Annotated in this window: 52 protein-coding genes and 1 riboswitch (1 of these 53 only partly in view); of the genes, 45 read left to right on the forward strand and 7 right to left on the reverse strand. The window is 48.6% G+C overall.

Annotation, left to right across the window (positions count from 1 at the left end; all coding sequences use genetic code 11):
- The 5 genes from NtB2_RS03890 (at window position 1) to NtB2_RS03910 (ending at window position 5,047) form a co-directional block, all read left to right on the forward strand.
- A complete protein-coding gene (locus NtB2_RS03890; protein ID WP_109245639.1) occupies window positions 1-1,179 on the forward strand; it encodes a replication initiation and membrane attachment family protein in 1,179 nt (392 codons plus the stop codon).
- Window positions 1,180-2,061 carry a primosomal protein DnaI gene (dnaI, locus tag NtB2_RS03895; RefSeq protein WP_109245640.1) on the forward strand — a complete coding sequence of 294 codons (882 nt, stop codon included), beginning with the start codon at window positions 1,180-1,182 and terminating at the stop codon, window positions 2,059-2,061. It begins immediately after the preceding gene.
- Complete coding sequence (locus tag NtB2_RS03900; protein WP_109245641.1) at window positions 2,054-2,770, forward strand: NADPH-dependent oxidoreductase; 717 nt, start codon at window positions 2,054-2,056, stop codon at window positions 2,768-2,770. Before dnaI ends, NtB2_RS03900 begins: the two co-directional genes overlap by 8 nt.
- Window positions 2,771-3,145: 375 nt before the next feature.
- On the forward strand, window positions 3,146-4,456 hold the full coding sequence (gene der, locus NtB2_RS03905) for a ribosome biogenesis GTPase Der (protein ID WP_109245642.1): 1,311 nt from the start codon (window positions 3,146-3,148) through the stop codon (window positions 4,454-4,456).
- Window positions 4,457-5,047, forward strand: a complete 591-nt coding sequence (locus NtB2_RS03910) for a GNAT family N-acetyltransferase (RefSeq protein WP_109245643.1) — start codon at window positions 4,457-4,459, stop codon at window positions 5,045-5,047.
- A 486-nt stretch (window positions 5,048-5,533) separates the two neighbouring features.
- Here the strand turns inward: NtB2_RS03910 and NtB2_RS03915 are convergent, their stop codons facing one another.
- Window positions 5,534-6,112 (reverse strand): TetR/AcrR family transcriptional regulator, encoded by a 579-nt coding sequence (locus tag NtB2_RS03915; RefSeq protein WP_109245644.1) that lies wholly within the window; start codon window positions 6,110-6,112, stop codon window positions 5,534-5,536.
- A 523-nt stretch (window positions 6,113-6,635) separates the two neighbouring features.
- Here NtB2_RS03915 and NtB2_RS03920 point away from each other — a divergent pair.
- The 27 genes from NtB2_RS03920 to NtB2_RS04050 all read left to right on the forward strand — a co-directional run bounded on the left by NtB2_RS03920 (window position 6,636) and on the right by NtB2_RS04050 (window position 35,128).
- Window positions 6,636-7,547 (forward strand): ABC transporter ATP-binding protein, encoded by a 912-nt coding sequence (locus NtB2_RS03920; RefSeq protein WP_109245645.1) that lies wholly within the window; start codon window positions 6,636-6,638, stop codon window positions 7,545-7,547.
- Window positions 7,544-8,752, forward strand: coding sequence for an ABC transporter permease (locus NtB2_RS03925; RefSeq protein WP_109245646.1), 1,209 nt, complete (start codon window positions 7,544-7,546; stop codon window positions 8,750-8,752). Before NtB2_RS03920 ends, NtB2_RS03925 begins: the two co-directional genes overlap by 4 nt.
- A gap of 162 nt (window positions 8,753-8,914) precedes the next feature.
- A complete protein-coding gene (locus NtB2_RS03930) occupies window positions 8,915-9,535 on the forward strand; it encodes a ComEA family DNA-binding protein (RefSeq protein ID WP_109245647.1) in 621 nt (206 codons plus the stop codon).
- Window positions 9,501-11,747 carry a DNA internalization-related competence protein ComEC/Rec2 gene (locus NtB2_RS03935; RefSeq protein ID WP_174683335.1) on the forward strand — a complete coding sequence of 749 codons (2,247 nt, stop codon included), beginning with the start codon at window positions 9,501-9,503 and terminating at the stop codon, window positions 11,745-11,747. Before NtB2_RS03930 ends, NtB2_RS03935 begins: the two co-directional genes overlap by 35 nt.
- Before the next feature lie 57 nt (window positions 11,748-11,804).
- Window positions 11,805-12,578 carry an alpha/beta hydrolase gene (locus NtB2_RS03940; RefSeq protein WP_109245648.1) on the forward strand — a complete coding sequence of 258 codons (774 nt, stop codon included), beginning with the start codon at window positions 11,805-11,807 and terminating at the stop codon, window positions 12,576-12,578.
- Window positions 12,579-12,766: 188 nt separating this feature from the next.
- Entirely contained in the window at window positions 12,767-12,988 is a 222-nt protein-coding gene (locus tag NtB2_RS03945; RefSeq protein ID WP_109245649.1) for a hypothetical protein, read from the forward strand.
- Between the two features lie 348 nt (window positions 12,989-13,336).
- The gene (locus NtB2_RS03950; protein ID WP_109245650.1) at window positions 13,337-13,549 is read left to right on the forward strand and encodes a F0F1 ATP synthase subunit C; all 213 of its coding nucleotides are present in this window, start codon (window positions 13,337-13,339) and stop codon (window positions 13,547-13,549) included.
- Window positions 13,550-13,597: 48 nt separating this feature from the next.
- Complete coding sequence (gene atpB, locus NtB2_RS03955) at window positions 13,598-14,311, forward strand: F0F1 ATP synthase subunit A (protein WP_109245651.1); 714 nt, start codon at window positions 13,598-13,600, stop codon at window positions 14,309-14,311.
- A gap of 16 nt (window positions 14,312-14,327) precedes the next feature.
- A complete protein-coding gene (atpF, locus tag NtB2_RS03960) occupies window positions 14,328-14,831 on the forward strand; it encodes a F0F1 ATP synthase subunit B (RefSeq protein WP_109245652.1) in 504 nt (167 codons plus the stop codon).
- 9 nt (window positions 14,832-14,840) lie between these two features.
- Window positions 14,841-15,368: a F0F1 ATP synthase subunit delta gene (locus tag NtB2_RS03965; RefSeq protein WP_109245653.1), complete on the forward strand. Its 528-nt coding sequence runs from the start codon at window positions 14,841-14,843 to the stop codon at window positions 15,366-15,368.
- 14 nt (window positions 15,369-15,382) lie between these two features.
- On the forward strand, window positions 15,383-16,894 hold the full coding sequence (gene atpA / locus NtB2_RS03970; RefSeq protein WP_109245654.1) for a F0F1 ATP synthase subunit alpha: 1,512 nt from the start codon (window positions 15,383-15,385) through the stop codon (window positions 16,892-16,894).
- A 13-nt stretch (window positions 16,895-16,907) separates the two neighbouring features.
- The gene (locus NtB2_RS03975; RefSeq protein WP_109245655.1) at window positions 16,908-17,783 is read left to right on the forward strand and encodes a F0F1 ATP synthase subunit gamma; all 876 of its coding nucleotides are present in this window, start codon (window positions 16,908-16,910) and stop codon (window positions 17,781-17,783) included.
- A gap of 17 nt (window positions 17,784-17,800) precedes the next feature.
- Complete coding sequence (atpD, locus tag NtB2_RS03980; RefSeq protein ID WP_109245656.1) at window positions 17,801-19,210, forward strand: F0F1 ATP synthase subunit beta; 1,410 nt, start codon at window positions 17,801-17,803, stop codon at window positions 19,208-19,210.
- Between the two features lie 14 nt (window positions 19,211-19,224).
- Entirely contained in the window at window positions 19,225-19,653 is a 429-nt protein-coding gene (locus NtB2_RS03985) for a F0F1 ATP synthase subunit epsilon (protein ID WP_109245657.1), read from the forward strand.
- Between the two features lie 369 nt (window positions 19,654-20,022).
- On the forward strand, window positions 20,023-20,658 hold the full coding sequence (locus tag NtB2_RS03990) for a hypothetical protein (RefSeq protein ID WP_109245658.1): 636 nt from the start codon (window positions 20,023-20,025) through the stop codon (window positions 20,656-20,658).
- A 1-nt stretch (window position 20,659) separates the two neighbouring features.
- Window positions 20,660-21,628, forward strand: a complete 969-nt coding sequence (locus NtB2_RS03995; protein ID WP_109245659.1) for a glycosyltransferase family 2 protein — start codon at window positions 20,660-20,662, stop codon at window positions 21,626-21,628.
- Between the two features lie 85 nt (window positions 21,629-21,713).
- Window positions 21,714-23,405: a hypothetical protein gene (locus NtB2_RS04000; RefSeq protein ID WP_125194946.1), complete on the forward strand. Its 1,692-nt coding sequence runs from the start codon at window positions 21,714-21,716 to the stop codon at window positions 23,403-23,405.
- Between the two features lie 108 nt (window positions 23,406-23,513).
- Window positions 23,514-24,779 (forward strand): glutamyl-tRNA reductase, encoded by a 1,266-nt coding sequence (gene hemA, locus NtB2_RS04005; protein WP_109245661.1) that lies wholly within the window; start codon window positions 23,514-23,516, stop codon window positions 24,777-24,779.
- An 11-nt stretch (window positions 24,780-24,790) separates the two neighbouring features.
- Complete coding sequence (gene hemB / locus NtB2_RS04010; RefSeq protein WP_109245662.1) at window positions 24,791-25,774, forward strand: porphobilinogen synthase; 984 nt, start codon at window positions 24,791-24,793, stop codon at window positions 25,772-25,774.
- Complete coding sequence (hemL, locus tag NtB2_RS04015; RefSeq protein WP_109245663.1) at window positions 25,774-27,054, forward strand: glutamate-1-semialdehyde 2,1-aminomutase; 1,281 nt, start codon at window positions 25,774-25,776, stop codon at window positions 27,052-27,054. Before hemB ends, hemL begins: the two co-directional genes overlap by 1 nt.
- Window positions 27,051-27,920 (forward strand): hydroxymethylbilane synthase, encoded by an 870-nt coding sequence (hemC, locus tag NtB2_RS04020; RefSeq protein WP_109245664.1) that lies wholly within the window; start codon window positions 27,051-27,053, stop codon window positions 27,918-27,920. The genes hemL and hemC overlap by 4 nt, the downstream gene beginning before the upstream one ends.
- The gene (locus NtB2_RS04025; protein WP_109245665.1) at window positions 27,917-28,555 is read left to right on the forward strand and encodes a uroporphyrinogen-III synthase; all 639 of its coding nucleotides are present in this window, start codon (window positions 27,917-27,919) and stop codon (window positions 28,553-28,555) included. The genes hemC and NtB2_RS04025 overlap by 4 nt, the downstream gene beginning before the upstream one ends.
- Window positions 28,556-28,631: 76 nt before the next feature.
- Window positions 28,632-29,753, forward strand: coding sequence for a polysaccharide deacetylase family protein (locus NtB2_RS04030; protein ID WP_109245666.1), 1,122 nt, complete (start codon window positions 28,632-28,634; stop codon window positions 29,751-29,753).
- An 89-nt stretch (window positions 29,754-29,842) separates the two neighbouring features.
- Window positions 29,843-31,051: a phosphopentomutase gene (locus tag NtB2_RS04035; protein WP_109245667.1), complete on the forward strand. Its 1,209-nt coding sequence runs from the start codon at window positions 29,843-29,845 to the stop codon at window positions 31,049-31,051.
- Between the two features lie 29 nt (window positions 31,052-31,080).
- Window positions 31,081-31,785, forward strand: a complete 705-nt coding sequence (gene deoD, locus NtB2_RS04040; RefSeq protein ID WP_109245668.1) for a purine-nucleoside phosphorylase — start codon at window positions 31,081-31,083, stop codon at window positions 31,783-31,785.
- 383 nt (window positions 31,786-32,168) lie between these two features.
- Complete coding sequence (locus tag NtB2_RS04045) at window positions 32,169-33,254, forward strand: hypothetical protein (protein ID WP_109245669.1); 1,086 nt, start codon at window positions 32,169-32,171, stop codon at window positions 33,252-33,254.
- Between the two features lie 203 nt (window positions 33,255-33,457).
- Window positions 33,458-35,128 (forward strand): formate--tetrahydrofolate ligase, encoded by a 1,671-nt coding sequence (locus tag NtB2_RS04050; RefSeq protein ID WP_109245670.1) that lies wholly within the window; start codon window positions 33,458-33,460, stop codon window positions 35,126-35,128.
- Window positions 35,129-35,140: 12 nt separating this feature from the next.
- On the opposite strand, the gene NtB2_RS04055 is transcribed toward NtB2_RS04050, so the two are convergent.
- Complete coding sequence (locus tag NtB2_RS04055; protein ID WP_109245671.1) at window positions 35,141-35,500, reverse strand: arsenate reductase family protein; 360 nt, start codon at window positions 35,498-35,500, stop codon at window positions 35,141-35,143.
- A gap of 79 nt (window positions 35,501-35,579) precedes the next feature.
- Here NtB2_RS04055 and NtB2_RS04060 point away from each other — a divergent pair, with 79 nt between their 5' ends.
- Window positions 35,580-35,822: a GlsB/YeaQ/YmgE family stress response membrane protein gene (locus NtB2_RS04060; RefSeq protein ID WP_109245672.1), complete on the forward strand. Its 243-nt coding sequence runs from the start codon at window positions 35,580-35,582 to the stop codon at window positions 35,820-35,822.
- 78 nt (window positions 35,823-35,900) lie between these two features.
- Here the strand turns inward: NtB2_RS04060 and NtB2_RS04065 are convergent, their stop codons facing one another.
- From NtB2_RS04065 to NtB2_RS04075, 3 genes are all read right to left on the reverse strand, one after another.
- The gene (locus NtB2_RS04065; protein WP_109245673.1) at window positions 35,901-36,188 is read right to left on the reverse strand and encodes an ArsR/SmtB family transcription factor; all 288 of its coding nucleotides are present in this window, start codon (window positions 36,186-36,188) and stop codon (window positions 35,901-35,903) included.
- Window positions 36,189-36,215: 27 nt separating this feature from the next.
- A complete protein-coding gene (locus tag NtB2_RS04070) occupies window positions 36,216-38,075 on the reverse strand; it encodes a heavy metal translocating P-type ATPase (RefSeq protein WP_109245674.1) in 1,860 nt (619 codons plus the stop codon).
- Window positions 38,076-38,254: 179 nt separating this feature from the next.
- Window positions 38,255-39,094 (reverse strand): exodeoxyribonuclease III, encoded by an 840-nt coding sequence (locus NtB2_RS04075; RefSeq protein WP_109245675.1) that lies wholly within the window; start codon window positions 39,092-39,094, stop codon window positions 38,255-38,257.
- A 130-nt stretch (window positions 39,095-39,224) separates the two neighbouring features.
- Here NtB2_RS04075 and metG point away from each other — a divergent pair, with 130 nt between their 5' ends.
- The 4 genes from metG to NtB2_RS04095 all read left to right on the forward strand — a co-directional run bounded on the left by metG (window position 39,225) and on the right by NtB2_RS04095 (window position 42,962).
- Window positions 39,225-41,195 (forward strand): methionine--tRNA ligase, encoded by a 1,971-nt coding sequence (gene metG, locus NtB2_RS04080; protein WP_109245676.1) that lies wholly within the window; start codon window positions 39,225-39,227, stop codon window positions 41,193-41,195.
- A 94-nt stretch (window positions 41,196-41,289) separates the two neighbouring features.
- Window positions 41,290-41,529, forward strand: coding sequence for a DUF2829 domain-containing protein (locus NtB2_RS04085; protein WP_109245677.1), 240 nt, complete (start codon window positions 41,290-41,292; stop codon window positions 41,527-41,529).
- Entirely contained in the window at window positions 41,522-42,238 is a 717-nt protein-coding gene (locus tag NtB2_RS04090) for a 3-oxoacyl-ACP reductase (protein WP_109245678.1), read from the forward strand. The genes NtB2_RS04085 and NtB2_RS04090 overlap by 8 nt, the downstream gene beginning before the upstream one ends.
- Before the next feature lie 96 nt (window positions 42,239-42,334).
- Window positions 42,335-42,434: riboswitch (PreQ1 riboswitch) on the forward strand.
- On the forward strand, window positions 42,432-42,962 hold the full coding sequence (locus NtB2_RS04095) for a QueT transporter family protein (protein WP_174683336.1): 531 nt from the start codon (window positions 42,432-42,434) through the stop codon (window positions 42,960-42,962). It overlaps the preceding riboswitch by 3 nt.
- A gap of 24 nt (window positions 42,963-42,986) precedes the next feature.
- On the opposite strand, the gene NtB2_RS04100 is transcribed toward NtB2_RS04095, so the two are convergent.
- Window positions 42,987-44,285: an MFS transporter gene (locus NtB2_RS04100; protein WP_109245679.1), complete on the reverse strand. Its 1,299-nt coding sequence runs from the start codon at window positions 44,283-44,285 to the stop codon at window positions 42,987-42,989.
- A gap of 7 nt (window positions 44,286-44,292) precedes the next feature.
- A complete protein-coding gene (locus NtB2_RS04105) occupies window positions 44,293-45,042 on the reverse strand; it encodes a glycerophosphodiester phosphodiesterase (protein WP_109245680.1) in 750 nt (249 codons plus the stop codon).
- 136 nt (window positions 45,043-45,178) lie between these two features.
- Between NtB2_RS04105 and rnc the strand changes: the two genes are divergently transcribed.
- The 8 genes from rnc to NtB2_RS04145 all read left to right on the forward strand — a co-directional run.
- The gene (rnc, locus tag NtB2_RS04110) at window positions 45,179-45,868 is read left to right on the forward strand and encodes a ribonuclease III (RefSeq protein WP_109245681.1); all 690 of its coding nucleotides are present in this window, start codon (window positions 45,179-45,181) and stop codon (window positions 45,866-45,868) included.
- Window positions 45,868-49,392 carry a chromosome segregation protein SMC gene (smc, locus tag NtB2_RS04115; protein ID WP_109245682.1) on the forward strand — a complete coding sequence of 1,175 codons (3,525 nt, stop codon included), beginning with the start codon at window positions 45,868-45,870 and terminating at the stop codon, window positions 49,390-49,392. Before rnc ends, smc begins: the two co-directional genes overlap by 1 nt.
- Before the next feature lie 493 nt (window positions 49,393-49,885).
- Entirely contained in the window at window positions 49,886-52,093 is a 2,208-nt protein-coding gene (locus NtB2_RS04120; protein WP_501161720.1) for an LTA synthase family protein, read from the forward strand.
- An 11-nt stretch (window positions 52,094-52,104) separates the two neighbouring features.
- Complete coding sequence (locus tag NtB2_RS04125) at window positions 52,105-52,509, forward strand: EbsA family protein (RefSeq protein WP_109245683.1); 405 nt, start codon at window positions 52,105-52,107, stop codon at window positions 52,507-52,509.
- Window positions 52,481-54,097: a glycosyltransferase family protein gene (locus NtB2_RS04130; protein WP_225867045.1), complete on the forward strand. Its 1,617-nt coding sequence runs from the start codon at window positions 52,481-52,483 to the stop codon at window positions 54,095-54,097. Before NtB2_RS04125 ends, NtB2_RS04130 begins: the two co-directional genes overlap by 29 nt.
- A complete protein-coding gene (locus NtB2_RS04135; protein WP_125194948.1) occupies window positions 54,075-56,168 on the forward strand; it encodes a hypothetical protein in 2,094 nt (697 codons plus the stop codon). The genes NtB2_RS04130 and NtB2_RS04135 overlap by 23 nt, the downstream gene beginning before the upstream one ends.
- Window positions 56,169-56,180: 12 nt before the next feature.
- A complete protein-coding gene (locus NtB2_RS04140; RefSeq protein ID WP_109245685.1) occupies window positions 56,181-57,296 on the forward strand; it encodes a YibE/F family protein in 1,116 nt (371 codons plus the stop codon).
- Window positions 57,289-57,671 carry the 5' portion of a YibE/F family protein gene (locus NtB2_RS04145; RefSeq protein WP_109245686.1) on the forward strand. 373 nt of this gene lie beyond the right edge of the window, so only the first 383 of its 756 coding nucleotides appear in the window; its start codon is at window positions 57,289-57,291; its stop codon lies beyond the right edge, outside the window. The genes NtB2_RS04140 and NtB2_RS04145 overlap by 8 nt, the downstream gene beginning before the upstream one ends.

Consider the following 57,671-nt stretch of genomic DNA (forward strand, 5'->3'; position numbering starts at 1 on the left):
ATGCGAGCAGGAGATCAATTTCATATTGTGAATCGAGGAAAGGTCAGCTTTGATGCCGACGCTTTTAGCCTGCTCTATTTGCCGATTATCGGCAAGGATGCCTATGTGGTCTACCAGCTCTTGCGGACCTTTTATCAGGGCCGGATTATGGACCTGCTGGACTATCTCGACTGCAGTGTCAATGACTTTGAAGAGGCGACTGAACGTCTCTCTGCTATTGGCCTGATTAGGATTGCTGAAGATGGGGGCGATGAGTTCTATATCGAGCTGATGAGCCCGCTGGCCTTTGACGACTTTATGGCCGATGACTTTTATAAGCAGCTACTGGCCTATTATATCGGCGAGCAGAAGGTCTCAGCCCTCAGCTTCAGAGAAGAGCTCAAGGGCCAGGAGATTTCTAAAAAATTCTCAGATGTTTATCCGGTCCAATTTGACAAGGGGCCAAGTATCCGGGCCTCAAGAAGCAATTTTGACCTCTACAATTTCAAGAAAATCATGCGGGACCGGAGCATCCGCTTTAATGATGAAGGGGCTGACACGCTCAGTATCGTCAGCATGGCTGATAAATTTGGCCTCGACTGGTTTGAGCTTTTTACACTGGCGACTGAAAACTTAAACGAGGATCAGACCATCAATACCAGTAGGATGCTGGACAAGCTCTCTGTTAAGGCTTCAGGCCAGGCCAAGACGACGGATTTGACCGTCACCGAGCGGGAAATCATCCGAACGGCCAAGGCTCACAAGCCAGAAGACTTCTTGCTCCGTCTGAAGAAGCAAAAGAATACCAGCATCACAGACGATGAGAAGCACCTTCTGGTGGATCTGGGCAAGTTTAACATCAGTCCAGAAGTTCAGAATCTGATTTTCTATTATTATTTAGCCGTCCAACAAAAGGCCAACATCAACCGAAACCAGGCTCAAAACCTGGCCAATGACTGGACAGCCAGCAAGATTTTGACAGCTGAGCAAGCGATTGAGCGGATTAGAAGTTGGGGAGCTCAGCAAAAAGAGAAGCAGGCGAAGCAACTACAAACGAAGCCTGCATTTGCTCAAAAGCAAGTTAAGAAAGCCCCCGAATGGTCAAATAGCAACTATGTGAATCAGACCACTGCCGAAGAGCAGGCTGAGCTTGACCGTATCCGTGAGGAAGCCCTCAGGAAAATTGAAGGAGACAAGTAAATGGAGTCAATTGGTGAAATCCTAAAAAAACGTGGCGATATCAAGCAGCAATTTGATGGCCTCGTTGCTGAAACTTTGGCTCATCCAGAAGTAAAGGCTTTTATAGCAGAACATAAGCTAAGTACAGATGAGATTCAACGCTCTTATTCTAAATTTTATGAATATGTCAAAGCTAAAGCTGCTTTTGATGCTGGTGAAGATTCAGCAACATCAGGCTATGAACCAAAGCTTGTTATGAATCAAGGCTATGCGGATGTCTCTTATAAGACGACAGCTGAACTGGCAGCACTTCAAGAAAATCAATCGCAGCGGCGGCGCGTTCAAGTCATCGGCTTACCAAAGACGATGAAAGATGTGCGATGGAAGGATGTCCTTCTGGACGATAAGTCTCGGATAGAGGTTTATCAAGCGATTTCCAATTTTATTGCGGAGCCAAAAACAGAAAAAGGCCTGTATGTCTACGGAGATTTTGGGACAGGAAAGTCTTATATGATGGCTGCCATGGCGACAGAGCTTGCTAAAAAAGGCATTACCACAACACTGATTCACTACCCAACCTTTGTTCTTGGAAATAATTTTGATACGGTTATTGAACGAGCTGAAGAAGTTAAGCGTGCTGAGGTCTTAGTCCTTGATGACATCGGTGGGGAAACCAACAATGCTTGGATTCGTGACTCGATTCTTCAAGTTATCCTTCAACATCGTATGCAAGAAGACTTACCAACTTTCTTCACATCAAATCTTTCGATGGAAGATCTTACACAGCACCTTGCTGAAACCAAGCGTCAAGAAGATATATGGCCTGCACAGCGTGTTATGGAACGAATCAAATACTTGGCTCGTGAACTTAGACTAGAAGGAGGCAATCGCCGACATGGATAATGTGATTGATTTAATGAAAAAACATACTTCTGTTCGTAATTTTACGGAGGAAGTCATTCCCGATGAGGTCATCAAAGACCTGATTGAGGCGGGACGAGCCGCTTCAAACTGGAAGAATTTCCAGTCTTACTCAATCATCGTCGTCAAGAGCAAAGAGCAAAAAGAGGCGATTTACGAGCACCAGCCTCAGAAGTCGATTATTAATAGTTCGCACTATCTCGTCTTTGTTGGCGACCTCAAGCGGGCGGAGACGGCGGTCACAATGAACGGTGGGGATTTCCAGCCAGCTGGTGTAGAGTCTCTGCTTATCAGCTCGATTGATGCGGCTTTGGCTGCTGAAAATATTTTGGTCGCAGCGGAAAGCCTGGGTTACGGCGGTGTTATGGTCGGCTTGATTCGTGACCAGTCGGCTGAAATCTCAGATGTGATGGGCCTGCCAGACTATACCTACCCGCTCTTTGGCATTGCCCTAGGTAAGCCAGCCCGACTCAATGAAGTCAAGCCCCGTCTGCCTTATGAGACGGTCGTCTTTCCTGAGAAATATGTCGTCCAAGATGAAGAAGTCATCAAGGCTTACGATAAGGTCCAGACTGATTATGCAGGCCAACGTCGTGTCGACTCCACCTGGTCAGAACGCATGGTCAGCCAATGGGGACAGCCTGAGCTCAAGAGCTCAACAGAAAATTTGAAAGCAAAAGGCCTTTTATAAAAGGCTTCAGTCTGCTGTATTGGTTCGTTCCGTTTCAGCCTTTCGGCTAAATTGCTGTGGGGCCCGCAAGCAGACCGCTTTGCGGTCTCATTGCTAAATTTGGAGACTTTAGGCTCCAAATTTGCCTTATGCCACGGCAATTTATCCAAAAGGCTGGAACTCCACTCGTGCCTAAAATCTTAAACCTTTTATAGGTTGGGAAGGAATGAGTGGAGCGGAAGGAATCTGAATGATTTACTATGAAAAAGGCAAATGGCGAGACCGAAGGGCTCGACATTTAGCAATGAAAGCGAAGCTTTGCTTGCGGCCCATAGTAAATCATTCAGATTCCTGTAGCGAAACGGACCCCAATCCAGAAGACTAGAAAGTAACACTATGACACTACCAACTATTGCCATCGTCGGCCGACCTAATGTCGGAAAATCGACGATTTTCAACCGGATTGCCGGTGAACGGATTTCCATTGTCGAAGACACGCCTGGCGTGACCCGTGACCGGATCTATGCCCAGGGCGAATGGCTCACTCGCAAATTCAATATCATTGACACTGGAGGGATTGAGCTTTCTGACGAGCCCTTCATGACTGAAATCCGTGCCCAGGCAGAGATTGCCATGGAAGAAGCCGATGTCATCGTTGCTGTTGTCGACGGGGAAACCGGCATTACTGATGCTGACGAGGCCGTCGCACAAATTCTCTATCGGACCGATAAGCCCGTTATTCTTGTGGTTAACAAGGTCGATAATCCAGAGCGACGGATGGAAATCTTTGATTTCTATAGCCTGGGTCTTGGTGACCCTTATCCCGTCTCTGCCGTTCATGGCCTGGGGACCGGTGACCTGCTTGATGCTATCGTCAAAGAGCTTCCGATGATCGAAGAGGAAGACGATGAGGATGTGATTAAATTCAGCTTGATTGGCCGTCCTAATGTCGGCAAGTCTTCCCTGATTAACGCCATCCTCGGCGAAGAGCGGGTCATCGCCTCACCGATTGCTGGGACGACGCGTGACGCCATTGACACCCACTTTACAGACGAGACCGGCCAAGAGTTTGTCATGATTGACACGGCCGGAATGCGTAAATCTGGGAAAATCTATGAGAATACTGAAAAGTACTCTGTCATGCGTGCCATGCGTGCCATTGACCGATCAGATATTGTTTTGATGGTCATCAATGCTGAAGAAGGCATCCGGGAATACGACAAGCGTATCGCTGGCTTTGCCCACGAAGCAGGTAAAGGCATCATCATCGTTGTCAATAAATGGGATACCCTCGACAAGGACAATAAGACTATGCAGCAATGGGAAGAAGACATCCGCTGGGAATTTAAGTACCTGGACTATGCCCCTATCATGTATGTCTCAGCCAAGACCGGCCAACGCCTCGGCAAAATCCCTGATAAAATCAAGGAAATCTCTGCCAGCCAGAAACTCCGGATTACCAGCTCTGTCTTGAACGACGTCATCATGGACGCCGTCGCTATCAACCCGACACCGACCGACAAGGGCAAACGCCTGAAAATATTTTATGCGACCCAAGTGGCCATCCAGCCACCGACCTTCGTCGTCTTTGTTAATGAAGAAGAGCTCATGCACTTTTCATACATGCGTTTCCTTGAAAATCAAATCCGTAAGGCCTTTGTCTTTGAAGGAACCCCAATTCACATGATTGCTAGAAAGCGGAAATAAATGGAATTCAGACTCGCCAGGCCAGAAGATGCAGCAGAACTGTTGGCCATCTACAAGCCCTATGTCGAAAAGACGGCGATTACCTTTGAGTACGAGGTCCCAAGTCTCGAAGCATTTGAAGCAAGAATCAAGAGCATTTCAGCTCTTTTTCCTTATATCGTCGCTGTTGATGAAGAAAGCGGAAAAATCCAAGGTTACGCCTACGCTGGTCGTTATCGTGAACGCAAGGCCTACGACTGGGTCGTTGAACTCTCGATATACCTTGCCGAAGAAGCCAGAGGAAAAGGCCTTGGTAAGCCCCTATATCACCGCCTCCTCAAGCTCCTGACTGCCCTTAACTATCAGCGTGCCTACGCCTGTATCACCGTCCCTAATCCCGGTAGTATCCATTTCCACGAGAAGCTCGGCTTCAGCTTGATTGGCCAATTTAACGGCTCAGGCTACAAGTTTGAGCAGTGGTACGGGATTGCTTGGATGGAGCTGGTCTTGCAGGAGGAGCAGGTCAAGCCTGTTTTAGGGATTGCTGACTTGGATTGGGATGTGATTGCTAGGATTTTGAGGGATATTGAGAAGAATAGTATTGAAGATTAGATGAGGATTGATGCGGAGTTTTATGAGAATCAATCAGAGGAACAGTTCGCAGAAGGATTGGGCCTAAGTATAGATGACTATAGGTTTTATCAACAGCATCATGAGTTAATATTAAAGTGTTTGATATCAATCGCTCAGATAACAAAATTCAAGACATGATAGCCCGCTACAAAGAAAAAAACAATCTCAAATAATCAGACAGAGTGGAAGAAATCCCGCCCCAATGCTGTGAAAAAGACAAAAGTCGAGACCGAAAGGGCTCGACTTTTAGCAATGAAAGCGAAGCTTTGCTTGCGTGTCTCACAGCATTGGGGCGGGATTTCTGGAACGGTCCCTTTGCATAGAGATACCGCCTAATGTTCGCATTGCTACTTTAGCAGTATCTTCTAAGCACCTGGAGGCTTGGAGATCTCAGGCCTTCAATGCTCCCCTCGGTCGCATTGCTAACTCAGAGCTCTAATCCAAGCTAAAAACCTTGAGCGAAGCTCAAGGTTTTTTACTAAGAATCTCAAAAGGTGCCATCTTCATCGCCTCAATAAACTTATCCGCAAAGAGCGACGAAGGCTCAGCCTTATCCGCCATCAGCCAGGCTGAGGTAATCCCCATGATCTGCTTGACGATGATCCGGGCCAGAAACTCAGTCGGGACGTTCGAGTTATTCCCCTGGCGTTCGATATAGATGACGGCCAGTGGCGTATATTTATCCTCCAAAAACTGAATCCAGTAGGGATCCATCCCCGTATAATACAAGAGCCTCATCCATTCCTTTTTACTATAGAGAAAGGGAAGAAAGTCCTGCTTGATGAAGTTAATCATGTCTTCTTCAGAACCTTTACCGCAGTCTAAGAAATCCTCAAACATCTGGGTCAAATCTTGCTCGATAATCTTGTGGATGTGGTTGAGAATCGCATCCGTGTTCTTGAAATGGTACTTGATGATACTCTCTCGTCTGATGCCGATTTTTTCAGCAATCATCTTGAGGCTGATACGTTTTCCCTTCTTTTCTTCTGCCAATGAAAAATAGGCATCTATAATCTGTTGCTGCTTCTCCGTTGTAATCTTCATAATATCCTAATTTTACCACGAATGAAAACCCTCCACAAAAAAAATGGGACACACCGTGTGTCCTCTTATTCAAAAATGAAAGTTACGAAGCCTTGACACACGAATATCAAGGGCTACAAGATGTGTCTCATTGATTATTTTGCTTTATGAAATTGTGTGCTATAGTATTATTTGTAAGCAAGTTTTATTCTAAATGAACCGCATGAGGACTGATCATCCTCTGGCCAGAAGGTTGATTTTAGGGGGAGTTTTTCTTGCTTACACATAGATAGTTGACAAGCTTTTTGATGGGAGAGCAGGGACTAACACCTGTTTCAAAAAGTTGTCAGTTTAGGGGGCCCTATGAGAAGTGCGGCGGATGCGGTGTATCTTCCTACTTTCCTCGATAGAAACTACATTTTCGTCGCCCACTCATAGGTCTCTTCAATGGAAAATTACAGAAGCTTGTCTGAATAGACAGGCTTTTTCCAATTTTGGAAATCAATATTTCAAATGATATAATGAAGATAAGAAAGGAGTTTTTATGACACTAAAAATCGAACAGCTCAGCAAGTCATTTGGCGAGAAAAAGGCCCTGGATGACCTCTCGATGACCGTTGAGCCCGGCCAGGTCATGGGCCTGATTGGCCAAAATGGGGCCGGCAAGACGACTTGTTTTAGGATGATTTTGGACTTTATCAAGGCTGATTCAGGGAGGATCAGCTTTCAGGGCAAGCCCATCGACCAGAAGGCCAAGCAAGGTATCGGCTTTCTGCCTGAGGAACGGGGCCTCTACCAGAAGCTGACCGTCGAAGAGCAGTTGCTTTATTTTGCAGAATTGCATGGAATGAAACGCCAGGATGCGAGAAGCCAGCTCAAAGACTGGTTTGACCGCCTTCAGGTTGTCGGTAAGCTGACTGACAAGGTCCAGTCCCTGTCTAAGGGGAACGCCCAGAAGGTCCAGTTCATTGCGACCCTCCTGCATGAGCCGGATTTTCTGATTCTTGACGAGCCCTTTACCGGCCTCGACCCGGTCAACACTCAGCTCCTCAGAGAAGAAATCAAGCGGGCCAGCAAGCGTGGGGCCGTGATTGTCTTTTCAAATCATAATATGTCTGACGTCGAGCTCTTGAGCGACCAGCTGACCATGCTGAAAGCCGGAAAGACCGTCCTCCAAGGCGAGCTCCAGGCCATCCGTGACAGCTATGGCAAGACGCGGGTCTATCTGGAGTCAGAGCTGGCTGATGAGGCCCTACTTGCGATTTCTGGTGTGGAAAGCCTAGCCAAGCAGGGACCAGGCCGTCTGGCTATCTTGTCTGACGAGTCGGCCGGCCAGGAGATTTTTAAGCAGGTCACAGCAAAAGGCTATGTGCAGGCCTTTATGCAGTCGGCTCCGACATTGGATGAAATCTTCCGGATGGAAGCGACTCAAGAGCATCAGGAGGTCAAGCGATGAGCTCACAAATCTGGCTGGTTGCCAAAAACATCTATCGAACTCGGGTCAAGGGGGCAGGCTTCTGGGCCCTGGTCCTCTCGCCCTTTATCGTCGCGGCTATTTCCCTTGGCATCGGCTTCATCATTGGCTCAAGCTCCAATGCCACGCCAAAGCTGGCCGTCGTTAATAACGCCAGCCTCCATCAGCTTCTCCAGGCCGACGGCCGGCTCAATGCCGACCTGAGCGACAAGTCCAGTCTCGATGAAGCCAGGACCGCCCTTGACAAGGGCGACATCGATGGCTATCTGACCGAATCTGACGGCCACTATAAAATCACGACCAGTAGTTCTGGTGTCGCTAAATTTGATGAAAAGAGCTTCCAGCAGGCCTTAAACCAGAGCAAGATGATGCAGGAAGCCCAGAGGCTGGGCCTCTCAGCTGACAATCTCAAGAGCCTGCTGAGTCCAGCCTCACTCAGCATTGAGACGGCAGGCCAGGCCTCAGGAGACGCCAGGCGGGGAGCCAATGCCGCTGTCGGTACGGTCTCTTCTATCTTGATTTTTATGTTCCTCATGCTCTATGTGGGCGTGATTGGCCAGGAAATCGGGAATGAAAAGTCCAGCCGGATCATGGAGATTCTCCTGGCGGCGAGTTCTGCCAAGGTCCAGTATTATGGGAAGATTCTGGGCGTGATTATGCTGGCCCTGACCCAGATTGGCCTTTATGTATTGGGCTTTGGGGTCGCCTATCCCTTTGTCAAAAATCAGGAGACGGTCAAGCAGTTGTCTGGCCTTCTCGCAGGGATTGACCTGAACTTTGGCCTTTATCTGATTGCCATGTCGCTGGTCGGCACTCTTGGCTATCTCTTCCTCGCCTCTATCGTGGCCTCTCTGGTTAATGAGCAGGCCCAGGTCCAGCAGGCAACCCAGCCGATTGCTTTTCTGTCGATGATTGGTTATATTGGCGGGATTGCCGGGGCTTCTGTGCCCTCCAATCTGATTTTGAAGGTCATGAGTTTCATTCCCTTTATCAGTCCGACTTTGATGACTAGCCGTTTCGCCATCCAGTTTTCATCGGCGACGGAGGCCTGGATTTCCCTAGGACTCCAGCTTTTGGCGACGATATTGATTGCCAAGACCGGCGAGAAAATCTATGCGAGAAACGTGATTTCTTATAGTGATGAGAAGATTATGAAGCAGTTGCTTGCGAATATTCGTGGTAAATAGACCAAAAGCCTGCAGATGCCAGGCTTTTTTGCTAGAAGTTTTGAGCAAGCAATGCGGCCAAGGGAAGCATTGAGGCCAAAAACACTTCAAAGAAGCTGTCAGATGGAAAAAGCAGAGCCTTCTTCATTTTTGACATTTGCTTTTCTTTTTCGGATAAGAGGCATGAATCAAGTCATAGAATGGATGAAGGAACATCTCAAGCTTTTAGCACTTATCGGCCTTGGCCTTATTGTTGTCGCAGGCTTTCTGATTTTCAGAAGTCCTAGGCCGAGCCAGGAGGCGGGACGACTGAAACCCGCTCAAAATTTGGAAACGAAGAGCTCTAACACATCATCGAAAACTTCAGGAGACGAGAAAGTCCGCGTCGACCTCAAAGGAGCAGTGAAAAGGCCGGGAGTATATGAGCTCTCGAAGAATGCCAGGGTCGAAGACTTGATAAAGCTGGCCGGAGGTCTTCTGGATGAGGCCGATAGCAAGTCCATCAATCTGGCAGCAAGGCTCCAGGACGAAGCCGTCATCTATGTGGCTAGACGAGGTGAAGCTGTTGTCGCTGAGGCAGGCCAGCCCGCTGGCTCAACAACCTCCAAAGGCAAGGTCAACATCAACACAGCAAGCCTAGCCGAACTCCAGACTATCACAGGTGTCGGAGCCAAAAAGGCCCAGGACATCATTGATTACAGGACAGAGCACGGCAAATTTCAAAAGCTTGAAGACTTGAGAAAGGTCAAGGGATTTGGGGAGAAGACGATTGAAAAGCTTAAAGAGCTCATTCGACTGGAATAAAGTTGTCAATTATCCTTGGATCTATCTGGTCTTTTTGACTGTCCTCCTTTACTTTTTAATCTTTCAGTTTAGTTGGTCACTATTAGTGGTCTTTTTCTTCCTGGTTGGAATGGCTATCTACAGGGGATACTATAGTCTTCCCCTGCTTTTAGTGCTTCCGGCCAGTTTTCTTTTTTTAACGCAGTGGACGGAGCAAAAGGCAAGGGCAGTCAAGCCAGAAGAAGTGCGAGCCATCAACATTGAGCCAGATAGCATAGAAGTAAATGGCGACAGTTTAAGCTTCCGGGGAAGTGCTGAGGGTCAGAACTTTCAGGCCTTCTACCGGCTGAAAAGCCAGGAGGAACAAGCCTTCTTCAAGGGCCTTGATCAAAAGGCCAGCCTTGTCATCGAAGGCGAAATCACAGTCCCAGAGGGGAAGAGAAACTTTGACGGCTTTGACTATCAAGCCTATCTGGCGAGTCAGGGCATCTACAGGCAAGTCAATATTCAGACCATTAACGACATCAAGCTCAGCCAGGACTTTGACCTGCCACTGCTCAGACGAAAGTTTATCGTCTTCATCCAGTCGCATTTCCCAGAGCCTACGTCCTCCTATATGACCGGCCTCCTGCTGGGCTACCTCCCTAAGTCCTTTAACGAGCAGGCCTCCATCTACACGAGCCTTGGTATCATCCATCTCTTTGCCCTTTCAGGCATGCAGGTCAACTTTTTTCTGGATGGCCTGAGAAAATTCCTTTTGAGGCTGGGCCTTGTCAAAGAACACTTGCCCTGGCTTCTTATTCCTTTTTCCATCTTCTACGGCTTCATGACGGGCTGGGGGATTGCTATCTTTAGAGCCCTTCTTCAGAAGAACATCCCTCTGAGAGGTCTTGACAATTTTGCGGTGGCTTTCTTTATTCTGTTGATTTTCCGCCCGCATTTTCTCTTGACTATTGGCGGGAGCCTCAGCCTGGCCTTTGCCTTTGTCCTCGGCATGCTGGAGGGCAAGTTTCAGGACTGGCCGGCCTGGAAGCGACGGCTGGCCCATTCTGTGGCCCTGTCGACAGTGGTCCTTCCACTCTTGATTTATCATTTTTCCATCTTTCAGCCTTTTTCGATATTATTGACCTTCGCCTTTGCCATCCTCTTTGATTTTTTCCTCCTGCCTTTTTTGCTGGGAATATTCCTGCTTGCCTACATCACAGGCCTGAGCTGGGATGGCTTCAATCAGATTTTCATCGCCCTAGAGGACCTGGTCAAGCTGGTCTACGAGCTCCTGCCCCGTCCGATTGTCTTTGGCAAGCCGAGTTTGCTCGCCCTGATGGCCTTGCTCATCCTTGCTGGCCTCCTGATTGACCATTATAAAAAGAAGAGGTTCTGGCTGTTCTTGGCGATAGCCTTTATTTGCCTGTCTTTTTTAGGAAAATTCCGCCTAAGTCCCAGCATCACGATGGTCGATATTGGCCAGGGCGATAGCTTCTTGCTCCAGGATAAATTAAATCGCAAGAACATCCTCATTGATACAGGTGGCCGAGTGGAGTTTGGCCAGGATAGGGAGTCCTGGAGGCAGGGCGACAAGCGGGCCAATGCCGATTTCACGCTGATTCCTTATCTGAGGTCGAGAGGAATCAGCAGGCTGGACGTCCTGCTATTGACCCATGCGGACACAGACCATGTTGGCGACTTTTTAAGATTGGCAGAAAACTTTACTATCAAAGAAGTCTGGGTTTCCCCAGGTATGATGACCCGGCCGGATTTCCGAGCAAAGCTTGTAGCCTCAAGGCTCAAGGTCCACGAGGTCAGCCGAGGAGACAGGCTCCCCATCTTTGACAGCCAGCTTGAAGTCCTCAGTCCAGGCTATACGGGCAAGGGAGACAACAACGATAGTATCGTGAGCTACGGCCAATTTTACGGCAAGAGCTTCCTCTTTACTGGCGACCTGGAAAAAGCTGGTGAAGGCGAACTCCTCAGAGACTATCCCGACCTCAAGGTAGATGTGCTAAAAGCTGGACACCACGGCTCCAAGGGCTCGAGCGACCCAGCCTTTATTTCTGCCATACAGCCTGAGATTGCCCTGATTTCCGCAGGACAAAGAAACCGCTATGGCCATCCGACCAGAGAGGTCCTCAAAATCCTGGATGATGCGGGCGTGACAGTCTATCGGACCGACCAGCAGGGGGCCATCAGACTGGACTATAGCCAGGAATTTTGGGAAATCAAAAAGACCCGCTGACTATGCTATAATGATAAAGTATCCGGTTTCATTAAATTGTCTAAGAAAGGAAGCATCATGGCTTTATTAAAGATTGAATATTACTCAGAGGTCCTCGAGATGAATCGACAGGTCAATGTCATTTATCCTGAAAGCTCAAAGGTGGAGGCCATCACAAAGAGCGACATCCCCGTCCTCTATCTCCTGCATGGCATGTCAGGCAATGAAAACTCTTGGCTACAACGCTCGGCCATCGAGCGTCTGGTCCGCCATAGCAACCTGGCGATTGTCATGCCTTCGACCGATTTGGGCTTTTATGTCAACACGACATACGGCATGCACTATTATGATGCGATTGCCAAAGAACTCCCTCAGGTCATCAGGAATTTCTTTCCGAACCTGTCTCAAAAACCAGAGAAGAACTTCATCGCTGGCCTGTCAATGGGCGGTTACGGTGCCTACCGGATTGCCTTATCTAGCAACTATTTCAGCCATGCGGCCAGTCTCTCTGGTGCCCTCAGCTTTGAAGGGATGGAGGCAGCACAAGAAGCCAACCCAGCCTACTGGAATGGTCTCTTTGGAAGCTTAGAAGCCTTTGAGCAATCCGACAACAACCTCAATAAGCTTCTAAAAGCCCCAGCCAGCAAGCCAAAACTCTACGCCTGGTGTGGCCATCAAGACTACCTCTACCCAGCCAACCAAGCCATCGCAGAAAAACTCCAAAGCGCAGGCTTCGATCTGACCTACGAGACCGCCGACGGAACCCACGAATGGTACTATTGGGCCAAGCAAATCGAACGCGTCCTGGAATGGTTGCCGATTGATTATGTGAAGGAAGAGCGCTTGAGTTGATAGGCGCTCTGCTGGAGCCGTTTCGTTCCGGAAAACAGGGGAAAGCTACTATGTGGCCCGCAAGCAAACCTTCGGTTTCATTGCTAAATGTCGAGCCCTAGCGGTCTCGCCATTTGCCTTATTCCATAGTAGTTTCCCCTGTTTTCCTCCACTGCACTGTTGATGACTAGGTAATCAGGAGATATAAAATGACTGATAGACCATTATCGCTGGAAGAAAAGTGGGTAAAGGATGCCGAGTTTTATGAATCTATGTCCGACGAGGAGGCTGCTAAAAGCCTGGAACTTTCACTCGAGGATTATAAGTTTTATAAAGAGCATACGTTTGAAATCATAAGATTCGCAGAGCCTGGAAAGTTCAATAAGGCAATCGACATGATAGAACACTACAAAGCCAAAAATAAGATTTAGCTACCGCTACTAAGAAACTCCAAACTTTAATAGCGACCAAATCTCAGACCTGCAGAGCGGAATAAATATTGCAATTTACTGTGGCATCAGGCAGATTTGAAGACCTCAGGGCTTCAAATCTAGCAATGAAACCGAAGGTTTGCTTGTGGCCCCACAGTAAGTTGCAATATTTATGGAGCGAGGTCTCCTAAAGCCGTGGAAATCGCTTCTTCAAATAAGCCCAAACCAGCCCTGTGAAAAAACCCCAAAAAAAGCTGACCTTTATTTTGACATCAAAATTTTTTAGGTCTATAATAATAGAGTAATTGAAAACGTGCATTAAAGCACAAATAGAAAGAGGATTTATCAATGGATATTACACTTAACGCCCTCAAAGCAGTTGCAATCGGTCTTGGTGCCCTTGGTGCTGCGATTGGTGACGGTCTTGTTGTATCAAGCTTTATCAATGCTGTCGCTCGCCAACCAGAAATGGAAGGCAAGCTCCGTACCAACATGTTCTTGGGTATCGCCTTTGCCGAAGGTACCTTCTTCATCGCCTTGGCGATGGCCTTCCTTTTCTAATTCTTTTAGAGGAAATGTTTCAAACAATTAGAATAGAAAGGAAAAGATATGGAATCTACATGGACATTTAATGTCGGCCCCATTGTTTTTGATGGGACGATTACAGTCATGACTGCCTTAACCGTAGTCATTGTCTTTGGATTGGTTTTCTGGGCTTCGCGTAAAATGCAGCTCAAGCCAACAGGTAAGCAAAATGTCCTGGAGTGGGTGGTCGATTTCGTCGCTGGGATTAACAAAGATAATCTTGGCAGCCGCGAAGCCAGCCGCTTTACGCTCATGAGCTTTACCCTCTTTTCTTTCCTTTTGATTGCCAACACGATTGGTTTGGTGACGAAAATCGATGGGGCACATGATGTCGCATTCTGGAAGTCACCAACGGCGAATCCTACAATCGACCTGACCCTGGCCGTATTGATCATCGTCTTAGCCAATACGCTTGGCGTACAAAAATTTGGTTTTGTAGGTTATCTTAAAAATGCCTTCTGGAAGGCTCCAAAAGCGATGCTTCCTATGAATATCCTTGAAGAGTTTACAAACACACTCTCTCTTGGTCTTCGTCTTTACGGAAACATCTTCGCAGGTGAAGTCATGCTCGGCCTGATTGCACAAATGTTGCATCCAAGCTGGTTCATGCTTCCTGTGACTTGGATTCTTGGCGTGGTTTGGATTGGCTTCTCATTCTTTATCTCAGCCCTTCAAGCTTACGTCTTTGTCCTCTTGAGTAACCTCTACATCAGCCATAAAATTTTAGCAGAACATTAGGAAAGGAGTATCTACAATGATCACATTACTTGAAGCTGCTCCAAATACTGTCTTAGGCAATATTATTGTCGTGAGCGGGGCCTTTATCATTCTTATGATTTTGATCCGCACATTGGCATGGAAGCAAATCACCAGCATTTTCACGGCCCGTGCCAAGAAAATCGCAGATGATATTGACGCAGCAGAAGAGTCAAACAAGCAGGCTGCAGAATTGGTAAAACAACGTCAAGATGAACTCTCAGGCTCTAAACAAGAAGCTGCACAGATCATCCAGACAGCCAATGACACAGCTCAACAAAACCGTGCGAAGATTGTGGCAACAGCAAACGAAGAAGCTGCAGCCATCAAGACACGCACACAAGCAGAAATTGACCAAGAACGTAAGGAAGCCCTAAGCTCTGTCAAGGGCGAAGTTGCTGGCATTTCTGTACAAATCGCTGAAAAACTCATCGGTAAAAGCCTTGACGCCAATGCCCAATCAGAGCTGATCGACAGCTATCTGACTAAGCTTGGTGAGTAAGGAGAGCCTATGACAACAGTAAACGCTCAAAAATATGGCAAAGCCTTACTTGAAGTGGCTGAAGAAAAAGGCCAACTTGAAAGTATCCTTGCTGAAGTGAATGAACTTAGCAAGGCCTTTGAAGCGAATGACCTTCATAGCTTTTTTGCTAACAAGGTTATCGCTGACAGTCAAAAGTCTGAAGTCTTGGAAACATTGAAGAAGGGTGCAAGTCCCATCATGCAAAATTTCCTAAACACGATCAGACTTAACGGACGTCTTGCAAGTCTTCAAGCTATCCTTGCTGAAGTAAAGAACTCAGCGGATGTGATGTTTAAGATTTCAGACGTTGAAGTCATCTCAAGCCAGGCCTTGTCTGATGCACAAATTCAAAAAATGACAGAGTTGACGAAGAAGAAATTCGACCTCAACGAAGTCAGCATCAAAAACTCTGTAGATGAAAGTATCCTCGGTGGATTTATCATCAATGCCAGAGGAAAAATTATTGATGCCTCAATCAAAACACAACTGGCTAAAATCGCCAGTCAAATCTTATAAGAAGGGAGCAAGATTTGGCAATCAATGCAAATGAAATCAGCTCGCTGATTAAACAACAAATTGAAAATTTCACACCAGACTTCGAAGTCGCTGAAACTGGTGTTGTCACATACGTCGGTGACGGGATCGCCCGTGCCTATGGTCTTGAAAATGCAATGAGTGGAGAACTCGTTGAATTCTCAAACGGCTCTATGGGTCTCGCGCAAAACTTGGACTCAACTGACGTCGGTATTATCGTCCTTGGTGACTTCCTCAGCATCCGTGAGGGAGACACTGTTAAACGTACAGGTAAAATCATGGAAATCCCTGTTGGGGAAGAATTGATTGGTCGTGTTGTTAATCCACTCGGTCAACCTGTCGATGGTCTTGGAGAAATCAAGACAGACAAAACACGTCCTGTCGAAGCAAAAGCTCCAGGTGTTATGCAACGTAAATCAGTCTCTGAACCACTTCAAACTGGTCTTAAAGCGATTGATGCCCTCGTTCCAATTGGACGTGGCCAACGTGAATTGGTCATCGGTGACCGCCAGACCGGTAAAACATCAGTTGCAATCGACACCATCTTGAACCAAAAGGGTCAAGATATGATCTGTATCTATGTTGCCATCGGACAAAAAGAATCAACTGTACGTACACAAGTTGAAACTTTGCGTAAATTCGGTGCCCTTGACTACACTATCGTTGTGACTGCATCAGCATCACAACCTTCTCCACTCCTTTACATCGCCCCTTATGCGGGTGCTGCAATGGGTGAAGAATTCATGTATAACGGAAAACACGTTTTGGTCGTTTACGATGACTTGTCTAAACAAGCCGTTGCTTACCGTGAACTGAGTCTCCTGCTCCGTCGTCCACCAGGACGTGAAGCTTACCCAGGGGATGTCTTCTACCTCCACTCACGTTTGCTTGAACGTGCAGCGAAACTTTCTGATGAACTCGGTGGTGGTTCAATGACTGCTCTTCCTTTCATCGAAACACAAGCCGGAGATATCTCTGCTTATATCGCGACAAACGTTATCTCTATTACTGACGGACAAATCTTCTTGGATTTGGATTCATTCTACTCAGGTATCCGTCCAGCGATCGATGCCGGATCATCCGTATCCCGTGTCGGTGGTTCTGCACAAATCAAAGCCATGAAGAAGGTTGCAGGTACTCTGCGTCTCGACTTAGCTTCATTTAAAGAACTTGAAGCCTTCTCACAATTTGGTTCTGACCTTGATGCTGCGACACAAGCAAAATTGAATCGTGGTCGTCGTACAGTAGAAGTATTGAAACAACCACTCCACAAGCCATTGCCTGTTGAGAAGCAAGTCCTCGTACTTTACGCTTTGACACATGGTTTCTTGGATGATGTGCCTGTTGACGATATTCTTGACTTTGAAGAAAAGATGTTTGACTTCTTTGATGCGAATAATGCTGATTTGCTCCAAGTGATCACAGATACAAAAGATTTGCCAGATGAAGCGAAGTTGGATGAAGCGATTAAGGCCTTCAAACAAACCACTAACTACATCGAGAAATAAGGGAGGCTAGATTATGCCAGCTTCACTTAACGAAATCAAAACTAAAATCACTTCTACTGGGAAGACCAGTCAAATCACTGGTGCCATGCAGATGGTCTCTGCAGCCAAGCTCCAGAAGTCTGAATCTGCAGCCAAGTCTTATCAGGTTTATTCTAAGAAGGTCCACGATGTGACCGTCGACATGATCAGTCATGATACGGGAAGCAGTACAAATCCCATGCTGATCAAACGGCCAATCAAGAAGACCGGTTATCTGGTCATCAGCTCTGACCGTGGCCTTGTTGGAAGCTACAATGCCAATATCTTGAAAAACGTCACTGCCCGTCTTGCTGAACGGCATGACAAGCCTGAAGAATACGTTATCCTTGCCCTTGGTGGCATGGGGGCTGACTTCTTCAAGGCGCGCAATATTGACATTGCCTATGAGATGCGTGGCTTGACCGAGCAGCCGACCTTTGATGAGGTCCGTGAGATTGTCAAAGAGGCTGTTAGCCTTTATCAAGATGAGAGCTTTGATGAGCTCTATGTCTGCTACAATCACCACGTGAACTCACTGATCAGCGAGCCTCGGATTGAAAAGATGCTGCCGATTTCAGTAGATGGACAGGAAGAAGGAGCAAGTAAGGACCTCACGACCTTTGAGCTTGAACCAAGCCGTGAAGTCATCCTTGACCAACTCCTTCCCCAATATGCAGAGAGCATGATTTATGGTGCCATCATTGATGCAAAAACAGCAGAACATGCTGCAGGGATGACCGCTATGCGGACCGCGACTGACAATGCCAAGACCGTGATAAACGACTTGACCATCCAGTATAACCGGGCCCGCCAGGCAGCGATTACTCAGGAAATCACTGAAATCGTCGCCGGTGCATCAGCCCTAGAATAAAATAAGGAGGAAAAACATTGAGTTCTGGTAAAATTACTCAGGTTATCGGTCCCGTCGTTGACGTGGAATTCCCGTCAGATGCGAATCTGCCTGAGATTAATAACGCCTTGATTGTCTACAAAGATGTCAATGGTGAAAAAATTAAAATCACGCTTGAAGTGGCCTTGGAACTTGGTGACGGTGCGGTTCGTACCATTGCCATGGATTCTACAGACGGCTTGACCCGTGGTCTTGAGGTATTGGATACGGGTAAAGCCATTTCCGTCCCTGTTGGTAAAACAACGCTGGGTCGTGTCTTCAACGTCCTTGGGGACACGATTGATGGTGGCGAAGACTTTGCAGAAGATGCAGACCGTAGCCCTATCCACAAGAAGGCTCCTACCTTTGACGAGCTTTCTACAGCAAATGAAATTCTCGTAACAGGGATTAAAGTCATCGACCTGCTCGCCCCTTACCTTAAAGGTGGTAAGGTCGGACTTTTCGGTGGTGCCGGTGTTGGTAAAACCGTCCTTATCCAAGAATTGATCCACAATATCGCCCAAGAACACGGTGGTATCTCAGTCTTCACAGGTGTCGGAGAACGTACTCGTGAAGGGAACGACCTTTATTTCGAAATGAAGGAATCCGGCGTTATTGAAAAGACTGCCATGGTCTTCGGTCAAATGAACGAACCACCAGGAGCACGTATGCGTGTGGCCCTTACCGGTTTGACCATCGCCGAATACTTCCGTGATGTTGAAGGTCAAGACGTTTTGCTCTTCATCGACAACATCTTCCGTTTCACGCAAGCAGGTTCTGAGGTTTCAGCCCTTTTGGGTCGTATGCCTTCAGCCGTTGGCTACCAACCTACACTTGCTACTGAAATGGGTCAACTCCAAGAACGTATCACTTCTACTAAGAAGGGTTCTGTTACATCTATCCAAGCCGTTTATGTCCCAGCCGATGACTATACTGACCCAGCGCCAGCTACAGCCTTCGCTCACTTGGACTCAACAACTAACTTGGAACGTCGTTTGACTCAAATGGGGATTTATCCAGCCGTTGACCCACTCGCTTCAAGCTCTCGTGCCCTTGACCCAGAAATCGTTGGTCAAGAACACTATGAAGTAGCGATGGAAGTTAAACGTGTCTTGCAACGTTACCGTGAATTGCAAGATATCATCGCTATCCTTGGTATGGATGAATTGTCAGATGATGAAAAAGTCCTTGTTGGACGTGCTCGTCGTATCCAATTCTTCCTTTCACAAAACTTCCACGTTGCCGAACAATTTACCGGTATCGCTGGTTCTTATGTGCCAATCGAGAAGACCATCTCAGACTTCAAGGAAATCCTTGAAGGGAAATATGACCATCTCCCAGAAGAAGCCTTCAACAGCGTTGGCCCAATCGAAGATGCGGTTGAAAAAGCCAAGAAGATGGGCTACTAATAGGAGGTTGATGCATGACTGAAAATATCATGACCCTGCAGGTAATTACACCGGCAGGTATGGTCTATGATCACCATGCGACATTCATTCTTGCCCATACGACTGCTGGAGACATGGGGATTTTGCCCAATATGATTTCGACCATTGCTGGCCTTGAAATCTCTGAGCTGAAAGTGAGACGGCCTGACGATGATGACCACGTTGACTATATTGCGGTCAATGGCGGGATTATCGAGGTCAAAAATAGTCTGGTGACGATCGTTGCGGATTCCGCAGAACGTGACCGGGCCATCGACGTCTCCCGTGCTGAACGGGCCAAGCTCCGTGCAGAACGCAAGATTGAACAAGCAAAAACGGAACAAAAACCTGACGAAATCAAGCGGGCAGAAGTCGAGCTTCACCGAGCTCTTAACCGCTTGAATGTCGTGAGTCATTTGAAATAGTCATTTTATGATGAAGCCTATCTTTGATAGGCTTTTTTGCTAGAAGTTTTGAGCTAGCGATAGGACCAAGGGGAGCATTGAGGGCCAGAACTCTCCAAGAGAATTTGAGGATAAGGAAAACGCAGCTTTCCTCCTTCCATCGCTAAATGTCGAGCCCGCTGATCTCGCCAGTTGCCTGTTTTCAAAGCGGGTCCATGGAATTTCTTCCATTCCACTCCTGCTAGCTATACGGGTTTTAGTTATTTCTATAACTCCGAGCATTTCGACAGACCTCCGACCACTGTCTATTCCATGGGCGAGTCGTCTGACAGTCACCTTCAAATATGTTAAAATATAAGGAGTTTATAATAGACAGAGAAAGGAGGAGCGATGAAGGATTTAGAGGAAATCCAGGCACTGAATAGGGCACTGGGGCAGCTGGAAGGTCGATACAAGGCCCTTCTCGATTTTGACAAGCAGTTGGAACAGCAGGCGGAGCTGAAGTTGAAGCGTAGGGCGGATGTGACGACGGGTCTTTTTATTGCCCTCTTTCTGATTTTTGGGGTCAAGCTCTTTGTCTTTGACGAGATTTTGGGTGATGATCAGATTGAGATTTTTGCCATCTTGTTTGCCCTTGGGATTGCCCTGGCCTGGATTGGTCTTTTGATCCACTTTTTATTGATGAAATCTGCCATGGCAAATGTCCTCTTGTTTGGCTACAAGCATACTCTCAAGAGACTGCAGAAGAAGCGCTCAAAGGAGAGGTCAGGACTGCTGGCTCAACTCTCATCAGCCCTGGAGCAGGCGAGACGCTATGATGCGACGGTCGATTCTGCTTATCTCAATAGTAAGTCTGTCGCCTATCTCATGCAGAGTCTGGAAAATGGTGAGGTCAACAATGTCGACGAGGGGCTCCAGCTTTTGAAGATTGAGCTGGAAAATCCAAAGGCCAAGGCCAAGCTCTGGGAGGACAGCCTCCTCGAGCGTTCTGAAGACTTATTGACAGGAAATCTAGGAGGAGCCTAGGATGACGACAAGTGAAAAACAGCATCTGGACCTGATCATCCCCTGCTACAATGAAGCAGAGGGCCTGCCCGAGCTCTTTGCCCGGCTGGATGCCTTGAGAACAGCTCTGGACCTCCATCTTGAGCTTTATTTTATTGATGACGGCTCGACAGATGAGACCTTAGAGCTGGTGAAATCCTACCAGCCCCAGGCTAAGTCTGGCTTTGAGACGAGCGCTCACTACCTTTCTTTTTCAAGAAATTTTGGCAAGGAAGCAGCTCTACTAGCAGGTCTCCGGGCCAGTCGCTCAGAGCTGGTCGCTCTTATAGACGCCGACCTTCAAGACCCGCCTGAGCTCCTGATAGAAATGTTGCCCATGCTTGAGACCAGCGACCTGGATACAGTCATCGCCGTCCGCAGTGATCGCAAGGGGGAAGCCTGGTTCGTCAGCCTGGCCTCTCGGCTTTTTTATGCCCTCATGAAGAAGCTGTCGAAGACCGAGATTATCTCTGGTGTCAGAGACTACCGCCTCATGAAACGTCCGGTTGTTGATGCGATTTTGAGCCTGGCTGAGTACAATCGCTTTTCTAAGGGCTTATTCAGCTGGGTTGGCTTTAAGAAGGCATATTTACCATATGATAATCAGGTCCGCAAGTCCGGCAAGAGCAAGTGGAATCTGACCAGCAAGATCAAATACGCCATTGACGGCTTTGTGAATTTTTCTGAAGCCCCGCTTGAAATTGCAACCTTTAGTGGCCTGAGTCTTGTCAGTATCACGATTCTGGCCATTATCTTCCTGGTCGTCCGCCAGCTCTTTTGGCACCATTCGGTCAATGGCTGGACCTCGATGATTGTCATCATGCTCTTTTGCTTTGGCTTTGTCCTCTTGATGCTCGGCATCATTGGGAAATATATCAGTAACATTTTCCTGGAGACCAAGAGACGGCCTGTCTACATTATCCGGGAAGAAGATGAAAAAAATGCAAAATAAGCCCTCTTTAATCTTTACTATTGATTGAAAACGAGTTATAATAGTTTTGTAATAAATAAGTCGAACTGAAATCTGGAGTCTTGTTTTGAAAAAGAAAAAACTTCAATTTAATAGGATTTCCGGCTTACTCTTAACTTCAGTAATCATGGGGACCGTGGTCATGCCGACTGTCCCTGCCCTGGCTGCAGTGGCAAGCCAGGCCAACAGCATTAAGCCTGGAGAATCAGTAAGTGCAGGAGAAGCCGCATATCCATCAAGCGATTATTCGGCTTTTTCGAGCTGGCACCAATATGGTGCTGCAAGCCTTGCCCCTACCAACCGATTTTCTTCCGTCCTGGTCGACAATCAGCCCAACAGGGTCGGGACTGAGCTCTTTGCCGATGTCATGGACATGACCCGTCCCGCCAGCTTTTCTGGGACCTTTACGACCAGCTTGACCTCGGATAATCCTGGTGACAAGGCCAATAGTATGGATTCTGGCGATGCACTTGGTTTTATTTTAATGCCGGCTGGGATTAGTGATGAAACGCTCAGGGATGTTAATCAGACGGCTACGGGTGGAAGTCTTGGGCTTGCAGGCCTTGCTGATAGTAGCTTTATCGGCCGTGATTTCCATAGCAATCCAGGGACAGATGGAGAAGCTGTCAAACCTAGCACGCCAAAAGGCGGAGCCAGCAATCTCTCTATTCGTACGACTGATAGCAGAGGGACAATCAAGACGACTGGCTATGCCAATGCTGATGCCCCTGATGCCGGACTGCAGGAGCAGACAAGTCCTAGTCAATCCACGGCCCATTTGACCAATCTGATGACGGTAACCTGGATTCCTGAGCTCAGAAGCCTGTCTGTTGACAATCAGACCTTGTCAGGAAGCCTGACTTATACAGTGTCAAGCCCGACTGCCCCAAGCTATCAACTCTCTTCAAGAATCACTGTTAAAACACAGATGAAGCTTGCCACAGTTGCCTCTACAGGTTCTAATTACTCAATGATGAGCTTTATCAGTGAGGGGAACCACTTCTCAGTACAGAAGCCGAGCACACGTGTTCGTATCGAATACATTGATCAGGAGACAGGGCAGTCGATTGCCCCTTCAACAAGTCTGGTCGCCCCTATTGGGACAGCTATTGCCATCAATGCACCAGGCCAAGCTGGAGCTGACGGCAGGACGATTTTTGATGTGGAAAATGTCATGGGCTATGCCTTTGTTTCAGCACCTGGTCGCATTAATATTAATGAAAATGTCAAAACTTATCAGGTTTTCTATAGAAAACTGAAGACGAAAAGTCCAACTGTGCCCGTTCAAGACAATAATAATAGCCAGTCCAATCAGGAAAGTCAAGGCAATCAAGCATCTGAGCAGTCAAAGAAGCCAACTAGTCCTATCCATAAGGAGCAGCTAATCCCTTCTCGAGATGTACAAGTCAATCATCTCAGGACAGTTCAAAATGAAAAGACGGAAAGTCAAAGTCCAATCGTCTCAGCTGTGCAAGAAGTGAGTCCAGAAGAAATGGCTCCAGCAGAAATCAAGCCGGACAATAAAGTCGCCGGAGCTAAGCCTTCAAGCCAGCAGGAAAGTCAGGCTAAGGTCGATTCCAAGAAGGAAAAAATCACAGGGAAGCAGGCCTCAGCCGAAAGCTTTAAGAAAGCCAGCAGTCCTGCTAAAGGAAGCTTCCGAGCCATTGGCGTTATGTCAGCAGTAGCAGGGGTAGCCGTTTCAGCGGGCATCCTCGTCCTCCTCAAAAAGCTCCTGGCCCTTGCGAAGTTTTTACGTTAATGAAATAAAAAATAAGAAAAAGGCCTGGCCTTTTTTCTTTGTCTGACAATATCATAATCCCCATCAGCCAGCTTAAATTGTGATAAAATATACTTTAGGTAAAAAATCATGGAATTAATTGCAATCTCTATCAATTACAAGCAGGTCCCGGTCGAAGTGCGTGAAATGTACGCCTTCGCTGAGGGAGAACTGGCCGCTGCTATGGCCGAGCTCAAAAAGGAACAGTCCATCCTTGAGAATGTCATCCTCTCGACCTGCAATCGGACGGAAATCTACGCTGTGGTCGACCAAATCAGGCGGGGAGAAGACTACATCAAACGCTTCCTCGCCAACTGGTTTCACATTGACCAGCAGGAGGTCGAGCAGGTCCTCATCAGCCATCAGGGTTTTGATGAAGTTGCCCGCTACCTCTACCGGGTGGCCTGTGGCCTCGAGTCTCTGATTATGGGCGAGGAGCAGATTTTAGCCCAGGTCAAGGCCAGTCTTGCCTTTGCCCAGGAAAATCAGGCGACCAGCAGTATTCTGAACCAGCTCTTCAAAGAGGCAATCACCCTCTCAAAACGGGCCCATACTGAAACTGCCCTCAGCCGAAACTCCGTCTCTGTCGGCTCCGCTGCTGTCCAGCTGGCCAAACAGGAAGGCTTTGACTTTCACGGGGCCAAGGCATTGGTCATCGGGGCTGGCCAGATGGCTGAGCTTTCAGCGACCTATCTGCAGGCTCAGAAAATTGAGCGTCTTCATATCGCCAACCGGACGCTTGAAAAGGCTGAAAAGCTGGCTTCAAAACAGCAAGCTAGTGCAAGCAGTCTGGATGACCTAGAAGCCCAGCTCGTCAAGGCTGACATTGTCTTTTCGGCGACTTCAGCCAAGAAACCTTTGATTACTGAAAGCCTCATCCGGATTGTCCGTGAAAAGCGGGCCAAAGCTCCTCTTTATATCTTTGATTTGGCGGTGCCACGCGATGTGGAACCAGAGGTCCAGGCCTTTGACGAGGTCCAGGTCTTTGACGTGGATGCCATGCGACAACTGATTGATGACAATCTGGTCGCCAGACAGGAGGCTGTCCAGGTCGTTGAAGGCATGATTGATGAAAAGGTCGTTGACTTTGAGACCTGGTTTAGTAGTCTCGAAGCGGTCCCCGTCATCAAGAGCCTCCAGGCCAAGGGCATGAAGGTCCAGGCCGATGTCTTTGACAACCTGACCAAACGCCTCCCTGAGCTGGATGACCACCAGACCAAGGTCATTCATAAGCTGACCCGGAGCATTGTCAACCAGCTCTTGCGGGACCCTATTCTGGCTGTGAAAGACCTGAGCCAGCAGGAGGATTCAGCAGAAAAGCTCGCCTTGATTGAGCAAATTTTTGCGATTAAATAAAAGGAGAAAGTATGAATTTATCATTTGACCGCCACCGCAGACTGAGAAGCTCTGCCGTCATGCGGGACATCGTCCGTGAAAACTACGTCCGCCGGGAAGACCTGATTTACCCGCTCTTTGTGACTGAAGGCCACAATATCAAGAATGAAATCTCCTCTATGCCAGGCCAATATCAGTTTTCACTGGACCGCCTAGAAGAAGAAATGCGGGAAGTCGCAAGCCTCAAGATTCCAGCTGTCCTGCTTTTTGGGATTCCAGACAACAAGGACGCAGTCGGCTCAGAAGCTTACAATGACGAGGCTGTCCTCCAGTCTGCCATTCGGATGATTAAGGCGAAATTTCCAGACATTTTAGTCATTGCCGACACCTGCCTCTGCGAATACACCGACCACGGACACTGTGGACCACTTGATGGCCATGGCTGTGTCCTCAATGACGAGAGCCTGGAGCTCCTGGTCAAGACCGCCGTTTCCCAGGCCAAGGCCGGAGCTGACATCATCGCCCCATCAAACATGATGGACGGCTTTGTTCTCGCCATCCGTGAAGGCCTTGATGGGGCAGGCTACTGGGACATTCCCATCATGTCTTATGCCGTCAAATATGCTTCGGCCTTCTACGGACCTTTCCGCGATGCGGCAGATTCAGCCCCACAATCTGGAGACCGCAAGGGCTACCAGATGGACCCGGCCAACAGCCGTGAAGCCTTGCGTGAAATGAACTCTGACATCAAAGAAGGGGCGGACATGCTGATTGTTAAGCCTGCCCTGTCTTATCTCGACATCACCCGTCAGGTCCGAGACAACTGCGACCTGCCGATTGTCACCTATAATGTCTCTGGCGAATACAGCATGGTCAAGGCAGCCGCTCAAAATGGTTGGATTGACGAAAAACGTATCGTCATGGAACAGCTTGTTTCTATGAAGCGGGCTGGAGCAGACATGATTATCACTTACTTTGCCAAGGATGTCGCCAACTGGCTCAAGGAGGAGGCCTGATGTTTGAAAAATCAATCGCCGCATTTGAAGCAGCTAAAAAAGTCCTGCCAGGAGGCGTAGATTCACCTGTCCGTGCCTTTAAGTCTGTCGACATGGCACCCGTCTTTATTGACCATGGCAAGGGCTCAAAGCTCTATGATATTGACGGCAAAGAATACATCGACTATGTCCTTTCTTGGGGTCCGCTGATTCTAGGGCACGCCAACGACCAGGTCGTCAAGAGCCTGCAAGAAACGGCCGTCAAAGGGACTTCTTTTGGGGCTCCCTCAGAAATCGAGACCAAGATGGCGCAGCTGGTCATCGACCGGGTGCCTTCTGTCGAGATGGTCCGTTTTGTCAACTCCGGAACAGAGGCGACCATGTCGGCCCTCCGCCTGGCTCGTGGTGTGACAGGCCGTGATAAAATCCTCAAGTTTGAAGGGGCCTACCATGGCCATGCTGACAGCCTTTTAGTCAATGCCGGCTCTGGTGTCGCAACGCTCGCTTTGCCAGACAGCCCAGGCGTGCCTAAGGACGTGGCTGCTGAGACTGTTACTGTGCCCTACAACGACCTGGACGCTGTCCAGCTGGCCTTTGACCGCTACGGCGAAGAGCTGGCGGCGATCATCGTTGAGCCTGTTTCAGGAAATATGGGCTGTGTAGCGCCTAGTCCAGGATTCCTTGAGGGCCTGCGTGATATTACGAAGGCAGCTGGTAGCCTCTTGATTTTTGACGAGGTCATGACTGGTTTTAGGGCTGGATTTTCTGGAGCCCAGGCTGTCTATGGCGTTGAGCCTGACTTGACCTGCTTTGGTAAAATCATTGGCGGTGGCCTCCCTGTCGGGGCCTACGGTGGCCCTCTTGCCTTGATGGAGCAGGTGGCTCCGGCCGGTCCTGTCTATCAGGCAGGGACCTTGTCTGGCAATCCACTGGCCATGACGGCTGGTTTTGAGACATTGAGTCAGCTGACCAAAGAAAGCTATGAGCAGATGGAAAAGCTGGTCTCAGAGCTCTTGGAAGGCTTGCAGAGCCTTGCTGACCGCTACGGGATTCCCCTTCAGACCTCTCAGGTCGGGGCCATGTTCGGCTTCTTCTTTACAGATGAAAAGGTCGTCAATTTTGAGACAGCGAAAACATCTGATACTGAGCGATTTACTAAGTTCTTCAAGGTCATGCTGGAAGAAGGCATTTATCTGGCCCCATCCCAGTTTGAGTCTGCCTTCCTGTCAACAGCCCACACTGAAGAAGATATCAAGGCGACCCTAGTGGCCGCAGAGAAAGCGTTTAAGACAATTTCATGAAAAAAATAAAAGTTGGGACTCGCAAGAGTCCTCTTGCTATGAAGCAAACAGAGCTGGTCATCAAGCAGATGATTGAGCTCCAGCCTGAGCTGGAAGTCGAAATCGTCGGCATCAGCACCCAGGGCGACCGGGATCAAGTCTCTCATCTGGCTGAAATCGGTGGTAAGGGCATCTTTGTCAAAGAGGTGGAAAAACAGCTCTTAGAAGGCAAGATTGACCTTGCGGTTCATTCCTTGAAGGACATGCCGGCTATTTTGCCTGACGAGCTGACCCTAGCCGCCTATCCCAAGCGGGCCAATCCTTATGACTGTATCGTCTACAATCAAGAACCTGACTATGAAGGTAAATTACGACTCGGCACCAGCTCGATTCGCCGGGGCAAACAACTGAAACAGCTTTTTCCAAATCTGGAAATCGAGCCTGTCCGTGGTAAGATTGAAACCCGGATTGAAAAAATCAAGACGCAGAACCTGGACGCCGTCGTCCTCGCCTGTGCCGGCCTTGAGCGGATGGGCTATCTGGAAGGCTTGACCATCCGGGAATTTAGCCCAGAAGAATGCATCCCAGCTGTCGCCCAAGGCATCCTCGGCATCGAATGCCGGCGGGATGATCAGGAGCTCCTTGAGCTTCTAAGCCATCTCAACCACGCTGAGACCGAGCTGGCAGCCAAGACAGAACGCCATTTTTTGGCCTTAATGAATGGAAATTGCGAGATTCCGATCGGTGGTCTGGCTCTAAAGACAGCTGAAGGCTGGGCCTTCTCTGCCTTTCTGGCCAGTGACCTTGAAGACGAGGGCAGGACGGTCCGCCTGACAGGGCCTGACCCACTCGCGCTTGCCAATGAGGCATTTGAGAGATTAAAATGAAAAGAATTTTATTGATGCGGCCTGATAATCGTGAAGACAAGGCCTTTTTTGAGGCCAGGGATTATGAGGTCATGGAGCTTCCGCTCGTGCGTTATGAGCTTTTAGCCTTGAGCCCGGAAGCCCTGGCAGAGCTCAAGACTTCAGACTGGCTGGTCTTTACCAGTCAGCGACCGGTGGAGTCTATCCTTGCTCATCTGGAGCCCGGAGAGCTCAAGATTTCGGCCGTCGGGCAGAAAACAGCTGAAAAGATTGAAAGCTTAGGCTTTGCTGTGGATTTTATGCCAAGCATTGCCACAAAGGCCAGCTTCATCAGTGAATGGCCAGCCCCTGGTCAGAAGATTTTCTATCCCAAGAGCAACCTGGCTGACGACAGCCTGGCTAGAACCCTGGGAGCCAAGGAAGTCGTCTGCTATGAACATCAGGAGGATGTTGCAAACTTAGAGTTGCTAGAGAATTTAATCAATTTTATGGCCCTGGATAGCGTCTATTTCACGAGCCCTTCAAGCTGGCAACGTTTTTACAAGATTTATCAAAAGCATCCCTTTCCTATAGACATCATCGCCATCGGGGAGACCACGAAAAAGGCCATCCAGGCTGATCTCTCTGTTGATGTATTAGAGAAAGAGAAAATTTAATAATTTTATGATTCAGCATGGTTAGATTTTGGGAAAATCTATGCTAAAATATTTTTATCATATTTGGGAGTAGAAAATGAAAAGGATAGGGAAGAAAAAGTACAACTACAGAAACATCACAATCGCAGTCATCGCGCTGCTTGTCATAGGCATCGGTGGCACAGGACTTGCCATCAAGCTCAACCATGACCAACAGGTCTACGCCGCCCTAAAATCCAAGGAAGCTGACGCTGAAGAAAAGGCTAAAAAAAGTCGCAAGCCCGAAGACATCCAGCTTGCTCAAAAGCTTGCTGATGAGCTCAAGGACGGCGATAAGACCGTAGCCACAGAGCACATCAAAGACCTAAAGAGTGACCTGATCAAACTTAATAATGCCAGTTCTGCCGTAGATAAGGCTGATGCCAAGCCGACAGAAGAAGACACCAGTCTGGCTCAAAAATTGGTCGACCAGCTGTCAAGTGACTATCTGTCCAAAGACAAGGAAGGCCTGCAAAAGCGCTTGGACAAGGACAAGGAAGTCGTCGCCAAGCAAAAGGAAGCAGCAGAAGCTGCGAAAAAAGCTGCTGCTGAGGCTGCTAAGGTTGCAGAAGAAACCAAGGGTCAAAAACTCATCGCACTGACCTTTGACGACGGCCCCAATCCTCAGACCACACCTGGCCTCCTTCAAACGCTGAAATCAAAAGGCGTAGTCGCCACCTTCTTTGCCCTCGGCCAACAAGCCCAGGCAAATCCAGACATCATCAAGCAAGAGGCTGCTGCTGGCAACGAAGTCGCTAGCCACACCTGGGACCACAAGGACCTGACCACACTCAGTCCTGGAGCGGCAAAGCAGGAGATTCTTTCAGCTCACGATACGATTAACAGCCTCAGTGGTCAGAATACCAACATCTTCCGACCACCTTATGGTAGCTATAATCAGTCGACCCTCGCCCTGACTGACTTGGCCGCCGTCAACTGGTCCATCGATACCAACGACTGGCGTTATAACAGCCCGGCTCCAGTGGTCCAAAATGCCATGTCTGCCGCCCATCCAGGGGCCATCATCCTCATGCATGACATTCATCCCTGGTCTGTGGCAGCAGTGCCCCAGATTATTGACCAGCTCAAGGCCCAGGGTTATACTTTTGTGACCGTGACGAAACTCCTTGAGGCTCGTGATGGCGGGGTTCAGGCTCATCAGGTTTATTTTGGTCAATAGAGGCTCATAAATCATCAAAAATGAACGGGAATTCTCCCGTTTTTTTTGTTATAATTAAGTCAGAACCTTTTATAGAAAAGAGAGAGATTATGCCTAAAAAATTCAAGCGTGTGCACCTCATTGTCATGGACTCTGCAGGGATTGGCGAAGCACCTGATGCTGACCAATTTTTCAATCAAAAGACACCAGACACTGGGGCAAATACCATCGGCCACATTTCTGAAAAAGTAGGCCTTGATGTGCCTAACTTCCAAAAACTGGGACTGGGTAATATCACTGCCTTGAAGACGGTTGCTCCGACCGACAGCCCGCTTGGTTACAGCACCAAGTTGGAAGAGGTCTCACAAGGCAAGGACACGATGACTGGTCACTGGGAAATCATGGGCTTGGACATCAAGAACCCTTTCCCTGTCTATCCTGACGGCTTTCCAGAAGACCTGCTTGAAAAGATTGAAGCCTTCTCTGGTCGTAAGGTCATCCGCGAGGCCAACAAGCCTTACTCAGGGACTGCCGTTATCGATGACTTTGGTCCCCGCCAGATGGAGACCGGCGAGCTGATTATCTATACTTCAGCTGATCCAGTCCTCCAGATCGCAGCCCACGAAGATGTGATTCCAGTCGACGAGCTCATGAAGATTTGTGAATATGTTCGTTCAATCACACTTGTAGGTTCAGAATGGATGCTGGGCCGGATTATCGCCCGTCCTTATGTTGGGAAGCCTGGCAACTTTGAGCGGACAGCCAACCGCCGTGACTTCGCCCTGGCACCATTTGGCGAGACCGTCCTCAACCACTTGGACGATGCGGGCTACCCGGTTATTTCAGTCGGTAAAATCCACGACATCTACGATGGCCAAGGGATTAACAAGGACATGGGCCACAATCTGAACGACATGGACGGCGTAGACCGGATGCTCAAGGCCATGGCCCTGCCTGACTTCAAAGAAGGTCTCCTATTTGTCAATCTGGTCGATATGGATGCGAAATTTGGCCACCGTCGTAACCCAGAAGGCTACCGGGATGCTATCCAAGACCTCGACGGACGCTTGCCTGAAATCATGGAAGCTATGAATGACGATGACCTCCTCATTATCACAGCTGACCACGGCAATGACCCGACCTTTGTCGGGACCGACCACACCCGTGAGTATATCCCATTTGTCAGCTATTCTAAGAGCTTTACAACACCTCAAGCTTTACCAATCGGTAACTTCGCAGACATTTCAGCGACGATTGCGGACAACTTTGACGTGAAGCCAGGCGAAATTGGGAAGTCAATCTTAGCAGACTTAAAATAAAAATACAGAAAAATTATAAAGGAGCAATTATGCCAACACCTCATATCGAAGCCCAAAAAGGCGAAATCGCAGATAAAATCCTCTTGCCGGGCGACCCACTCCGGGCAAAATTCATCGCAGAAAACTTCTTGGAAGATGCTGTTCAGTTTAATAATGTCCGTGGCATGCTCGGCTTTACCGGGACATACAAGGGTGAACGGGTCTCAGTCATGGGTACAGGGATGGGGATGCCTTCTATCTCTATCTACGCCAATGAGCTCATCACGGAATACGGCGTGAAGAAGCTCATCCGTGTCGGAACTGCTGGCTCTATCAATGAAGACGTCCACGTTCGTGACCTGGTCATCGCTCAAGCTGCAGCGACCACATCAGCAGTCATCCGCAATGACTTCCCACAATTTGACTTCCCGCAAATCTCTGACTTTGACCTCCTGGACAAGGCCTACCACATTGCCAAAGACATGGACTTGACCGCTCACGTCGGCACTGTTCTGTCATCTGACCTCTTCTACGGAGGCCCAGACGGCGTGGCCCTTGGCAAGCTCGGTGTCAAAGCTATCGAGATGGAGGCAGCTGCCCTCTTCTACCTGGGTGCCAAATATAATGTGCAAACCCTTGGTATTATGACCATCTCAGACCACATCCTGACCGGCGAAGTGACAACTTCTGAAGAACGTCAAAACACCTTCACTGACATGATGAAGGTGGGGCTTGAGACTCTGATTGCAAAATAAAAAAATCGGGATAACCCGATTTTTTCTTCTCTCACAGAAAAATGCTATAACTAGTTTTCTGGAGCAGCATATTGTCAAAAGTCTAGCAAAGGAGTTGATCCTTAAGACAAGTGAGAATTAGCCCAATAATAAAAATTTCAAAGCCAATCGGGTCATCCCGATTTTTTTCAAAAACTATTCATTGTTTCTCAAGTTAATCTTTCTCATGCTCTCGCGGTTACTCTTTAGGACAAATCCATTTTCGTATAATTAGGACATTATCATTTTCCTTTGAGAGGTGTCAGAGCCTCATTGTTAAATTATTTGACAAATTAAACGGGGGGTTATAATTTATTCGTAAACGTAACAAACGTTACGAAACCTAAAAAGAAAAGAAGGAACAAATGGAAAAAATTTGGAAAATCACCACGATGGCAGGAATTGTTTTAACAAGTGCCTTACTCGCAAGTGCAGGACTTTCTGCGAAAGCAGATACCACTGTTTATCGAAACTACAACACTGCGACAGGCGAACACCTTTACAGCTCTCACTACGAGTGGATTACCCTGCCAACACAGTCTAAGGCTTGGCAGAAAGATTCAGTAACCTTTGATGAACCTGATAAAGGGACAAATGTTTATAGAATTTATAATCCAAAATCTGGTGAGCATGTTTTCACTAGCTCTAATTTTGAGAAAAATAGTTTGGTAAAACTAGGCTGGAAGTCCGAAGGCATTGCTTTTCATTCTGGAGGCTCAAAAACTGTTTATCGCCTCTATAACCCCGGAGCTGGAAATGGTGCTCACTTATATACGGCTAATGCATATGAAAAATCAGTACTTGTTTCGAAAGGCTGGAAATACGAGGGTGCTGCTTGGTATGCTAAAGCGAGTGGGGTGGCTTCAGAAAATAGTGGTAAGAATACGAGCGAGTCAATTTCTCCTTTGACTTTTCTAAAATCGGGATTGCTAGTACAGAAATATGAAGGGAAAACTGTTGGAAGTGTAAAGTTTAATGGAGATGGTTCAATCAGTCAAGACTATAGTGCTACAACAAAGTTTAGACAGAAAATCACTAATACTTCCTATAAAGTTTTAAACACCAATCAAGTTTTATTGAATTATACGCTTGAAAATAAAGACATATACCCAGGAGGACCATATTATATCGGACCAGATTTTAATGGAGGCTATGAAGCTAGAGGAGCTCTAGTGTCAGGAGGTAATGGAAGTTTTGGATATTATAATGGTAAAGTTGAGAATCAAGTTTTAATAACTATTAATAAGGCAACAAAGAAAGTAACATTTACTAAAAGAATGCAGCGAGCCTATCCCAAGAGTGTGAAATTCTATGAAGGTGACAATTGGAATGATTATAAAAATAATCTAACTTCTTCTGATTTGTGGAGAAATGGTCAATTAAGATTAAATTCATTTACTCCGTGGTATAACCTAAATTCCTCATGGAATATTAGTTACGATATGGAATAGAACAAAAATTAATTGGATTTAATGAAGATAGAAATAAAAAATGTTTTAAGCAATCTGTATCACCCTGTTATTACTTGATAAATGCCTTATACAGCACAAAAAAACCGAACAATAATTTGCTCAATCTAGGCAATATAAAAAAAAGTATTCTTTGGAATACTTTTTTTTGTTAGAATATGGTTAGAAAGCTTAAGGAGGCCGAGATGAAGACAGACATTGAAATCGCACAGGAAACGACCATGAAGCCAATCGTTGAGATTGCCCAAAAGGCGGGTTTGACAGCCGATGATATCGAATTTTACGGGAAGTACAAGGCGAAAATCCCCTTCTCAAGCATGGAGAAAGTCAAGGACAATCCTGAAGGCAAGCTGGTCCTCGTGACCTCGATTAACCCGACACCAGCTGGCGAAGGCAAGTCTACGGTGACTGTAGGTCTTGCCGATGCCTTTAACCGCCAAGGCAAAAATGTCATGGTCGCCCTGCGTGAGCCCTCCCTCGGCCCTGTCATGGGCATCAAGGGTGGAGCGACTGGTGGTGGCTATGCCCAAGTTGTACCGATGGAAGAAATTAACCTGCATTTTACAGGAGACATCCATGCCATCACAGCGGCCAACAATGCGATTGCAGCCTTCATTGACAATTCACTCCAGCAGGGCAATCCTCTGAATATCGACCCCCGACGGATCAGCTGGAAACGGGTCGTTGACCTCAATGACCGGGCCCTCCGGCATGTGACGGTCGGCCTTGGCGGACCGCTCAACGGTGTGCCCCGTGAAGACGGCTTTGATATTACCGTCGCCTCTGAAATCATGGCGGTCCTTTGCCTTGCGACCTCGTTGACTGATCTGAAAGAAAGAATTGCTAGGATTGTTGTAGCCAGTACTTATGACCGTGAGCCTGTGACGGTAGCTGATTTGGGCGTGGCGGGAGCCATTGCCATGTTACTGAAAGAGGCCATCAAGCCGAATCTGGTCCAGACACTTGAAGGCACACCGACGCTGATACACGGCGGCCCCTTCGCCAATATTGCCCACGGCTGTAATTCGATTCTGGCGACCCGGACGGCCCTTAAATTGGCTGATATCGTCATTACTGAGGCCGGCTTTGGGGCTGACCTGGGCGGGGAAAAATTCCTGGATATCAAGACCCGCCAGCTTGGCAAGACACCGGATGCCATTGTCGTAGTGGCAACCATTCGTGCCCTGAAGATGCACGGTGGCCTGGACAAGAAGGAGCTGACGACCGAGGATGTCCCTGCACTTGAGCGTGGTTTTGCCAATTTGGAACGCCATATCAAGAACATGAAGACCTACGGTCGGCCTGTTGTCGTTGCTGTCAATCAGTTTGCCGACGACACAGAGACAGAAGTGGCCAAGCTGACCGAGATGACTACTGAACTCGGTGTTGAAGTCAGCCTGACTCAAGTCTTTGCCAAAGGTGGTGAGGGAGGTCTCGACTTGGCCGACAAGGTTTCAGAAGCCATCGAAGGCCCAGCCCAAGACTTCCACTATCTCTACGAGCTGGACAAGTCAACGGAAGAAAAAATTGAAGCCGTCGTGACAAAAATTTACGGCGGAGCCAAGGTCAACTACAGTCCTAAGGCCCGTCGTCAGCTGCAGGAAATCGAGAAGAACGGCTGGTCTGAGCTCCCTGTCTGCCTGGCAAAGACCCAGTATTCCTTCTCTGACAACCCTAGCCTACTTGCAGCACCGTCAGGCTTTGAGGTCACAGTGCGTGACCTAATTCCAAAGCTTGGGGCTGGCTTTATCGTGGCCCTGACTGGAGACGTCATGACCATGCCAGGCCTGCCCAAGGCCCCTGCAGCCCTGCGGATGGACATTGATGAGAAAGGCCTGATATCAGGATTATTCTAAGCAAAAAAGAGCTCAAACAAGCTCTTTTTCATATGCCTCTTCCTTAAAGCCAATCTGCAAGAGCTGACCTGCCTCGTCTATTAGCAAAGGTCGCTTGACCAACATGCCGTCAGAAGCCAGGAGCTCGGCCGCCTCTTGTTCATTCAAGCCTGCCAGCTTATCCTTGAGGCCAAGCTCACGGTAGACCAGGCCTGAGCTGTTAAAGAACTTCTTGACAGGAAAATTTCCCTGGGAAAACCAGGTCAAAAAGTCTTCAGCCTTTGGCGGATTTGCCTTGAGGTCGATTTCAGTGTAGTTGGCCTGATGGCGGTCAAGGACAGCCTTGGCCTTGCGACAGGTCGAGCATTTTGGATACCAGTAAAAAGTGTACATGAGTTCTCCTTATATTGTTTTAACTTTATTATACTAAATGTTAAAATGAAATTAAAGATAAAAAAGAAAGGAGATGCTTATGCTTTGGTCAATTATTATTGGTGCCCTGATCGGTCTGATTGCGGGAGCCATCACAGGAAAAGGCGATAAGATGGGCTGTATTGCCAATATCATCGCAGGGCTGGTCGGCTCCTGGCTCGGCCAGATGTTGCTCGGAAGCTGGGGGCCCCACCTGGCAGGCATGGCTTTGATTCCCTCCATTGTCGGAGCCATCATCATTGTCCTGATTGTCTCTGCCATCTTCGCCAAAAAGAATCAATGAAGCAATGATAAAAGAGCTCAGATTGAGCTCTTTTTTGATATCGACCCTTGTCTTGAGGAAATTCTACCTAAGTCAGCCTCAAGCCTCAGACATATGCTGAATCACAATTTCCAAAAGCTCCTCGATATGCTTGTCAGCAAAGCGGTAAATCCGCTGTTTTCCGGCGATTTCAACCTTGAGAATCCGGCTTTCCCGCATGCTGGCAAGCTGGTGGGAGATGGCCGACTGGCTGAGGCTGACGCTTGCTTCAAGCTGGCTGACGTTCATTTCGCCAGCTTCTTTGATGGCCAGGAGAATCTTGAGGCGATTTGGATTGGAGAAGACGCCAAAGAGCTCGCTCATTTGGCTGATGACTGTCTCTGACATACTGGCCCTGCTTTCATTAGAATAACTCTATTTTACAACAATTTTATCTGGAAGTAAAAGTCTAAGACTGTTCAGGATGACAAGCAGGGTAGAGCCCTCGTGGGCCAGGACAGAGAGATTGATATTAGAATCGGCAATAAAATTAAGACTGACAAGGAAGATGACCATGCAGAAGGAAAAAATCATGTTCTCCCAGACGATGCGATTCATTGACTTGGCAGTCCTGTGGGCGAGAACGAGCTTGGAGAGGTCGTTTTGCATGAGAACGACGTCAGCGACCTCAATGGCGACGTCCGTCCCCTGGCCCATGGCAATGCCGACATTGGCCTTGGCTAGGGCAGGGGCGTCGTTGACTCCGTCGCCAATCATGGCCGTAGGTCCTTCCTCCTTGAGCTCATCAATGATATGAGACTTTTCGCTGGGGAGGCGGTTGCTAAAGACCTTGTCAATGCCCAGCTCATCAGCCAGGGCCTTAGCCGTTAGGCGATTGTCGCCCGTAAGCATGACCGGCTGAATCTTTTCCTGCTTGAGGTAGGAGATGGCGGATTGAGCCTTGGGATGGGGGAGGTCTCGAAAGGCTAGGAGGGCGACGCTTTCGCCATCTTTTTGAAGGTTGACGACGGTCTTGCCTTGGCTGGCAAGGCTCAGGACATTCTCCTCTTCCAACTCAGCCTTGAAGAGGCGGTAGTGATGGCCCTGATAATCTGCTAGGAGTCCCTGTCCTATCTTATTTTCGACCGTTAGATCCAGGATTGCCCCATCGGGCAGGGCCTCTCGGATAGCATCGGCCAAAGGATGGTTGGCCTCTTTTTCCATGCTGGCGATGATTATCCGGTAGAGGGCTTCATTGTCTTTATCTAGAAAAATTAGGTCGGTCAACTCAGGCTTGCCACGGGTCAGTGTGCCAGTCTTGTCAAAGACAATCTTTTGGATGTCAGTCAGCTCAGAGAGGTAGCTAGCTCCTTTGAAGAGGACGCCGGCCTTGGCCAGGCGAGAGAGGGCAGAAAGGCTGGCCGGAATGGCTGATGCCGCCAGGGCACAGGGGGAGGCAGCGACTAAGAAAATCAGACTTTTTTCATAAGAAGCATAGATAGAGAGGCCTGTGAGCATAAAAATTAAAAAGACAGCAGGGATCAGGTAGATGACGGTCTTCACATAGAAGGGCTCAAGCTTTTTGATGCGGGAGGCTTTAGGGGTCAGATTCTTCTGGGCAGTCTCGACCATTCTAAGAATTTTAGAAAATAGACTATTGAGGACCTCTTTTTCGACCTCCATGGTCAGACTGCCACTACCGTTGATGGTTGCAGCGTAGAGGGGACTGCCGGTCATCTTTTCCTTGGGCATGCTCTCGCCAGTGATGGTGGCCTCATTGACCGTGCTGTGACCAGAGATAACAGAGCCGTCGGATGCAATCTGGTCGCCTGGCAGGACCATGAGCCGGTCGCCGACTTGCAGACTGCTGACATCGACGCTCTGCCATTGATTATCCGGGCCAATCCGGCGGGCCTTTTGCGGGCTGATGGCCATGAGCTTCGTAATTTCTCGTCGGCTTTTGGCTTCAGCATATTCTTCAAGAAAATGGGCGGCCGCAAAAATCAGGATGAGGAGGCTGGCCTCCTCGAAGGCAGTGAGGAGGATGGAGCCAATAGCTGCCAACAGCATGAGGATATGGATATTAGGAATGAAATTTCTAGCTGCAATACTGGCCCTAATCGTTTCTCTAAAACCCTCATGAATCAGATGTGAACCTGCCAGAAGCATCGATAGGAGGTAGCAGACGACTGCGATTCCGTAAGGCAGGAAGGGGAGAAAGGTTGCAAGGAGATAGAGTGCGAGGGCGACTAGATAGAGCAAGAGATTTTTATTTTTATATGCTTTATTCATCATATGACAATTTTATCATGTAATGATTTTTGAGTCAAAGTCAATGCGATTACTTTTGTTAAGTGAGCTAGAAAAAATGATGAAATAAAAAAAGTTGCCGAGGCAACTCTTAGTAAAGTGTAAAGCATCTGATTTTTTAATCTGGCTAGCTGTCCTCAAAAGATCTAAAACAGCGCTTTATCTCACAAGTCAACTTCTAAAAGAATAGGAAGATGGTCCTGCCGGGCCCCGGTATCGAGGACTTCAGACTTCTTGACCTTGTCAGCGACCCGGTCAGAGGTCAACCAGTAGTCGATTCTCCAGCCGGTATTGTTGATTTTAGCCATCTTAGACCGCTGTGAAAACCAGCTGTAGACCCCTTCAATCTGGCCATGAAGATGACGGAAGCTATCAGTAAAGCCAGCCTTCAGAAGAAGGCCAAATTTTTCACGTTCCTGGTCGGTAAAGCCTGGATTATTGCGGTTGTTATTGGGATTGGCCAGGTCAATCTCTTGATAGGCGGCGTTGAAGTCGCCTGAGGCAAAGACAGGCTTTTGCTGGTCTAAGCCTTCAAGATAGGCCCGGTAGGCATCGTCCCATTCGCCACGCAGGTCTAGCCGTTTGAGGCCATCGCCTGCATTTGGCGTGTAGACGGTTGTCACAAAGAAGTCAGGGAATTCGAGGCTTACAATCCGTCCCTCACTGTCCATGGTGTCAGGGGCAGAGATTTCTGGGAAGCTCACGACAGGCTCTGGGAGGGCCTTCTTGTAGAGCATCATGGTGCCGGCATAGCCTTTGCGGGCTGGTGGTGTCGAGATTCGGTGGACAATCTCATATTCTGGAAATTTTTCAGATAGTAAGCCTAAGATTTTATCTGTTTTCTTAGGGTCGTCATTGAGCTTGGTCTCCTGAATGGCTAGGACATCAGGCTTGAGGCCGGCCAGCTTGTCAACGACAGCCATAGATAAGGCTGCCCGTTCGCTGGTTCCTGTCAGGGCGGCGTTGAGACTGTCGATATTCCATGAAATAAAAGTATAAGTCATTTTTAGTATCCTCTATAATATTATAAAAATCATTATAGCATAAAAGCATTTGCCCCGTGATTATGCTATAATTTTCTTTGAAACACTGTAAACAAGCGGGTCTCATTTGCCTGCTAATATGGAGAAAAACATGACAGAAAACAAGACTTTCTACATCACGACGCCGATCTATTATCCTTCAGGCAAGTTGCATCTGGGCTCAACTTATACGACCATTGCCTGTGACGTCCTGGCTCGCTACAAGCGACTCATGGGCTACGAGACCTTTTATCTGACGGGACTCGATGAACACGGGCAAAAGATTGAAAACAAGGCCAAAGAGGCCGGCCTTACGCCTAAGCAATATCTGGACCCGATGGCTGAAGATGTCAAAAAACTTTGGGAATTATTAGATATAAAGTATGACAAATTCATCCGGACGACCGATGGCTATCATGAAGAAGCTGTCCAGAAGATTTTTGAAAAGCTCCTGGCTCAAGATGACATCTATCTGGGCAAATACGCTGGCTGGTACTCTGTCTCTGATGAAGAGTTCTTCACAGAGAGTCAGTTGGAAGAGGTCTATCGGGACGCTGATGGCAAAATCACAGGCGGTGTCGCACCGAGCGGGCACGAAGTCGAGTGGGTCGAAGAAGAGTCTTATTTCTTCCGGATGGGTAAGTATGCAGATTGGCTGTTGGAATACTATGAAAGCCATCCTAATTTCATCGAGCCTGAAATTCGTAAGAATGAGATGATCAACACCTTCATCAAGCCCGGCCTCGAAGACCTGGCCGTATCCCGGACGACCTTTACCTGGGGGATTCCGATCAAGTCGAATCCTAAGCATGTCATCTATGTCTGGCTCGACGCCCTCTTTAACTATGTAACAGCCCTGGGCTACCAAAGTGAAGATGACAGCCTTTATCAGAAATTCTGGCCGGGCGTGAACATGGTCGGCAAGGACATCCTCCGCTTCCATACCATCTACTGGCCGATTTTCCTGCATGCCCTGGGCATGGAGCCACCTCAACAGGTCTTCGGACACGGCTGGTACCAGGTGAACGGTCGCAAGATGTCCAAGTCTTTTGGCAATGTCATCTACGCTGAGCCTCTGGTCGAACGCTATGGTCTCGACCCTTACCGTTACTACATTCTCCGGGCTATGCCTTTTGGAAATGACGGGAATTTCACGGCGGATAGCTACATCGACCGGATTAATTTTGACCTGGCCAATGACCTGGGCAACCTCTTGAACCGTACCGTTGCGATGATTAACAAGTACAACGCTGGTGTAATTGAAAATACAGGTGTTGCCACTGAATTTGATGCTGACCTGGCTACAGTCCGTGAAAAAGCCCTGGCAGGCTACCACGCCGCCATGGACAAGTTTGAATTTTCTGTGGCCCTGTCAGACATCTGGAGCTTGATTTCTCGGACCAATAAATACATTGATGAGACGGCACCATGGCTTCTGGCCAAGTCAGATGAGGATAAGGCAAAACTTAATAATGTCCTCTATCATTTGGCAGAAAATCTTAGAATCATTGCGGCGACCCTGCAACCATTTATGCATGCGACATCAACTAAGATTTTCGGACAGCTTGGCCTGAGTCAAGAAAGCTTCTCACTGGAAGACTTGGAATTTGGCATGACCTATACAAGTCCCGTCGTTGCCAAGGGAGAGCCTATCTTCCCACGTCTCGACCGAGATGAAGAAGTTGCATATATTAAGGCACAGATGACAGGAGACGAGATGGCAGAAGAAAAAGAACTGATTCTCAATAAGTCAGAAATCGAATTCCCAGACTTTGACAAGGCTGAAATCCGGGTCGCTGAAGTGATTTCTGTCGAGAAGGTCGAAGGCTCTGACAAGCTTTTGAAGTTTGAGCTAAACGCTGGCGACAAGGGCACCCGCACCATCCTATCAGGCATTGCGAAATTCTATCCGAACGAACAAGAGCTCGTCGGTAAGAAATTGCAAATTGTCGCAAATCTTAAACCTCGGAAGATGATGAAGAAGTATGTCTCTGAGGGCATGATTCTCTCTGCTGAGTTTGACGGCAAGCTCAAGGTCTTGACCGTCGACCCTGAAATCCCTGTTGGAGCGGATATTGGCTAAAATATGACTGCTTGTACAACAAAAAGGAAAGCTCTAGCTAAAGCTCTTGGCCTTCCTTTTTGTTGTTTTTACCCTAAATAGAATGAGGAAAAATATGACTTTTGAAGAAATTTTACCCCTGCTCAAGGCAGGCAAAAAGGCTGTTCGGACCCAGGGCTGGGGCGGAGCTGAAAACTATGTGAAGCTCTATGACAGCATTGAGACGGCCGGCCAAAGGCTTGACGTGACCCCTTATTTCTTGATCAATGTAGACGGCGAAGGCGAGGGCTTTTCGATGTGGGCTCCGACCCCTTGCGATGTCTTGGCTGACGACTGGGAGCTGGTCGATGATTGATTTTTCAGGGAAACGGGTCCTAGTGACCGGGGCAGCAAGCGGGATTGGCCTTGCCCAGGCTCGGGCCTTTCAGAAGGCCGGGGCTGAAGTGATTGGGGTAGACCTGCAGGACTTGGCTGAGCCCGGTTTTCAGCTGGAGCTCTGTGATGTCTCGGATGAAGGAGCTGTCCAGCGCCTGTCTGAAAAATTAGGCCGGGTCGATATTTTGCTCAATACGGCAGGTGTCTTGGACGATTACAGTGACATGTCGTCGACCAGTTTTGCCTATTGGAAGAAGATCTTAGAGACCAATCTGAATTCTGTCTTTCTCATGACTCAGGCTTTTTTGCCTCTGATGAAGGCCGAAAAGTCAGGGGTTATCATCAACATGGCCTCTGTCGCGGGCCTGGTTGCAGGCGGTGGTGGCCTGGCCTATACAGCCAGCAAACATGCCATTGTCGGCTTTACGAAGCAGTTAGCTCTGGACGAAGCGAAATCTGGCATTCAGGTCCTCGCCATCGCCCCAGGTGCCATTGATACGCCGATGAATGCCAAGGATTTTCTGGAAAATGACGGCGAGATGGCTAAATGGGTCGCCAGAGAGACGCCAGCAGGTCGCTGGGCTAAGCCCGAAGAGGTGGCAGAGCTGAGCCTGTTTTTGGCCAGCCCTGCAGCCAGCTATATGAGTGGAGCGGTTGTTCCTATTGATGGGGGCTGGACAATCAAATAAAATGATGAAAAAAGATAAAAGTCGAGTAGCTGTCAATAAGCCCTCGACTTTTTCTGACGATTTTAGGATTTCCAAAACTATGAAAACCAGCCAGAATCTGCTACAATAAAAAGGTCGCAAAAGCGATCCTTGGGACTTATCAACCTTTGCCCAAGCATATTAGAAGCAGCGAAGACTGCTAAAGGAGCATATTTTGGAAAATACCAACTCACACTTTTCAGTCAACGGACTGGTGCGGGGGGCGATTGTTTGTGCCCTCTATATCATCGTGACCTATCTCATGGCCTCATTTAATCTGGCAGTCGGACCGATTCAGTTCCGCCTCTCAGAAATGTTTAATTTTATGGCCTTCTACAACAAACGCTATCTCTGGGCAGTCACGCTCGGTGTGGCCATCTCAAATGTCATCGTGCCTGGTAACCTTGGCCTGGTGGACTTTCTGGTCGGTGGAGGATCAACCCTGATTTTCCTGGGACTGGGTGTCCTGATTACCAAGCGACTTGAAGGCAAGAGAATCCTTGGCGGTGCAGTCAATCTGCGTTTCCTGGTCTTCAGTGTCTTCTTTGCCATCAGCATGGTGACCATTGCGGCAGAGCTACACTTTATGCTTCAGCTGCCCTTCTGGATCACCTGGGCAACGCTGGCAGGCGGTGAGTTTGTCAGCCTGATCATCGGGATGTTTATCATCGAGCAGATTAACCGACATATTGATTTAAGGCAATAAGAAAAGCAGCTTGGGCTGCTTTTTTTAGTTGGCTTCTTGGAAGTGTTTTCGGCCTCCAAGGAGGAGGAGGGCACCTAAGAAAAATAGAATGATAAGCGACAGGATACCAAATGAAGAGAAGCCTGTCATCAGTGTGGTTACTGCCATGAGTGCTGGTCCCAAAATTGAGGCGAAGCGATTGAAAATATTAAAGAATCCGAAATATTCATTGCTTCGTTCTGTTGGAATCATCCGGGCAAACTGGGAGCGAGAGAGGGCCTGGATACCGCCTTGGACCATGCCGACCATAAAGGCAACAATCCAGAAAATCATCTGGCCATGGCTGATGGCAAGGCCATGAGCAGGGCCGCTCGGGGCTGTCTCAATCATCCGCCCCATCTCAAAGCCTAGAATACAAATGATAACGTAGATAGCAATCGCAATTAGGAGCATCCGAATAGCATTAAAACGTGTTGCCAGGCGACCAAAAATAATAGAAAATGGAGCAGCAACGGTCTGTGTAAGAATCAAAGCCAAAATCATCATAGATGAAGAGAGGCCGAGGGCGCTACCGTAAGATGTCGCCATCGTAATCACGGTCGATACGCCATCGATATAGAAGAAGTAGGCCAGGACATAGAAACGCAGGCCCTTGTCTGCCCAAATATCCTTGAGGGTTGCCCAGAGCTCTCGGAAGAGTCCCCGGTCGAGTCCTCTTGGATTACTGTGGACCTGTTTGACATTCCTCAGCATCGGGATGTTAAAGACAAACCACCAGAGGGCGGTCAGTAGGAAACTCAGCTTGACGGCTAAAGGATTGCTCGTCCCCATCGTAAACAGGAGGACAGCTGAAATAATCAGTGTGACGAGGCCACCCCCAATATAGCCTACGGCAAAGCCCTGTGTAGACACCCGGTGCATCCGTTCTGGGGTCGTGACATCTGTGATAAAGCTATCATAAAAGAGAAAGGCACAGTTATAGGCAATATTAGAAAGCACAAAGAAGAGCAGGAGGAGTTGCCAGCCAGAGGCAAAGACGAGGCCAAGGGTGAGGGCAGCACCTGAGAAGGCAAAAATGGCCCAGTAGCGTTTCTTTTTGCCGGGCAGGTCTCCAACTGCCCCGAGGATAGGACAGAGAAAGGCCGTCAGAAGCATGACGAAGCTTGAGGCAAAGCCTTTAAGCTCAAGCCCTAGGACGCTGTGTCCGACCACTGCATTAAAATAGATGGGAAAGATGGCGGTCAAGATGATGGTGGCGTAGGCGTTTGTCGTCAGGTCGTAGAGCATCCATGAACGTTCGGCCTTATTTGCCTTGGCCTTTATTGTGGGATGTGTGATTTCCATATTAAGTTTAAGCTTTCTTTTCTTCAAATTCTTGTCTTATTTTGAGGGCCAAATCAGGCTTATCTGTGATAATACTGTCAACACCAGCCTCAAACATGGCCTTCATGACCTCGCTATCATTGGCTGTCCAGACATTGACGCCAATGCCCGCTTCATGACAGGCTTTGACCGTCTCAGGCAGATGCTGAATGACCTGATAGGGCGGATGAATATATTCAGCTCCGACATGCTGGGCATAGAGCCAGGGGTCGACCATGGCCAGCTCGTAGAGGAGGCCAATTTCTGACTTGGGCGAAATCGCCTTTGCTTCTTTGAGGCTGTAGTGATTAAAAGAAGAATAGAGGATGCGGTCTGTGAGCTCAAACTCCTCGGCCAGCTTGATAGTGGCTTTGACGAGGCCAGGATAAAGGACTTCAGTGGTCTTAAATTCGCAGTTGACCGTGAGTTTGCTGTCTTTGATGAGGCTGTAGAGTTCTCGCAAGGTTGGGATTTCAGCCCGGTCCTGCTCTGGGAATTTCTGGTTGAAGTCAAAGGCCTTGAGCTCAGTCAGGCTGTAGTCTTTGATGTAGCCCTGCCCGTTTGAGACCCGGTCAATTTTTTCATCGTGGGCAACGACGATTTCTCCATTCTTGCTAAATTGGACGTCGATTTCAATTCCGTCAGCTCCCTGCGCTATGGCAAGTTGAAAGGCTTCAAGCATGTTTTCTGGCCGGTAGGCAGAGCTTCCCCGGTGGGCTAGGATTTTTGTTTGTGACATAAAATGTTCTCCTCTTATTTATTATAGCAGAAGATAAGCCTATTAAGATGTAAATAGTTTGTAAATATCTCGGATTCTTGGCCTTAAAATATGGTATAATAAAGGGTAAAACTCAAGCTGAACAAAAGGAGGAACCATGGACCCATTACAAGAACACCTCAAAAGTGAATTTGGTATTGTCTTTGAGGACGAGAGCCTGCTCCAGAAGGCCTTTACCCACTCGAGCTATACCAATGAAGAACGCCTGCCAAAAATTGCAAACAATGAACGTTTGGAGTTTCTGGGAGATGTGGCTTTGTCACTGACGATTTCAGAATACCTTTATCAGGAGTTTCCCCAGAAGCTCGAAGGCGAGCTCTCTAAGATGCGGTCGTCGATTGTCCGATCAGAATCGCTGGCGAATTTTTCACGCCGCTGTAAGTTTGGTGACTTTTTGCTCCTCGGTCGAGGCGAAGAAAAGATGCATGGTCGGGAGCGGGATACCATTCTTGAGAACCTCTTTGAGGCCTTTCTTGGAGCCCTTTATTTGGACGCTGGCCTTTCTGCTGTCCGGAAGTTTATCTACCGTGTGGTCGTGCCCCATGTGGAGGCGGACGACTATGTCCGTGTGGTCGACTACAAGACGACCCTCCAGGAAATCCTGCAGGTTCACGGCGATACACCGATTGAATACAAGATTCTCGAGCAAAATGGTCCTGCCCATGCCCTCGAATTTTTAGCTGCTGTCTACAATGACGGCAAGGAGCTCGGCCGTGGTGTCGGCAAGTCAAAGAAGTCTGCTGAGCAGGCCGCCGCTGAGAATGCCATCAAAGGACAGCAAGCATAATGTATCTGAAAAAAATGGAAATCGTCGGCTTTAAGTCATTTGCCGACCGGACAAAAATAGAATTTGACCAGGGGGTCACCGCAGTTGTCGGTCCCAATGGTTCGGGGAAATCCAACATCGTTGAAAGCCTGCGTTGGGTCCTGGGTGAACAATCGGCCAAGAGCCTGCGTGGTGGCAAGATGCCGGACGTTATCTTTGCCGGAACCGAAAAACGCCGGGCGCTCAACTACGCCGAGGTCATTGCGACCTTTGATAATAGCGATGATTATTTGGCTGGCCACGATGAGGATGATGAGGTCGTGATTAGCCGCCGTCTTTATCGCAATGGCGACTCAGACTTCCTGATTAACGGCAAGAAATGCCGTCTTCGGGACATCCATGACCTCTTTACAGATACGGGTCTGGGGCGTGATTCCCTCTCGATTATCTCTCAAGGGCGGATTGAGTCTGTCTTTAATTCTAAGCCTGAAGAACGCCGGAGCATCTTTGAAGAAGCAGCTGGAGTTTTGAAGTACAAAAATCGCAAGGCGGAGACAGAGTCCAAACTCGCCAGCACTCAGGATAATTTAGACCGGCTAGAAGACATCATCTTTGAGCTGAATGGCCAGCTGACGCCCCTCAGGGCCCAGCGGGATGTGGCTTTGAAATTTCAAGGCCTGGAATCAGAACGGGTCAGCCTGGCCCTGTCAGTCTTGATTGCCCAAATCGTCAATGAACGCCAGCAATACGAGCATATGAAGGCTGAGCTCAAGACGGTCAATCAGGAGCTCGCCGAGCAGGCCAAGAACCAGTCAGCCTATGAAGCAGAAGTGGCCGGCCTCAAAGCCCGACGTAGCCAGGTTGAGAGCGACCAGGAAAAGCTCCAGGCTGAAAATTTCTCGCTGACCGAGCTCAAAAACCAGCTGGAGCGACAAATCGAACGCTTTGACCTTGAAAAATCCTCTTCTGAGAAGAGTCAGGCTGAACGGGAAGAGCGGGCCAAAGAGCTGGGCAGACAGGTCAGCCAGCTTGAAGCAGAGCTCGAATCATTGATCGAAAAGCAGGCCAAGCTCGAAGCAGAAAAAAGCAGGCTTGACCAGGAAATCCTAGAGCTCGAAGCTGAGGTCCAGGGTTTTTCAGAGAGCCCAGAAGCTGCATCAGAACGCCTCAGGACCAGTTATCTCGAGCTGGTCGAGTACGAGGCGGAACGCTCCAACCAGCTGACCCGCAACCAGGCCGAGCTCGACAGCATCAGAAAACGCCTGTCTGAGCAGTCTGAATCCGACAAGGAAAACCAAGAAAAATATGAGGCGCTAAGGCAAGAGCTCGAGAAGCTTGAAGCCTCACTCGCTGAGCTCTCAGCTGAAATCGAAAACCTGCTCGAAGACTACAAGAGCCAGTCAGCCAAGCTCGTAGCCATGTCATCCCAGGAAGAAAAACTGAGCCAGGACATGTACGCCAAGATGGATGTCCTCAACAAGCAGAGGGCAAGACTGGCCAGCCTTGAGAATATCCGGGACAGCCACAGCAACCTCTACCAGGGCGTCCGCTCTGTCATGCAGGCGGCAGGCAATATTGGCGGTATCATTGGCGTGGTTGCCGACCTCCTGACCTTTGACAGCAAGTACAATACGGCCATGGACATCGCCCTTGCTGGCGGTAGTCAAAACATTATCACAGAGGATGAGCAGGCCGCCAAGCGGGCCATTAACTACCTCCGAGAAAAACGCCTGGGACGGGCGACCTTCCTGCCACTGACAACCATCAAGCCCCGGGAATTCAACCGCTACCAGCAGATTTCAGGCATGCCTGGTTTTATTGACCTGGCCATCAATCTGGTTAATTTTGACGACCGGCTATATAATGCGGTTTCTAGCCTCTTAGGGACGACGATTATCGTGGACACGACAGACCATGCGACAGCGATTGCCAGAAGCATGGGCTATTCAGTCCGGATTGTCACGCTTGAGGGCAGTCAGATTAACCCCGGTGGTTCTTATGCAGGGGGGGCTGGCAAGCGAAATAACACGACCTTTACCAGTTCTGAAATTGAACAACTTTCTAAGGAAATCAAGATTTCTGAAGCAACCTTAAAATCTTCAGAGCAGGCCCTGCAAGCCTTGCAGAAGGAAAAGACAGGGCTTGAGGAGAGGCTGACCGAAGCCCGTCAACTCGGTGAAGACAAGCGATTTGCTGAAAAGAGTCTGTCCCTCCAAGTCGAGCAGTCCCAAAAGCAGAAGGCTAATCTTCAGGCCTTGATGAATCTCTCTGCCGAAGAATCAGGCACAGGCAGGATGTCCGAGCTTGAAGTTGATAACAGTGCTATTAAGCAGGAACTCGAAAAAATTGCCGGCCAAAAGGCCAAGCTTGACCAGGAGCTCGAAGAGGTCAAGTCCAACAGCCAGGCCTTCAACGCGCTTAAAAACACGAAGACGGACAGCCTCAACCAGGCTAAAATTCGCCAGTCTGAAATGGCGGGCGAGCTCCGTCACATCAGCTCTGACAGCAGTCGTATCAAGGCCAGTCTCAGCCAGCTCACAAGAGAAATCGAAGAGCTGACCAGCCGGGACGACCTGTCTCAGCTTGATGATAAGAGCCGTGAGCAGGCAGCCGCCCAGCTTCAGGAGACCGAAGAAAAACTCCAGGCATTCGCTGTCAAGCAGGTTTCCCTCCGCTTTGAGCGGGAGGATCTCCAGGCTCAAATGGAAGACCTGGAAGCCCAAAACCAGGAAGCCATCCAGCTCAATCAAGAACTCCATACTCAAAAGACCCGCCTAGAGCTCCAGTTGGAGCAGACCGAGGCAGGACTGAGAAAGGCTCAAGAACGCTTGGTTAGCGATTATGAAATGAGCTTTGATGAGGCGATGGCCAAGGCTGAAGCCCTCGATGTCGAGCTTGACGAAGCTGAAGGCCAGCTCCGTCGCCTAGAAAGGCAGATTCGGGCGCTTGGTCCGGTCAATCTCGAGGCCATACCTCAGTTTGATGAGGTCAATGAACGCTATGAGTTTTTGGCAAGCCAGAAGGATGACCTTCTTGAGGCCAAGAACATGCTGATGGCGACGATTAATGACATGAATGATGAGGTCGTTGTCCGTTTTAAATCTACCTTTGATGCGATTCGCTCGAGCTTCCAGAGCACCTTCAGTCAGATGTTTTCTGGCGGGAAGGCGGATCTTGAGCTGACCAGCGATGACCTGCTGACTGCGGGTGTCGAAATCAAGGTCCAGCCACCAGGCAAGAAGCTGGCTAGTCTTAACCTGATGAGTGGTGGGGAAAAGGCACTGACCGCTCTGGCCCTGATTTTCGCCATCCTCCGTGTCCGGACCGTGCCATTTGTCGTCCTCGATGAGGTCGAAGCCGCCCTCGATGAGGCCAATGTCAAACGCTTCGGAGACTACATGAACCACTTTGACAATAGCAACCAATTCATCGTCGTCACCCACCGCCGAGGGACTATGGCTGCGGCTGGAGCTATGTACGGTGTGACCATGGCTGATGCAGGGGTGTCTAAGATTATTTCTGTGCGCTTGGAGGATCATGTTTAGTTGTAATGTTTGTTCGTGAAGTACGTTGCGTTCCGGAAATTCTGAAAAAGCACTGTGAGGCCCACAAGCCAAGCTTCGCTTGCATTGTTAAATGTAGAGCCCTTGCGGTCTCGCCATTTGCCGTATTTCACAGTGTTTTTCAGAATTTCCTCCACTCCACTCGTACCAATTTGATTTTACATAATATTGAACTTTCTGTATTGGAAAGGTGCAATCTATATGCCCCAAGTGAAGTGCAGGAAATCCGCTCGGAAGTAGTGAAAAAGGCAAGTTTGGAGACCGTAGGGCTCCGAACTTAGCAATGGAAGCCGGAGGCTTCGCTTGCGGGTCCACTGCATCCGAGCGGATTTCCGGAACGAAACGTCCACTTATAAAGGAACCAGTCACCCACTATTTGCAGATTTAAGAAGCATTTCAACCTAATATGGTAAAATTGTAGTATATCTATATTTGATTAATTTTACAGAAAAATGATAACATTGAGGACTTTACCTTGAAAAAACTCATACACAGCTTTAATACAAGACTAGGCATCATCGGTTATTCCATTCTTTTCATCTGGATTAAAACCATGCTGGCCTATTTTTTGGTGTTCAAAGGTCTCCACAGTGAAAACCTGGCTGACTACCTTTTAATGATTGTGAATCCCCTCGGCTTCACGGCCTTCTTCCTGGCCACCAGCCTCTTTATCAAGCGGAGCCAGCTCTTTTACCTGGCCACGCTCATCTGGAACCTGCTGGGGAGCCTCCTGGTCTACGGGAACGTCCTTTACTTCCGTGAGTTTTCTGACTATCTTTCTATTAACACCATCTCAGGTGGGGCAGGTATGGTTGGCAAGGGTTTTGCCCTCGATTCCATCCCTGTCCACCTCTATGATTTGGCCTTCTGGATTGACATCATCATTGTTGTTGTCCTCTTTGCCTTCAAGAAAATCAAGATGGATGACCGCCATATCGGAGCCTTCCAGGCCTTCAAATACTTCTCTGTTTCACTCATGGTCTTTGGCCTGACCTTCTGGGGGGGCGACATGACCGAGCACCGTCTGGTCTCACGCCAGGCCCAGTATGATGACACCTATGTCGTCCGCTATCTCGGCCTTGGCCCCTGGCTCTTTACCAATGGCTGGTACACCCATGTGGCAAATCAAACCCGGGCACTCGCCTCAAAATCTGACTTTACCAAGGTCCAAGAATATATTAAGGCTGACCGCTATCTGGCTCCAAACGCCAGCACCTTCGGCATTGCTAAAAACCGCAATGTCATCATGATTCATCTGGAGTCCTTCCAACAGGACCTGATCGACCTCAAAATCAATGGACAAGAAGTCACGCCTTTCCTCAATTCCCTCTATAACAATAAGGGTACAGGTGGCTCTGTCTACGCCTTTAGCAATTTCTTCAACCAGGTTGGCCAAGGCAAGACCTCAGACGCTGAAAACATGCTGGAGACCTCGACTTTTGGCCTTTCTACCGGCTCTCTCTTTACTCAGTCGGGTAGTACGCAGACCTTCCAGGCCATGCCTGCTATCTTGAAGCAAAACGAGGGCTACTCATCTGCCGTCTTCCACGGTAATGTCGGTAGTTTCTATAATCGTATCAATGTCTACCGAAACATGGGCTATCAAAACTTCTTTGACCAGTCCTTCTTCGAGCCAAACAGTCAAAACTCGACGGCCTGGGGGGTCAAAGACAAGTACCTCTTTGCTGACTCGATTCCATATCTGGAACAACTCCAGCAGCCCTTCTATACCAAGTATCTGACTGTCAGCAACCACACGCCTTACACCGGCATCGAACCTGACGAGCAAGACCCTAAGTTTAAGACGACCAACACCGGCAACGCCCTGGTCGACAATTACTTTGTCACTGCCCACTATCTCGACCAGTCGGTCCAAGAATTCTTCAACTACCTGAAGAAATCCGGCCTCTATGATAAGTCTGTCATCGTCCTCTACGGCGACCACTACGGGGTTTCTGGGGCTGATACTAAATACTTCGCCCAGGCCCTCGGCAAAGACCCTGAAAACTGGACTGACTTTGATAATACCATGCTCCAGCGGGTGCCTTTCATGGTCGATATTCCAGGCCACACCGATGGTAAGATTTCCAGCGAGTATGCAGGGGAAATCGATGTAATGCCAACCCTTGAGCACCTGCTTGGCATCTCGACCAACAACTACATCCAGTTTGGTCAGGACCTTTTGGCCAAGAATCGCCAGTCCTTCGTTGCCCTCAGAAACCGGGGCTTCGTGACACCATCTATAACCAAGGCCTCTGCGACCGACAATGTCTACTATGATACGAAGACCGGCCAGCCAATCACGCTCAATGAACAGCAGAAGGCCTATGTCAAGTCTGTCCAAGAGAAGGTTAATACTTTGCTTGACATGTCTGACACGCTCAACACAGGCGATCTGCTCCGCTTCTATACACCAGCAGGCTTCAAGCCAGTTGACGCTGGAGATTACAGCTATACTAAGTCTGCGACCAACAAACGCCTGACCAAGGAGCAAGAAGACCTGAAGGCCAAGTCTACGTCACTCTTGTCTGAAAACCACGGTATCAGCACTCAGAGCCTCTTTGAGACCAATGAACCGATTCTTAAAGACCAGCTCTCCAAGCTCGCCCAAGAAAAAATAACGCAAAATGCCGGGACAGCGACTTCATCAGCAACTGCCCCTAGCTCAACGACTAAAAAGTAAAGGAGGTCCACATGGAATCTGGATATTTTCAACCACTTCATAACCAGTTCAAGGTCGCTTGGATCTGGTGGGTCATTCTCCTTTCTTTTGAGCAGGTCCTCTATTATGAGAATAACCTTCAGTTCAACTGGTTGACGGCCTTCCTCATGGTCTTAATCATTGCCTATCTCTATTTCTTAATCCGGCAACGGCGATTCTTTGCCAGCAAGCACCATCTCTATTTTACCCGGGATTTCCGGCTTGGCATGGTCAATATTGACCTGGCCTATATCAGCCATGTCCGCCTGAAGAAAAATAGCCTGAACTTCGTCTATATGGGCAAGGACTATCATTATTTTGTCATGGGCCGTTCAAATAAACTTCTCGAAGAAGTCTTAAAGGATAATCATGTTGAATTCAAAAGAAGCACAAAATAAGCGTCTGAAGCTGATTTGGGCGGGGATTTTTGCCCTGATTCTCATCGGCGTGAACATTTTCATCTTCTTTATGACCCGGCATTGGGCCATGAAAAATATTCTAGCAGTCATCATGGGGAATATCCTCATGGTGATTTCTGCTAGTTATCTGGTCTTTATTTACAGGACGGCCAAGGCAGTAGAAGGTATGGCAGAAGAAGGGCTAAACAGCTTCTACAAGCGAAGTAGCTGGATTTTAGCCGGTCTCCTTTTTGTCCTCCCCTTCTTTTTTATCATCTGGGTGCCGGATTCTGCCCATAACTGGGACTTTTTCCAGCTCTACCGGAATATCACGACCTTGAAGGGAGCCAGTTTTAGCCATCTGCCCTTCACACAGGGCTACGGCGACCTTTCCGGCCTCCAGTACTACCTGACCTATGCCAACCAGCAGTTTTATGCGATTATCCTAAATAGAGTCTTTGGGCCAATGACGGATTTCTTCCCGCCAATTTGGGCTATGACAGCGGTCGGAGCAGCTCTGACTTCAGCTTCAGTCCTGGCCATGTCTAACATTGTCAAGACGATTTCAGAGAAGAAGTATGCCCTCCTCTTTAACGTCGCTGCCTTTGGTTTCTGGCCATTTATCATCTTTGGGGCCCAGCTCTATACTGATACGGCCAGTCTTCCCTTTGTGGTCTTTGGCCTCCTCTTTATGGTATGGGCCTTGCGGGCAGAGTCTCTGCCTAAGCAAATCCTCTTCTGGCTCTTGGCCCTCGTCTTCATCTTTGTCGGCTATGTCATCAAGCCAACCGTGGCGATTGTCCTTGTTGCAGCCCTGATTTACCTGCTCCTAAATAAAAAGTGGAAGCAGTTGCTCATCGTCCTGCCTTTGCTCGTCGTGACCTTCTTTGCGACCAACAGCATGGCTAAGGCCGTGATCCACTCAGAGCCTGCCTTTACAGAGACGGCCAATGCCAGATACAACCTGCCTCTCCTCCACTGGGTGACCATGTCTTTTGCTCCGGATAATAAGACTGGTGGCTACAACCACGCTGTTCTTGAGTATTCGATGAGCTTTGAAGACAAGACGGCCCGGCAGACAGCCGACCGTGAGCTCTTGATTGATAATCTCAAGCAAGAGGGCATCGGAGGCTTCCTCCGTCAGCTTGGCCGGAAAATCGTCTACACCTGGTTTAACGGCGACCTCAACGATTTCTTCTATACCTATCGCCACGCCAATCCCCTTATCAATTACTTCTTTGACTACACGACCTGGGAGCCAAATCCCCATGTCGGCAATATCACAGGCTGGCTCTTTACCCGGACCGCCCAGATGCTTTATTGGCTTGCCCTGGTGCCACTGATGTGGTATGAAATCGGCCTGAGTCTCTGGCGGAAACGCAAGACGGAATGGTTTATCCTTGGCCTTGCAGTGGTCGGTCTCGCTGGCTTTCTCCTCATCTGGGAGGCCAATTCCCGCTACCTTTATAACTTCACGCCAATCATGGTGGCCTTGGCCAGCATGGGCCTGGTAGATTTTTTGAAGGGAAGACGAGCAAAAAAGCAGGAGAAGGAGGGGGCAAGCCATGCTAATGGAAAGACTCGCTAGCATCATGCAGAAGAGCCTGCTGGTTCTCTTTGGACTGGCCTTTGTCTTCATGCTCCTCCAGCCTTTTTCAGATGTTGGCTTTGTAGAGCCCCTGTCTGTGATGATTCTTGCAGTTGGTCTCTTTTTTGGCCTGCGTTGGCTTTATAGAAAGCTTGAAGACAGTTCTGTTTCAAGGCTCAAAAAGGTCTTCATCGGGCTTTTCCTTGCCTTTGTCATCTTGCAGGTCCTGGTCATCAACCTTTCCCACGCCGGTGTCTTTGGTGATCCCTGGCACATCCAGGCCCAGGCGACCCGGCTGATAGAAGGAGGCAGGAGCTGGGATATCTGGATTCAGATGTATCCCAACCTGGTGCCTCTGGTTGCCCTCTACATGCTCTTTATCAAGATGGCCGGCCTGACTCATCTGTCATATTATGCGATTTTCTATACTTTTAATATTCTGATCAATTCCAGCCTCTGGCTCCTGGTCATGCGGATTATTTGGAAGAAGAAGGCGAGCCTTGCTGTCTTCATGATGGCCCTGCTCTTGACCATGGCTCCGATGTATGGCTTCTTGCTCAATGTCGCCTATTCTGACGGGATTGCTATGCTGAGCCTGGCGGTCATGGCCTGGATTCTGGACCGCTCCTTGGGGCGGGGACGGCTAAGCTTGGCTGGGTTCATTGGGACGGCCTTTGCCTTTGCCTTTGCCTACCTGACCCGGCCCAATGCAGTCGTAATCATGGTAGCCCTTGCCATCATTGGCCTTTTGGCCTGGAAAAAGCAGGGCAAATACCAGCCTTTGGTAAAAATCAGCTTCCTCATGATTCTCGGCTCAGTCCTAGGGATTGTCCTTGCTGTCCTTGCCAATCAGGGCATTGCATCCGCTGTCGGCTATGACCTCAATAATCCCCATGTCTTTCCCATCTGGAACTGGCTCTATGAGGGGCTGAATCTTAGGTCGGGTGGCGAATGGACACCGACAGACCGAGATTATACCCTCTATCACCCAGGTTTTGCGACGGCTAAAGAAGCTGATATTGCAGGGATTGTCCAGCGTCTAAAAGATTATAATATTCTCATCATTCCCCTCTTTGTCGTCAAGTTTGCGACCCTATGGTCCAGCGGGACCTTTGCGACGGGGACGGACTACACCCTCTTTTCAGCAAGCTACAACTGGACGCACGGTCCTGCTTTCCTGATTCAAAACATCGGAGCCATCAACATCTTCTGGATGACCTATGCCAAGGCCCTGATGGCTGTTCTCTTGCTTGCGATTGTGCTGACGCTATGGAAAAAACGCGAGGACGTGGTTTCTCTTTACGGCTTCCTGCTCTTGAGCATCATGGGCATCAGCCTCTTTCACAGCCTGCTCTGGGAGGTCAAGCCCCGCTATCAATTTATGACCTTTGGACTGCTTTTGATAGCGGTCGCCATGTCCTTGCCAAATCTTTTTGGCCTGAATGAAGCGGTCTTTGAGCCTAACAAGAAGAAGCTTGCCCTTCCCTGGATTATGGCAGGACTCTCTCTGCTTTCTGTCATTTTAATGGCCACGGTAATGCAAGTCCAGCCCAAGCAGAAAATCGTCGTCAATTCCCAGCAACACTCGACGGAGAGCTATGGCTATGAGCTCTACGACTATTGGATGAAGCCGGGCGAGAGCCTGACCCAAGCCTTTAAGCTCCCTGTGCCTGCCGACCAGATCATCTGGGAGACAGCAAGCACAGGCAAGCTCAAGTTGGAGATTCAAAAGCAGACGGCAGAGGGCTGGCAGACTGTCGATAAGCAGGAACTCCCTCGCCTGGATATTCCGGCTGAAGACATCAGCCTTCCGATTATTACTGACTTGGAAGCTGGCAATTACCGCTTTAAGCTCAGCAATCCCAATCCGACAAAGACCAGCGTCCGCCTCTTGAATAATACGCAGACCCTGGACTATCCACAGTTAATTCGCCTGCCCAATCAAGAAACGGCCAGTCTTGGCTTTATCATTGGTCAGGACCAGGCTGTCAGTAAGTATCCGGTCGGCTTGATCATTGCCTTCGCCCTCCTCTTTATTCTGACGATTCTAGCCCTGATATTCCTTATCTAAGAAAGACAGATTATGATTAAATTTATTCTAAAAAAATTTATCATTCCCATACTGCTTGCAGTAGCTGTCTTTTTTATTGTGGAGCAAAACAGCTTCCTTTATCAGGAGCCTGTCGGCCAGGTCATTCAGGTCAGGTCCAGCGAAAAAGCTAGGATTACTGACAGTTTTAATAACCGGGATGTGAATGTCCAGCAAGTCTTAGAAATCAAGCTCTTAAACACAGGGAAGAAGGGCAAAGTACTCGAAATTACGAATACTGTCCCCCAATCCCAGGTCACTGGCCAGCTTTATCGGTCTGGACAGAAGCTCTTGCTTAAGGCCTCTCATGATAATACACAATTCCAGATTGTCGGCCAAAAGCGGGATGCTGTGATTCTTGCACTGGCAGTCCTTTTTATCGGCCTGCTCCTGAGCTTTGTCCGCTGGAAGGCTAGCCTCTTGCTACTTGCCAGCCTTCTGCTGAATCTCCTTTACTTCATTGTGGCCCTCCTCTTTGACATTCATCTGGCCAGCTCTAATGTGATTCTGATTTTCTCCCTCCTGGCCCTGGCATTTGCAGCCAGCTCGCTTTACTTTGTGCTGGGGGCGACCAGGCAGATGCTCTATAGTCTCCTGACGACCGTCCTGACCTGTCTTCTGACCTTTGGCCTGACGGGCATAGTCCTTCATTTGACGTGCAATGCTGGTGTTCACTTTGAATATCTGAATTATGTGACCCAAAATCCAAGTCAGTTCTTCTTTGTAGGTGCGATTATCTCGGTTTTAGGGGCCATTATGGACGGGACGGGCGACATCGTGGCCGGCCTCTTTGGACTCAAACGGCAGAACGACCTCAATGGCCAAGTCATGAGCCAGGGCCAGTATTTCCAGTCTGGTATTAACATTGGTCAGGAAATCGTCGGCACGCTGACCAACATCCTCTTCATGATTTTCATGGCAGAGACCATCCCGCTGACCGTCCTTCTTTTGAGAAACGGCAACAGCTGGTCATATATCGCAACGGTCGCCCTGAATCTCGGCCTTTTGCAGACGGTCATTTCGGCCATTGGTATCGTCCTTGCTGTGCCGGTCACAGCTTTGGTCGTCAGCCTTGCCCTAGCCAGAAAGGAGGGTCTTGCCCATGAATAGCTTCATTGTCCTCTTAGCTATCTTGGTCCTCTTGATGCTCTTTGTTTCAAAAAAAGAGGGCTTGCGAAATCTCTTTGGCCTGGCCATCAATTTTGGCCTGATTATTGTCATGATTAGTCTGATTGCCCTGGGCTTCAACGCTATCCTGGTCGTCATTGTCTTCTCGTTGATTATCCTGGCTGTCGCCATCTTTTTGTCATCAGAAGAGGCTGAGACTACGGATATCGCCTTCAAGAGCAGTCTGATTGTCATGCTGAGTCTGCTGGCCCTAGTCGTCCTCCTCCAGTACCTGGGCCAGTTTCAAGGCTTTGCCATTGAAGATACAGAAGAATTAGAAGAACTATCGACTGCCATAGGCGTTAATTTTTCTAATAT

Source organism: Lactococcus termiticola (assembly GCF_003116835.1).
GTDB classification, from domain to species: Bacteria; Bacillota; Bacilli; order Lactobacillales; family Streptococcaceae; genus Lactococcus; species Lactococcus termiticola.

What these genes read in the sequence shown, in the direction of transcription:
- NtB2_RS03890 (WP_109245639.1), top strand. Translation starts at nt 1, where the DNA reads ATGCGAGCAGGAGATCAATTTCATATTGTGAATCGAGGAAAGGTCAGC.
- dnaI (WP_109245640.1), top strand. Translation starts at nt 1,180, where the DNA reads ATGGAGTCAATTGGTGAAATCCTAAAAAAACGTGGCGATATCAAGCAG.
- NtB2_RS03900 (WP_109245641.1), top strand. Translation starts at nt 2,054, where the DNA reads ATGGATAATGTGATTGATTTAATGAAAAAACATACTTCTGTTCGTAAT.
- der (WP_109245642.1), top strand. Translation starts at nt 3,146, where the DNA reads ATGACACTACCAACTATTGCCATCGTCGGCCGACCTAATGTCGGAAAA.
- NtB2_RS03910 (WP_109245643.1), top strand. Translation starts at nt 4,457, where the DNA reads ATGGAATTCAGACTCGCCAGGCCAGAAGATGCAGCAGAACTGTTGGCC.
- NtB2_RS03915 (WP_109245644.1), bottom strand. Translation starts at nt 6,112, where the DNA reads ATGAAGATTACAACGGAGAAGCAGCAACAGATTATAGATGCCTATTTT.
- NtB2_RS03920 (WP_109245645.1), top strand. Translation starts at nt 6,636, where the DNA reads ATGACACTAAAAATCGAACAGCTCAGCAAGTCATTTGGCGAGAAAAAG.
- NtB2_RS03925 (WP_109245646.1), top strand. Translation starts at nt 7,544, where the DNA reads ATGAGCTCACAAATCTGGCTGGTTGCCAAAAACATCTATCGAACTCGG.
- NtB2_RS03930 (WP_109245647.1), top strand. Translation starts at nt 8,915, where the DNA reads ATGAATCAAGTCATAGAATGGATGAAGGAACATCTCAAGCTTTTAGCA.
- NtB2_RS03940 (WP_109245648.1), top strand. Translation starts at nt 11,805, where the DNA reads ATGGCTTTATTAAAGATTGAATATTACTCAGAGGTCCTCGAGATGAAT.
- NtB2_RS03945 (WP_109245649.1), top strand. Translation starts at nt 12,767, where the DNA reads ATGACTGATAGACCATTATCGCTGGAAGAAAAGTGGGTAAAGGATGCC.
- NtB2_RS03950 (WP_109245650.1), top strand. Translation starts at nt 13,337, where the DNA reads ATGGATATTACACTTAACGCCCTCAAAGCAGTTGCAATCGGTCTTGGT.
- atpB (WP_109245651.1), top strand. Translation starts at nt 13,598, where the DNA reads ATGGAATCTACATGGACATTTAATGTCGGCCCCATTGTTTTTGATGGG.
- atpF (WP_109245652.1), top strand. Translation starts at nt 14,328, where the DNA reads ATGATCACATTACTTGAAGCTGCTCCAAATACTGTCTTAGGCAATATT.
- NtB2_RS03965 (WP_109245653.1), top strand. Translation starts at nt 14,841, where the DNA reads ATGACAACAGTAAACGCTCAAAAATATGGCAAAGCCTTACTTGAAGTG.
- NtB2_RS03975 (WP_109245655.1), top strand. Translation starts at nt 16,908, where the DNA reads ATGCCAGCTTCACTTAACGAAATCAAAACTAAAATCACTTCTACTGGG.
- NtB2_RS03985 (WP_109245657.1), top strand. Translation starts at nt 19,225, where the DNA reads ATGACTGAAAATATCATGACCCTGCAGGTAATTACACCGGCAGGTATG.
- NtB2_RS03990 (WP_109245658.1), top strand. Translation starts at nt 20,023, where the DNA reads ATGAAGGATTTAGAGGAAATCCAGGCACTGAATAGGGCACTGGGGCAG.
- NtB2_RS03995 (WP_109245659.1), top strand. Translation starts at nt 20,660, where the DNA reads ATGACGACAAGTGAAAAACAGCATCTGGACCTGATCATCCCCTGCTAC.
- hemA (WP_109245661.1), top strand. Translation starts at nt 23,514, where the DNA reads ATGGAATTAATTGCAATCTCTATCAATTACAAGCAGGTCCCGGTCGAA.
- hemB (WP_109245662.1), top strand. Translation starts at nt 24,791, where the DNA reads ATGAATTTATCATTTGACCGCCACCGCAGACTGAGAAGCTCTGCCGTC.
- hemL (WP_109245663.1), top strand. Translation starts at nt 25,774, where the DNA reads ATGTTTGAAAAATCAATCGCCGCATTTGAAGCAGCTAAAAAAGTCCTG.
- hemC (WP_109245664.1), top strand. Translation starts at nt 27,051, where the DNA reads ATGAAAAAAATAAAAGTTGGGACTCGCAAGAGTCCTCTTGCTATGAAG.
- NtB2_RS04025 (WP_109245665.1), top strand. Translation starts at nt 27,917, where the DNA reads ATGAAAAGAATTTTATTGATGCGGCCTGATAATCGTGAAGACAAGGCC.
- NtB2_RS04030 (WP_109245666.1), top strand. Translation starts at nt 28,632, where the DNA reads ATGAAAAGGATAGGGAAGAAAAAGTACAACTACAGAAACATCACAATC.
- NtB2_RS04035 (WP_109245667.1), top strand. Translation starts at nt 29,843, where the DNA reads ATGCCTAAAAAATTCAAGCGTGTGCACCTCATTGTCATGGACTCTGCA.
- deoD (WP_109245668.1), top strand. Translation starts at nt 31,081, where the DNA reads ATGCCAACACCTCATATCGAAGCCCAAAAAGGCGAAATCGCAGATAAA.
- NtB2_RS04045 (WP_109245669.1), top strand. Translation starts at nt 32,169, where the DNA reads ATGGAAAAAATTTGGAAAATCACCACGATGGCAGGAATTGTTTTAACA.
- NtB2_RS04050 (WP_109245670.1), top strand. Translation starts at nt 33,458, where the DNA reads ATGAAGACAGACATTGAAATCGCACAGGAAACGACCATGAAGCCAATC.
- NtB2_RS04055 (WP_109245671.1), bottom strand. Translation starts at nt 35,500, where the DNA reads ATGTACACTTTTTACTGGTATCCAAAATGCTCGACCTGTCGCAAGGCC.
- NtB2_RS04060 (WP_109245672.1), top strand. Translation starts at nt 35,580, where the DNA reads ATGCTTTGGTCAATTATTATTGGTGCCCTGATCGGTCTGATTGCGGGA.
- NtB2_RS04065 (WP_109245673.1), bottom strand. Translation starts at nt 36,188, where the DNA reads ATGTCAGAGACAGTCATCAGCCAAATGAGCGAGCTCTTTGGCGTCTTC.
- NtB2_RS04070 (WP_109245674.1), bottom strand. Translation starts at nt 38,075, where the DNA reads ATGATGAATAAAGCATATAAAAATAAAAATCTCTTGCTCTATCTAGTC.
- NtB2_RS04075 (WP_109245675.1), bottom strand. Translation starts at nt 39,094, where the DNA reads ATGACTTATACTTTTATTTCATGGAATATCGACAGTCTCAACGCCGCC.
- metG (WP_109245676.1), top strand. Translation starts at nt 39,225, where the DNA reads ATGACAGAAAACAAGACTTTCTACATCACGACGCCGATCTATTATCCT.
- NtB2_RS04085 (WP_109245677.1), top strand. Translation starts at nt 41,290, where the DNA reads ATGACTTTTGAAGAAATTTTACCCCTGCTCAAGGCAGGCAAAAAGGCT.
- NtB2_RS04090 (WP_109245678.1), top strand. Translation starts at nt 41,522, where the DNA reads ATGATTGATTTTTCAGGGAAACGGGTCCTAGTGACCGGGGCAGCAAGC.
- NtB2_RS04100 (WP_109245679.1), bottom strand. Translation starts at nt 44,285, where the DNA reads ATGGAAATCACACATCCCACAATAAAGGCCAAGGCAAATAAGGCCGAA.
- NtB2_RS04105 (WP_109245680.1), bottom strand. Translation starts at nt 45,042, where the DNA reads ATGTCACAAACAAAAATCCTAGCCCACCGGGGAAGCTCTGCCTACCGG.
- rnc (WP_109245681.1), top strand. Translation starts at nt 45,179, where the DNA reads ATGGACCCATTACAAGAACACCTCAAAAGTGAATTTGGTATTGTCTTT.
- smc (WP_109245682.1), top strand. Translation starts at nt 45,868, where the DNA reads ATGTATCTGAAAAAAATGGAAATCGTCGGCTTTAAGTCATTTGCCGAC.
- NtB2_RS04125 (WP_109245683.1), top strand. Translation starts at nt 52,105, where the DNA reads ATGGAATCTGGATATTTTCAACCACTTCATAACCAGTTCAAGGTCGCT.
- NtB2_RS04130 (WP_225867045.1), top strand. Translation starts at nt 52,481, where the DNA reads ATGTTGAATTCAAAAGAAGCACAAAATAAGCGTCTGAAGCTGATTTGG.
- NtB2_RS04135 (WP_125194948.1), top strand. Translation starts at nt 54,075, where the DNA reads ATGCTAATGGAAAGACTCGCTAGCATCATGCAGAAGAGCCTGCTGGTT.
- NtB2_RS04140 (WP_109245685.1), top strand. Translation starts at nt 56,181, where the DNA reads ATGATTAAATTTATTCTAAAAAAATTTATCATTCCCATACTGCTTGCA.